The 55,651-nt window shown below is 43.8% G+C and carries 67 protein-coding genes (1 of these 67 cut by a window edge); 16 read left to right on the top strand and 51 right to left on the bottom strand.

Going from position 1 to position 55,651, the window contains the following annotated elements; genetic code table 11:
* The 5 genes from cysC to cobA all read right to left on the bottom strand — a co-directional run.
* Window positions 1-336, bottom strand: partial view of an adenylyl-sulfate kinase gene (gene cysC / locus B7360_RS03520; protein ID WP_005392350.1) — the 5' portion only. The gene continues 282 nt to the left of window position 1, outside the view; only the first 336 of its 618 coding nucleotides appear in the window; it begins with the start codon at window positions 334-336; the stop codon falls past the left edge of the window.
* A gap of 24 nt (window positions 337-360) precedes the next feature.
* Window positions 361-2,085, bottom strand: a complete 1,725-nt coding sequence (locus B7360_RS03515) for an SLC13 family permease (protein WP_085342728.1) — start codon at window positions 2,083-2,085, stop codon at window positions 361-363.
* A 252-nt stretch (window positions 2,086-2,337) separates the two neighbouring features.
* Window positions 2,338-3,768 carry a sulfate adenylyltransferase subunit CysN gene (gene cysN, locus B7360_RS03510; protein WP_085342727.1) on the bottom strand — a complete coding sequence of 477 codons (1,431 nt, stop codon included), beginning with the start codon at window positions 3,766-3,768 and terminating at the stop codon, window positions 2,338-2,340.
* 18 nt (window positions 3,769-3,786) lie between these two features.
* Window positions 3,787-4,695: a sulfate adenylyltransferase subunit CysD gene (gene cysD, locus B7360_RS03505; RefSeq protein WP_005379592.1), complete on the bottom strand. Its 909-nt coding sequence runs from the start codon at window positions 4,693-4,695 to the stop codon at window positions 3,787-3,789.
* Between the two features lie 59 nt (window positions 4,696-4,754).
* Window positions 4,755-5,630 (bottom strand): uroporphyrinogen-III C-methyltransferase, encoded by an 876-nt coding sequence (gene cobA, locus B7360_RS03500; RefSeq protein ID WP_048626585.1) that lies wholly within the window; start codon window positions 5,628-5,630, stop codon window positions 4,755-4,757.
* 275 nt (window positions 5,631-5,905) lie between these two features.
* On the opposite strand from cobA, the gene cpdB reads away from it, so the two are divergent.
* Complete coding sequence (cpdB, locus tag B7360_RS03495) at window positions 5,906-7,867, top strand: 2',3'-cyclic-nucleotide 2'-phosphodiesterase (protein WP_085342726.1); 1,962 nt, start codon at window positions 5,906-5,908, stop codon at window positions 7,865-7,867.
* 97 nt (window positions 7,868-7,964) lie between these two features.
* Window positions 7,965-8,543 (top strand): Crp/Fnr family transcriptional regulator, encoded by a 579-nt coding sequence (locus B7360_RS03490; RefSeq protein ID WP_012841168.1) that lies wholly within the window; start codon window positions 7,965-7,967, stop codon window positions 8,541-8,543.
* Window positions 8,544-8,586: 43 nt separating this feature from the next.
* Here the strand turns inward: B7360_RS03490 and dbpA are convergent, their stop codons facing one another.
* Complete coding sequence (gene dbpA, locus B7360_RS03485; RefSeq protein ID WP_047009023.1) at window positions 8,587-9,966, bottom strand: ATP-dependent RNA helicase DbpA; 1,380 nt, start codon at window positions 9,964-9,966, stop codon at window positions 8,587-8,589.
* A gap of 142 nt (window positions 9,967-10,108) precedes the next feature.
* Between dbpA and B7360_RS03480 the strand changes: the two genes are divergently transcribed.
* On the top strand, window positions 10,109-10,570 hold the full coding sequence (locus B7360_RS03480) for a GNAT family N-acetyltransferase (protein WP_085342806.1): 462 nt from the start codon (window positions 10,109-10,111) through the stop codon (window positions 10,568-10,570).
* An 81-nt stretch (window positions 10,571-10,651) separates the two neighbouring features.
* On the opposite strand, the gene B7360_RS03475 is transcribed toward B7360_RS03480, so the two are convergent.
* Window positions 10,652-11,248 carry a LysM-like peptidoglycan-binding domain-containing protein gene (locus B7360_RS03475; protein ID WP_046874056.1) on the bottom strand — a complete coding sequence of 199 codons (597 nt, stop codon included), beginning with the start codon at window positions 11,246-11,248 and terminating at the stop codon, window positions 10,652-10,654.
* Between the two features lie 232 nt (window positions 11,249-11,480).
* On the opposite strand from B7360_RS03475, the gene B7360_RS03470 reads away from it, so the two are divergent.
* Window positions 11,481-12,101 carry an FKBP-type peptidyl-prolyl cis-trans isomerase gene (locus B7360_RS03470; protein ID WP_005392370.1) on the top strand — a complete coding sequence of 207 codons (621 nt, stop codon included), beginning with the start codon at window positions 11,481-11,483 and terminating at the stop codon, window positions 12,099-12,101.
* A gap of 153 nt (window positions 12,102-12,254) precedes the next feature.
* On the top strand, window positions 12,255-12,734 hold the full coding sequence (locus B7360_RS03465; RefSeq protein WP_085342725.1) for a DUF2780 domain-containing protein: 480 nt from the start codon (window positions 12,255-12,257) through the stop codon (window positions 12,732-12,734).
* Between the two features lie 135 nt (window positions 12,735-12,869).
* On the opposite strand, the gene rplQ is transcribed toward B7360_RS03465, so the two are convergent.
* The 29 genes from rplQ to rpmE form a co-directional block, all read right to left on the bottom strand.
* The gene (gene rplQ / locus B7360_RS03460) at window positions 12,870-13,250 is read right to left on the bottom strand and encodes a 50S ribosomal protein L17 (protein ID WP_005383141.1); all 381 of its coding nucleotides are present in this window, start codon (window positions 13,248-13,250) and stop codon (window positions 12,870-12,872) included.
* A gap of 26 nt (window positions 13,251-13,276) precedes the next feature.
* The gene (rpoA, locus tag B7360_RS03455) at window positions 13,277-14,269 is read right to left on the bottom strand and encodes a DNA-directed RNA polymerase subunit alpha (RefSeq protein ID WP_005383143.1); all 993 of its coding nucleotides are present in this window, start codon (window positions 14,267-14,269) and stop codon (window positions 13,277-13,279) included.
* A gap of 24 nt (window positions 14,270-14,293) precedes the next feature.
* Window positions 14,294-14,914, bottom strand: coding sequence for a 30S ribosomal protein S4 (gene rpsD, locus B7360_RS03450; RefSeq protein ID WP_005383146.1), 621 nt, complete (start codon window positions 14,912-14,914; stop codon window positions 14,294-14,296).
* 27 nt (window positions 14,915-14,941) lie between these two features.
* On the bottom strand, window positions 14,942-15,331 hold the full coding sequence (gene rpsK / locus B7360_RS03445) for a 30S ribosomal protein S11 (protein WP_001118870.1): 390 nt from the start codon (window positions 15,329-15,331) through the stop codon (window positions 14,942-14,944).
* Between the two features lie 18 nt (window positions 15,332-15,349).
* Entirely contained in the window at window positions 15,350-15,706 is a 357-nt protein-coding gene (gene rpsM, locus B7360_RS03440; RefSeq protein WP_005383154.1) for a 30S ribosomal protein S13, read from the bottom strand.
* Window positions 15,707-15,855: 149 nt separating this feature from the next.
* Complete coding sequence (gene rpmJ, locus B7360_RS03435; protein ID WP_000868186.1) at window positions 15,856-15,969, bottom strand: 50S ribosomal protein L36; 114 nt, start codon at window positions 15,967-15,969, stop codon at window positions 15,856-15,858.
* A 38-nt stretch (window positions 15,970-16,007) separates the two neighbouring features.
* Complete coding sequence (gene secY / locus B7360_RS03430) at window positions 16,008-17,342, bottom strand: preprotein translocase subunit SecY (protein WP_005379562.1); 1,335 nt, start codon at window positions 17,340-17,342, stop codon at window positions 16,008-16,010.
* A 20-nt stretch (window positions 17,343-17,362) separates the two neighbouring features.
* The gene (gene rplO / locus B7360_RS03425; RefSeq protein WP_005383155.1) at window positions 17,363-17,797 is read right to left on the bottom strand and encodes a 50S ribosomal protein L15; all 435 of its coding nucleotides are present in this window, start codon (window positions 17,795-17,797) and stop codon (window positions 17,363-17,365) included.
* Between the two features lie 5 nt (window positions 17,798-17,802).
* Window positions 17,803-17,979 carry a 50S ribosomal protein L30 gene (gene rpmD, locus B7360_RS03420; RefSeq protein WP_005379565.1) on the bottom strand — a complete coding sequence of 59 codons (177 nt, stop codon included), beginning with the start codon at window positions 17,977-17,979 and terminating at the stop codon, window positions 17,803-17,805.
* Window positions 17,980-17,986: 7 nt separating this feature from the next.
* A complete protein-coding gene (rpsE, locus tag B7360_RS03415) occupies window positions 17,987-18,490 on the bottom strand; it encodes a 30S ribosomal protein S5 (RefSeq protein WP_004745894.1) in 504 nt (167 codons plus the stop codon).
* A 14-nt stretch (window positions 18,491-18,504) separates the two neighbouring features.
* Window positions 18,505-18,858: a 50S ribosomal protein L18 gene (gene rplR, locus B7360_RS03410; protein ID WP_005379568.1), complete on the bottom strand. Its 354-nt coding sequence runs from the start codon at window positions 18,856-18,858 to the stop codon at window positions 18,505-18,507.
* Between the two features lie 9 nt (window positions 18,859-18,867).
* A complete protein-coding gene (gene rplF / locus B7360_RS03405) occupies window positions 18,868-19,401 on the bottom strand; it encodes a 50S ribosomal protein L6 (RefSeq protein WP_005392377.1) in 534 nt (177 codons plus the stop codon).
* A gap of 13 nt (window positions 19,402-19,414) precedes the next feature.
* Window positions 19,415-19,807: a 30S ribosomal protein S8 gene (rpsH, locus tag B7360_RS03400; RefSeq protein ID WP_005379572.1), complete on the bottom strand. Its 393-nt coding sequence runs from the start codon at window positions 19,805-19,807 to the stop codon at window positions 19,415-19,417.
* A 29-nt stretch (window positions 19,808-19,836) separates the two neighbouring features.
* Window positions 19,837-20,142 (bottom strand): 30S ribosomal protein S14, encoded by a 306-nt coding sequence (gene rpsN, locus B7360_RS03395; protein ID WP_012841173.1) that lies wholly within the window; start codon window positions 20,140-20,142, stop codon window positions 19,837-19,839.
* Window positions 20,143-20,159: 17 nt separating this feature from the next.
* A complete protein-coding gene (rplE, locus tag B7360_RS03390) occupies window positions 20,160-20,699 on the bottom strand; it encodes a 50S ribosomal protein L5 (RefSeq protein WP_005379573.1) in 540 nt (179 codons plus the stop codon).
* Between the two features lie 23 nt (window positions 20,700-20,722).
* Window positions 20,723-21,040: a 50S ribosomal protein L24 gene (rplX, locus tag B7360_RS03385; protein WP_005379574.1), complete on the bottom strand. Its 318-nt coding sequence runs from the start codon at window positions 21,038-21,040 to the stop codon at window positions 20,723-20,725.
* Window positions 21,041-21,053: 13 nt separating this feature from the next.
* Window positions 21,054-21,425 carry a 50S ribosomal protein L14 gene (rplN, locus tag B7360_RS03380; protein ID WP_004410450.1) on the bottom strand — a complete coding sequence of 124 codons (372 nt, stop codon included), beginning with the start codon at window positions 21,423-21,425 and terminating at the stop codon, window positions 21,054-21,056.
* Between the two features lie 162 nt (window positions 21,426-21,587).
* On the bottom strand, window positions 21,588-21,842 hold the full coding sequence (gene rpsQ, locus B7360_RS03375) for a 30S ribosomal protein S17 (RefSeq protein ID WP_005379575.1): 255 nt from the start codon (window positions 21,840-21,842) through the stop codon (window positions 21,588-21,590).
* On the bottom strand, window positions 21,842-22,033 hold the full coding sequence (gene rpmC / locus B7360_RS03370; protein ID WP_005379576.1) for a 50S ribosomal protein L29: 192 nt from the start codon (window positions 22,031-22,033) through the stop codon (window positions 21,842-21,844). The genes rpsQ and rpmC overlap by 1 nt, the downstream gene beginning before the upstream one ends.
* Window positions 22,033-22,443 (bottom strand): 50S ribosomal protein L16, encoded by a 411-nt coding sequence (rplP, locus tag B7360_RS03365; protein ID WP_005379577.1) that lies wholly within the window; start codon window positions 22,441-22,443, stop codon window positions 22,033-22,035. Before rplP ends, rpmC begins: the two co-directional genes overlap by 1 nt.
* Before the next feature lie 11 nt (window positions 22,444-22,454).
* Window positions 22,455-23,153, bottom strand: coding sequence for a 30S ribosomal protein S3 (gene rpsC, locus B7360_RS03360; protein WP_005383161.1), 699 nt, complete (start codon window positions 23,151-23,153; stop codon window positions 22,455-22,457).
* 18 nt (window positions 23,154-23,171) lie between these two features.
* Window positions 23,172-23,504, bottom strand: a complete 333-nt coding sequence (gene rplV, locus B7360_RS03355) for a 50S ribosomal protein L22 (protein WP_005383164.1) — start codon at window positions 23,502-23,504, stop codon at window positions 23,172-23,174.
* Between the two features lie 10 nt (window positions 23,505-23,514).
* Window positions 23,515-23,793 (bottom strand): 30S ribosomal protein S19, encoded by a 279-nt coding sequence (rpsS, locus tag B7360_RS03350; protein WP_004394525.1) that lies wholly within the window; start codon window positions 23,791-23,793, stop codon window positions 23,515-23,517.
* A 21-nt stretch (window positions 23,794-23,814) separates the two neighbouring features.
* Window positions 23,815-24,639, bottom strand: coding sequence for a 50S ribosomal protein L2 (rplB, locus tag B7360_RS03345; protein ID WP_005383168.1), 825 nt, complete (start codon window positions 24,637-24,639; stop codon window positions 23,815-23,817).
* Window positions 24,640-24,654: 15 nt separating this feature from the next.
* Window positions 24,655-24,957 (bottom strand): 50S ribosomal protein L23, encoded by a 303-nt coding sequence (gene rplW / locus B7360_RS03340; protein ID WP_004398471.1) that lies wholly within the window; start codon window positions 24,955-24,957, stop codon window positions 24,655-24,657.
* Window positions 24,954-25,556, bottom strand: a complete 603-nt coding sequence (gene rplD, locus B7360_RS03335) for a 50S ribosomal protein L4 (protein ID WP_005379556.1) — start codon at window positions 25,554-25,556, stop codon at window positions 24,954-24,956. The genes rplW and rplD overlap by 4 nt, the downstream gene beginning before the upstream one ends.
* 17 nt (window positions 25,557-25,573) lie before the next feature.
* Window positions 25,574-26,203, bottom strand: coding sequence for a 50S ribosomal protein L3 (rplC, locus tag B7360_RS03330; RefSeq protein WP_005379555.1), 630 nt, complete (start codon window positions 26,201-26,203; stop codon window positions 25,574-25,576).
* A gap of 14 nt (window positions 26,204-26,217) precedes the next feature.
* Window positions 26,218-26,529, bottom strand: coding sequence for a 30S ribosomal protein S10 (gene rpsJ, locus B7360_RS03325; RefSeq protein ID WP_004410492.1), 312 nt, complete (start codon window positions 26,527-26,529; stop codon window positions 26,218-26,220).
* 456 nt (window positions 26,530-26,985) lie between these two features.
* A complete protein-coding gene (gene rpmE, locus B7360_RS03320) occupies window positions 26,986-27,207 on the bottom strand; it encodes a 50S ribosomal protein L31 (protein WP_005379546.1) in 222 nt (73 codons plus the stop codon).
* A 295-nt stretch (window positions 27,208-27,502) separates the two neighbouring features.
* Between rpmE and priA the strand changes: the two genes are divergently transcribed.
* The 7 genes from priA to rraA all read left to right on the top strand — a co-directional run bounded on the left by priA (window position 27,503) and on the right by rraA (window position 36,303).
* Window positions 27,503-29,704 carry a primosomal protein N' gene (gene priA, locus B7360_RS03315; RefSeq protein WP_085342724.1) on the top strand — a complete coding sequence of 734 codons (2,202 nt, stop codon included), beginning with the start codon at window positions 27,503-27,505 and terminating at the stop codon, window positions 29,702-29,704.
* 303 nt (window positions 29,705-30,007) lie between these two features.
* A complete protein-coding gene (gene cytR / locus B7360_RS03310; protein WP_254901949.1) occupies window positions 30,008-31,036 on the top strand; it encodes a DNA-binding transcriptional regulator CytR in 1,029 nt (342 codons plus the stop codon).
* Between the two features lie 224 nt (window positions 31,037-31,260).
* A complete protein-coding gene (gene ftsN / locus B7360_RS03305; protein WP_047009018.1) occupies window positions 31,261-31,809 on the top strand; it encodes a cell division protein FtsN in 549 nt (182 codons plus the stop codon).
* 115 nt (window positions 31,810-31,924) lie between these two features.
* Window positions 31,925-32,476: an ATP-dependent protease subunit HslV gene (gene hslV / locus B7360_RS03300; protein WP_005383176.1), complete on the top strand. Its 552-nt coding sequence runs from the start codon at window positions 31,925-31,927 to the stop codon at window positions 32,474-32,476.
* 23 nt (window positions 32,477-32,499) lie between these two features.
* Window positions 32,500-33,831 carry an HslU--HslV peptidase ATPase subunit gene (hslU, locus tag B7360_RS03295; protein WP_006742475.1) on the top strand — a complete coding sequence of 444 codons (1,332 nt, stop codon included), beginning with the start codon at window positions 32,500-32,502 and terminating at the stop codon, window positions 33,829-33,831.
* A 971-nt stretch (window positions 33,832-34,802) separates the two neighbouring features.
* On the top strand, window positions 34,803-35,720 hold the full coding sequence (locus B7360_RS03290) for a 1,4-dihydroxy-2-naphthoate polyprenyltransferase (RefSeq protein WP_005397953.1): 918 nt from the start codon (window positions 34,803-34,805) through the stop codon (window positions 35,718-35,720).
* A 76-nt stretch (window positions 35,721-35,796) separates the two neighbouring features.
* A complete protein-coding gene (rraA, locus tag B7360_RS03285) occupies window positions 35,797-36,303 on the top strand; it encodes a ribonuclease E activity regulator RraA (RefSeq protein ID WP_005397954.1) in 507 nt (168 codons plus the stop codon).
* A gap of 134 nt (window positions 36,304-36,437) precedes the next feature.
* Here the strand turns inward: rraA and zapB are convergent, their stop codons facing one another.
* Window positions 36,438-36,680: a cell division protein ZapB gene (zapB, locus tag B7360_RS03280; protein ID WP_005379536.1), complete on the bottom strand. Its 243-nt coding sequence runs from the start codon at window positions 36,678-36,680 to the stop codon at window positions 36,438-36,440.
* Between the two features lie 348 nt (window positions 36,681-37,028).
* Here zapB and glpX point away from each other — a divergent pair, with 348 nt between their 5' ends.
* From glpX to B7360_RS03265, 3 genes are all read left to right on the top strand, one after another.
* Window positions 37,029-38,036, top strand: coding sequence for a class II fructose-bisphosphatase (glpX, locus tag B7360_RS03275; RefSeq protein WP_005383180.1), 1,008 nt, complete (start codon window positions 37,029-37,031; stop codon window positions 38,034-38,036).
* Window positions 38,037-38,589: 553 nt separating this feature from the next.
* The gene (locus B7360_RS03270) at window positions 38,590-39,210 is read left to right on the top strand and encodes a metalloregulator ArsR/SmtB family transcription factor (protein WP_065646853.1); all 621 of its coding nucleotides are present in this window, start codon (window positions 38,590-38,592) and stop codon (window positions 39,208-39,210) included.
* Window positions 39,211-39,370: 160 nt separating this feature from the next.
* A complete protein-coding gene (locus B7360_RS03265; protein ID WP_085342723.1) occupies window positions 39,371-39,721 on the top strand; it encodes a DUF3135 domain-containing protein in 351 nt (116 codons plus the stop codon).
* Here the strand turns inward: B7360_RS03265 and B7360_RS03260 are convergent.
* The 3 genes from B7360_RS03260 to B7360_RS03250 all read right to left on the bottom strand — a co-directional run bounded on the left by B7360_RS03260 (window position 39,715) and on the right by B7360_RS03250 (window position 41,870).
* Entirely contained in the window at window positions 39,715-39,981 is a 267-nt protein-coding gene (locus B7360_RS03260; protein ID WP_371343600.1) for a GIY-YIG nuclease family protein, read from the bottom strand. The genes B7360_RS03265 and B7360_RS03260 overlap by 7 nt on opposite strands.
* Before the next feature lie 901 nt (window positions 39,982-40,882).
* Window positions 40,883-41,305: a DUF805 domain-containing protein gene (locus B7360_RS03255; protein WP_047009013.1), complete on the bottom strand. Its 423-nt coding sequence runs from the start codon at window positions 41,303-41,305 to the stop codon at window positions 40,883-40,885.
* A 217-nt stretch (window positions 41,306-41,522) separates the two neighbouring features.
* Window positions 41,523-41,870: a 5-carboxymethyl-2-hydroxymuconate Delta-isomerase gene (locus tag B7360_RS03250; protein WP_005397960.1), complete on the bottom strand. Its 348-nt coding sequence runs from the start codon at window positions 41,868-41,870 to the stop codon at window positions 41,523-41,525.
* 269 nt (window positions 41,871-42,139) lie between these two features.
* Here B7360_RS03250 and tpiA point away from each other — a divergent pair, with 269 nt between their 5' ends.
* Complete coding sequence (tpiA, locus tag B7360_RS03245) at window positions 42,140-42,910, top strand: triose-phosphate isomerase (RefSeq protein ID WP_005384863.1); 771 nt, start codon at window positions 42,140-42,142, stop codon at window positions 42,908-42,910.
* Window positions 42,911-43,010: 100 nt separating this feature from the next.
* On the opposite strand, the gene galU is transcribed toward tpiA, so the two are convergent.
* The 11 genes from galU to wecA all read right to left on the bottom strand — a co-directional run bounded on the left by galU (window position 43,011) and on the right by wecA (window position 55,560).
* Window positions 43,011-43,889, bottom strand: a complete 879-nt coding sequence (gene galU / locus B7360_RS03240) for a UTP--glucose-1-phosphate uridylyltransferase GalU (RefSeq protein WP_053807570.1) — start codon at window positions 43,887-43,889, stop codon at window positions 43,011-43,013.
* A gap of 68 nt (window positions 43,890-43,957) precedes the next feature.
* A complete protein-coding gene (locus B7360_RS03235; protein ID WP_053807569.1) occupies window positions 43,958-45,124 on the bottom strand; it encodes a nucleotide sugar dehydrogenase in 1,167 nt (388 codons plus the stop codon).
* A 97-nt stretch (window positions 45,125-45,221) separates the two neighbouring features.
* Entirely contained in the window at window positions 45,222-47,318 is a 2,097-nt protein-coding gene (locus B7360_RS03230) for a YjbH domain-containing protein (RefSeq protein ID WP_053807568.1), read from the bottom strand.
* Window positions 47,319-47,350: 32 nt separating this feature from the next.
* Window positions 47,351-47,803, bottom strand: coding sequence for a PssE/Cps14G family polysaccharide biosynthesis glycosyltransferase (gene pssE, locus B7360_RS03225; RefSeq protein ID WP_053807567.1), 453 nt, complete (start codon window positions 47,801-47,803; stop codon window positions 47,351-47,353).
* Window positions 47,800-48,288: a PssD/Cps14F family polysaccharide biosynthesis glycosyltransferase gene (gene pssD / locus B7360_RS03220; RefSeq protein ID WP_053807566.1), complete on the bottom strand. Its 489-nt coding sequence runs from the start codon at window positions 48,286-48,288 to the stop codon at window positions 47,800-47,802. The genes pssE and pssD overlap by 4 nt, the downstream gene beginning before the upstream one ends.
* Before the next feature lie 70 nt (window positions 48,289-48,358).
* The gene (locus tag B7360_RS03215) at window positions 48,359-49,540 is read right to left on the bottom strand and encodes a glycosyltransferase family 4 protein (RefSeq protein WP_053807565.1); all 1,182 of its coding nucleotides are present in this window, start codon (window positions 49,538-49,540) and stop codon (window positions 48,359-48,361) included.
* Between the two features lie 2 nt (window positions 49,541-49,542).
* The gene (locus B7360_RS03210) at window positions 49,543-50,808 is read right to left on the bottom strand and encodes an O-antigen polymerase (protein WP_053807564.1); all 1,266 of its coding nucleotides are present in this window, start codon (window positions 50,806-50,808) and stop codon (window positions 49,543-49,545) included.
* Complete coding sequence (locus B7360_RS03205; protein WP_085342722.1) at window positions 50,805-52,001, bottom strand: hypothetical protein; 1,197 nt, start codon at window positions 51,999-52,001, stop codon at window positions 50,805-50,807. The genes B7360_RS03210 and B7360_RS03205 overlap by 4 nt, the downstream gene beginning before the upstream one ends.
* Window positions 52,002-52,037: 36 nt before the next feature.
* On the bottom strand, window positions 52,038-53,297 hold the full coding sequence (gene wecC / locus B7360_RS03200) for a UDP-N-acetyl-D-mannosamine dehydrogenase (RefSeq protein WP_053807676.1): 1,260 nt from the start codon (window positions 53,295-53,297) through the stop codon (window positions 52,038-52,040).
* 21 nt (window positions 53,298-53,318) lie between these two features.
* Window positions 53,319-54,443 (bottom strand): non-hydrolyzing UDP-N-acetylglucosamine 2-epimerase, encoded by a 1,125-nt coding sequence (gene wecB / locus B7360_RS03195; protein ID WP_053807675.1) that lies wholly within the window; start codon window positions 54,441-54,443, stop codon window positions 53,319-53,321.
* A gap of 52 nt (window positions 54,444-54,495) precedes the next feature.
* The gene (wecA, locus tag B7360_RS03190; RefSeq protein WP_256376118.1) at window positions 54,496-55,560 is read right to left on the bottom strand and encodes a UDP-N-acetylglucosamine--undecaprenyl-phosphate N-acetylglucosaminephosphotransferase; all 1,065 of its coding nucleotides are present in this window, start codon (window positions 55,558-55,560) and stop codon (window positions 54,496-54,498) included.
* Window positions 55,561-55,651 lie beyond the last annotated feature (91 nt).

Below are 55,651 nucleotides of genomic sequence, written 5' to 3'. Positions count from 1 at the left end.
AATGAACGCCGACAACACAATTAAGCCGGCATCCGCCATCAGTTTAGCCAGTTCACCAATACGACGAATATTCTCGCGACGATCCTGTTCAGAAAAGCCCAAATCACTACACAGGCCATGTCGCACATTGTCACCATCCAATAAATAAGTGTGGTAACCCAATGCTGCAAGGCGATTTTCCAACGCCCCCGCTACGGTTGATTTACCCGCTCCAGATAAGCCAGTAAACCACAATACGGCAGGTTTTTGCTTCTTTAATTCAGCACGAAACTGTTTATCGACCGAATGCTGGTGCCAAACAATGTTTTCATCTTTTACCGTCGTTTCGGCAGTCATAACGTATCCTTGTAAATATCGGAATTAAAACGGGAAGAAGACCGGAATCAAAGTAAGTACTAATACAGAGTACACAATCGAAATCGGCACACCAATTCTCACATAGTCGGTCAATTTATAATTTCCTACGCTGTACACCAGTAAGTTGGTTTGATAACCGTAGGGAGAAATAAAGCTCGCACTGGCGCCAAACAAGACCGCCATAATGAATGGCATCGGATCAACGCCATAACCGACCGCCATGCTATAGCCAATAGGAAAAGAAAGCGCAGCCGCGGCATTATTCGTCACCAGTTCAGTAAGAACTAATGTCATGATGTAAGTTGCGACCAAGGCTCCAAACACGCCCCAGCCATTGAACGCTTCAATAAACATCGCTCCCATTCTCTCTGACAAGCCGGAAGAGATCATCAATTGAGCGATGGACAAAGCAGAGCCGACAATCACAACGATATCAATTGGGAAACGGCGGCGCAGTTCTGAAATCTGTACAATGCCAAACGCGATAAGTGCGATAAGATACGCGGCAAGGCCTTTAATAATCGGTACTAGCTCTAATAGCGCACACCCAATTACGGCAGCAAAGCCCAGTAGCACGATGGAGGATTTATTTGTATCAAGCCGAGCGCTAGAGTCCAAATCATGCACTAAAACAAACTCTTTACGATGAGCTCGGCGCTCCGATTCAAAACGCTTCCCCGGAACCAGAACTAACGTGTCACCTGGCGCTAAGGTAATGCTACCCAAACCGCCCTCTAGGCGCTCATGGCCACGACGAATAGCGACAACAACGGCATCAAAGCGGTCACGGAATCGGCTCTCTTTAAGTGTTTTATAGCAAAACGTCGCGGATGAGCTCACCACAACTTCAATAAAATTTTGCCCATTCAAGTGCTGCTGACCAAAAAGCTTGAGGCCCGGAATTTCTTGCAGGGTCGCGACGCTCTCAACATCACCACAAAACAACAAACGGTCTTTCGCATTGAGTACAAAATCCGGTCCTACAGAGGAAACCGTCACGCCATCTCGTACAACCTCCGCAAGAAACAGTTTGCGCAGCGCACGTAAATTATTCTCGCTGACCGTGCGCCCAACTAACGGTGAACCAGGCTCTACGCGAGACTCGAGAAAGTACGGTAAATCTTCTTGGCTTTGATCATCGTAGTTCGGCAGTAAGTAACTGAGCGGGATAAGAATCAGCATTCCTCCCACCAACACCGCCAAGCCAATCATCGTGGGTGTAAAAAAGCTCAGGCTCGGCAAACCGGCATCTTCTACAAAGCTGTTGATGATTAAGTTGGTCGACGTACCTATCAAAGTTAACGTGCCACCAAAAATGGCCGCGTAAGACAGCGGGATGAGTAATTTCGAAGGCGCATGCTGCTGATTACGCTTAATCGCTCCAATCAATGAGACAACCACTGCAGTATTATTCGTGAATGAAGAGAGCAAGGCCGTTGATACACCGAGCTTAGCGATCACACTACCTAACTGGCCTTCAGAAATACTACGGCTCACCCAGCTGATTAGTAACGTTTTTTCTAAAGCACACGATGCAAGAATCAACAGAACCAGAGTCAATAACGAAGAGTTGGTAAAGTTGGATGCGATCGTGGCTGAATCCATCATTCCCGCCATAAATGTAATAAAAGCGGCACCCGCAAAGACATAACTAGGCTTAATTTTTGTGACAAGCAAACAAGTGATAATGCCAAGCAAAATCGCTAATACAAACCCTTGTTCCCACATAGCCTTTCCTTACCAAATCGCCCAAAGGGCACAACAACGGCTCATTTATCCGTGAGACACCAGACAAACGAGTAAACAGACCAAAATCAGCGCAAGCGAAAAGAACATCAGAATGCTCGGTTTTCTTGGGCTTCACCGAAGCATTCTGGTATTAGGAGAATAACCTAACTGCATTTCGCAACTCAGTTAGGCAACGACGCCCCAAGCACAACAACAGACAGAATCAGAGCTTATCGTGCTCGGGCGCGCCAATTACTTTTTCAGCAATTGGCTGACGTCTTTTGCTTCCCAGTGTGGGAAGTGTTTACGCACAAGTGCATTCAGCTCAACTTCAAACGCAGAGATGTCCGTCAAGTCGCGCTCAACCACCGCGAGGCTTTCTTTGACCATGCCTGCACCAACCGTCACGTTCGTCAGACGATCGATAATGATGAAGCCGCCGGTATCAGCACAATCTTGGTAATTGTCCAGCGCAACTGACTCATTGAGAGACCATTCACACAAGCCAATACCATTCAATGGCAGCTCTGCCGCACTATGAGTCGATAGGTTGTTGATATCATATTGGTGACGAATCGCTTCAACATGGCCCACAGTTTTCTTACCCGCGATTTTGATGTCGTAGTCACGACCCGGTTGCAGAGGTTGCTCTGTCATCCATACCACATCGGCAAGCAAGTGGTTTGTGGTTTCCACTTGAGCATTGTCTAGGACAATCAAATCGCCACGGCTAATATCGATCTCATCGCTTAGCGTCAGAGTGACCGCCAACCCAGCACGAGCTTCCTCAATATCACCATCAAACGTAACAATGCGTGCCACGGTTGACGTTTTCCCCGATGGTAATGCTTTGATGGCATCACCGACTTTGATCAAACCTGAAGAAATCGTCCCCGCAAAACCACGGAAATCGAGGTTAGGACGGTTAACGTATTGCACAGGGAAGCGGAACTCACCCGCACCTTTTTCTTGATCCACATCGACAGTTTCAAGAAGTTCAAGCAATGACGGGCCTTTAAACCAGCTTAGGTTTTGCCCTTTATCCACCACATTGTCACCTTCAAGCGCCGAAATCGGGATGATTTGAATATCAATATCCCCGGTTAGGTTCTCAGAAAACTTAAGATACTCATCGCGGATTTCTTCAAAGCGCTCTTGCGAGTAATCCACTAAATCCATCTTGTTGATCGCCACAACAAAGTGTTTCAAACCCAGTAGGTTGGAAATAAAAGAGTGACGACGAGTTTGATCAAGAATGCCTTTACGTGCATCAACTAAGATCACCGCTAAGTCACACGTCGATGCGCCTGTTGCCATATTACGCGTGTACTGCTCGTGCCCAGGAGTATCGGCGATGATGAACTTACGTTTCTGCGTCGAGAAATAGCGGTAAGCCACATCAATCGTGATCCCCTGCTCGCGCTCAGCTTGTAAGCCATCGACCAACAACGCAAGGTCAGGCTTTTCACCCGTGGTGCCCACACGTTGGCTGTCTGAATGCACTGCCGCTAGCTGATCTTCATAAATTTGTTTTGAGTCATGGAGTAAGCGACCGATTAGTGTACTTTTACCGTCATCTACCGAGCCACAAGTCAAGAATCTAAGTAACGACTTGTACTGGTGTTGTGTTAAATAGCCTTCGATACCAAGCTCGGCTAATTGAGCTTCAACTGCACTGTTCATTATCTTTCCTTAGATCCTTTAGAAGTAACCTTGACGTTTCTTAAGCTCCATCGATCCTGACTGATCGTGGTCGATCGCTCGACCTTGGCGCTCACTCGACGTTGCCACCAGCATCTCTTCGATAATGCCGGTCAAAGTGTTCGCTTCAGACTCGATAGCCCCAGTTAATGGATAACAACCAAGGGTACGGAAGCGCACACTCTTCTCTTCAATCACTTCACCCGGTTGAAGCTCCATACGATCATCATCAACCATGATCAGCATGCCATCGCGTTCAACAACTGGGCGTTTGTCCGCGAGGTAAAGCGGCACGATCTCGATGTTTTCTAAATAGATGTATTGCCAGATATCAAGCTCAGTCCAGTTAGACAGTGGGAATACACGAATGCTCTCACCCTTATTAACCTGACCGTTGTAGGTCTTCCATAGCTCAGGACGTTGGTTTTTAGGGTCCCATGTATGGTTCTTATCGCGGAATGAATACACGCGCTCTTTCGCCCGTGATTTCTCTTCGTCGCGGCGCGCACCACCAAAGGCCGCATCAAAACCGTACTTGTTCAGCGCTTGTTTTAAGCCTTGAGTCTTCATGATGTCAGTGTGCTTAGAAGAACCATGAACAAACGGACTGCAGCCCATTGCTAGACCTTCTGGGTTCTTATGTACCAAAAGCTCAAAGCCGTATTTGGCAGCGGTGCGATCGCGAAACTCAATCATCTCGCGGAATTTCCAGTCGGTATCGACATGCAAAAGTGGGAATGGAATTTTGCCCGGGTAAAACGCTTTACGCGCTAGGTGCAGCATCACTGATGAGTCTTTACCAATCGAATACATCATGACTGGGTTATCAAACTCAGCCGCAACTTCGCGGATAATATGGATACTCTCCGCTTCGAGTTGTTTAAGGTGAGTTAAACGTTGTTGGTCCATGTTTTGTATTTCCTTTTTAAGCTTGAAGGCGCATTACGTCTCTAATCTTTGGTCTGAAATTATATGGAGTTGGCAATAGCACTTTTGTTGAATTCAGTACTAGACAAAAACCAGTCTAACTTTTGAGACAGTCGCACTACCTCTCCGACAACAATCAAAGATGGCGATTGTGCTTCCTTCGATAAATCAGAGAGTTGGGATAGTTCTCCCGTAAATACTTTTTGTTGAATCTGCGTGCCACGCTCAATAATGGCAATCGGAGTCGACGCTGAACGACCATGCTTAATGAGTTGATTCTGAATATAGTGTGATTTCATCAGCCCCATGTAGATCACTAAAGTCTGATTCCCACGAGCCAACGTTGACCAATCCATCTCATCGCTTTCTTCTTTCAAGTGGCCGGTCACAAAGATGGCCGATTGCGCGTAATCGCGATGAGTCAGTGGAATCCCAGCATAGGCCGTTGCGCCAGCTGCCGCGGTAATGCCAGGGACGACCTGAAAACGGACGCCTGCATCAGCAAGCACTTCCAGCTCTTCACCGCCACGACCGAATACAAATGGATCACCACCTTTAATGCGCACTACTTTGTAGCCCTGCTTGGCAAAGTCCACCAATAGCTGGTTCGTCTTCTCCTGCGGCACACTGTGATGCCCAGCTCGTTTCCCAACGCACACTAAAATCGTATCGCTAGGGATCAAGGCCATGATTTCTTCAGACACCAAGTAGTCGTACAAAACCACATCGGCTTGCTGCAAACAGTTCAGTGCTTTCACTGTCAAAAGTTCAGGATCTCCCGGCCCCGCCCCCACTAAGGCGACTTCACCAGGCTGTAGCGATTGCTTTGCAAAACGAGTAACACCAGCTACTGAGTTGTCAGAAACTAACCGGGGCTTTGGTTTAGGAAAAGAAGTGACTGAATCGTTCGTTGCCATGTGCTTGCTCATCGTCCATTGATATCGTTATGCAAGCATTATGGCGGGGCGTTTATATTACCTGAAATTCTAAAATTTCATTTTTTATTCAAAAATCTGCTAAGAAGTTTTTGTTTGGTCTCATTCAAAAGCGTGAAAAAGTCGGCGGTTAATATGAATAAGGTTCAGTAAACTGATTTCTGTTCACAGTTTTCTGTATCTTTATCATTAAGTTGCACCAGCGTTTGATACATTACGCGGTACGATTCCCCCTTCCCATTGAATTGGAGCACCAAATGAAAGTGGCAGTTCACCCTATTTCCCTCGCAGTGTTAAGTGGCATGCTAACGCTTGCGGGCCCTGCGATGGCCGATACCATCAAGCTTCGTATTATCGAAACCACCGACATTCACACCAACGTGATGGATTACGATTACTACAAAGACCAACCATCACAGCAAATTGGTTTAAGTCGCGCTGCGACCATAGTGAAACAGGCTAAGTCCGAGGCAGAAAACACGGTATTAGTAGATAACGGCGATTTAATTCAGGGCAGCCCAATGGGTGATTACATGGCGGCGAAAGGGATTAACGCTGGCGATGTCCACCCAGTCTACAAGGCGATGAACCAACTAGACTACGATGTGGGCAACATTGGCAATCATGAGTTCAACTATGGCTTAGATTTTCTACAAAAGACGTTGGCGGGCGCTAACTTCCCTTACATCAACGCAAACGTATTTGATAAAAAAACCGGTGAGCATTACTTCAAGCCTTACCTGATCAAAACCCACACCTTTAAAGACACAAACGGCGAAGCGCATCAAATAAAAGTGGGTTACATCGGCTTTGTACCACCACAAATTATGGTGTGGGATAAGAAGAACTTAGAAGGCAAAGTCTTTGCTAAAGACATTAAGGAAACAGCAGAGAAACTGATTCCTCAAATGGAGAAAGAAGGCGCAGACGTGATTGTGGCGATTCCACACTCGGGCATCTCCACGGACCCATACAAGCTTGGCGCAGAAAACTCTGTCTATTACTTAACGCAAGTTGATGGGATTGATGCGATTGCTTTTGGCCACTCTCACGCGGTCTTCCCAGGGAAAGACTTCGCAAACCTACCTGGTGTTGATACTGAGAAAGGGACCATCAATGGTGTGACGTCAGTGATGCCTGGTCGCTGGGGAAGTCATGTAGGTGTGATGGATTTGATGCTGAAAGAGAAAGACGGCAGATGGCAAGTAGTTGAAGGCCAAGCAGAAGCACGCCCTATCTTCGATAAAGTAAATAAGAAGTCATTAGCTAAAGCCGATGAAGGTATTGTGAAAGCGTTAGAAGAGGATCACAAAGGCACTCGTGAATTTGTAAACCAACCAATCGGCAAAGCAAATGATGTCATGTACAGCTTCTTGGCATTAGTGCAGGACGACCCAACCATTCAGATCGTTAACCTTGCTCAGAAAGACTATGTAGAACGCTTTATTCAAGGCGACCCAGACCTTTCTGACATTCCAGTACTGAGTGCGGCAGCACCATTTAAAGTCGGGGGTCGTAAGAACGATCCGAATAATTTTACAGAAGTCGAGTCCGGTCAACTCACCTTCCGTAATGCGGCCGATCTTTACTTATATCCAAACACCTTGGTTGCGATGAAAGTGAAAGGTAAAGAGGTTCGCGAATGGTTAGAGTGCAGTGCGGGTCAATTCAACCACATCGACATCAACAATCCTGAACCACAATCTTTGATTGATTGGGATAATTTCCGTACGTACAACTTCGATGTCATTGATGGGGTGAACTACCAGATCGATATCACCCAACCGCCCAAATACGATGCGAGTTGCAAAGTGATTAATCCAGATTCTCAGCGTATTGTGAATCTGACATTCAATGGTAAGCCTGTTGATTCGAAGCAGGACTTCATCATCGCAACCAATAACTACCGTGCTTATAGCAATACCTTCCCTGGTACGGGCCCAGACTTTATTGCGTTTGACGCACCAGATGAAAACCGCTCTGTCGTCGCCACTTATATTTCTCGCGTGAGTGAAGAAAAAGGTGAAGTGACACCAAGCGCTGACAACAACTGGTCTTTCGCACCGATTAAATCCGATAAAAAGCTAGATATTCGCTTCGAAACATCTCCTAGCGATAAAGCGGCGCAATTCATTAAAGATAAAGGTCAATACCCAATGAAACGTGTCGCGACTGACGACATTGGTTTCGCGATTTACCAAATCGATCTGAATAAGTAAGGCTGATTTGACAACAACGCTAAGCGGCTCTCATGAGCCGCTTTTTTGTTATCAATAAAACCCGTTAAAATAAAGAAAACCGTTTCTGAGTTATCACATGCACAGCGATCTTTTTTCAGACTTAGTCAATCATGGCTTCTTAGACACAGAAGCAAACCAACTTATCGAAAATGGTGAGTTACTCGAACTGCCTACGCGCCACATTCTTAACCACCAAGGAGAGTTTAGCTCGCACCTTTACTTCATTATTGAAGGGTTATGCCATGCAAGCTATCTCACTGAGCAGGGCAAAGAGTTCAGTAAAGAATTTTATTGGGAAAAAGACTGGGTTATCGGCTTTGAGAGCATAATTAAGAACCAACCTTCGCCTTACTTATTGGAAACGCTGAGCGCTTGTCAGCTATTTTGCTTACCAATTGAAACGTTGCATCAATGGCGCGCAGAAAAACACGCCATTTACTTAAAGCTACTCGAAAACCAACTGGTTAATAAAGAGAACAAAGAACGCTTTATGCTGCTCTACTCGCCAGAGGAACGATACCAATTATTTTGCGCCCACTACCCAGACTTAAAGCTACGTATTACCGATAGCCAAATAGCTGCTTATCTTGGGATCACGCCTATCAGTTTGAGCCGAATTAAAGCGCGCTTAACTAAAGATCACACATCCAAGTAAACTCGAAAAAGAAAAGGCCCTTCAAACGAAGAGCCTTTCTATGCTATTTAAGAAGCCGCGCTCGGAACTGACGCCCTTTCATCTTGCCATTACTAATGGTTTGTAGAGCCTTTTTGGCAGCAGACTTCTCGACCGCAACGTAGGCGCGCATCGGGAAAAGGTGAATCTTGCCAACTTGAGAGCCTGGGATACCATTTTTTCCCGTCAGACACCCTAAGATATCACCCGGTCGTACTTTCTGTTTCTTACCGCCATCAATGTTAATCGTCACCATCTTCGCTTGGTATGGCTGCTGATTTGATTTGGCAGGCAATGTTGCTGGTACCACGTCCATATCCAGGTATTCTTCAATACGAGCTACACGCAAACCGTCTTTCTCTCCAAAGAAGCTGAACGCCAAACCTTTACTACCCGCACGGCCTGTACGACCGATACGGTGTACATGAACCTCAGGATCGCGCGATAGCTCAAAATTAAAGACTGCATCAAGGTTATCTACGTCCAAACCACGCGCCGCGACGTCTGTTGCGACAAGGATAGAAACACTCTTGTTAGCAAACTGCACCAATGCTTGATCGCGTTCACGCTGTTCTAAGTCCCCATGGATATCGATAACGCTGAACCCTTTGCGATGCAACTCATCTGCGACACTTTGCACTTCTTTTTTGGTATTGCAAAAAACCACAGCGGACTCTGGTTGGTGAGTCAGTAGCAAGTTCGCCAACGCTTCATCACGCGCTTCCGAACCTTCAACTTTATAGAAATGCTGAGCAATGCTTGAGGTATCGTGCGTCGATTCCACCTTAATGACTTCAGGTGTCTGCATGATACGCTGCGCAATTTGCTCAATTTTCTCTGGGAAAGTAGCACTGAAAAGTAGAGTTTGACGCTGCTTTGGCGCTGCATCAATAATCGCATCTAATGCGTCTTGGAAACCCATGTCCAACATGCGATCGGCTTCATCCAGCACCAAAGTATTCAGCTCGCTAAGGTTAATGCGGCCTTTCTCAAGGTGATCCAAAATACGGCCAGGTGTGCCGACTAGGATGTGCGCGCCATGCTCCAGAGAACCAATTTGTGGCCCCATTGGCATCCCACCGCAGAGAGTAAGCACTTTAATATTATGAATGCCACGACCTAAAGTACGAATTTCCTTCGCGACTTGATCCGCAAGCTCACGAGTTGGACACAATACTAATGACTGGACACGAAAGCGTTTGACGTTAAGGTTCGATAAAACACCCAAACCAAATGCAGCGGTTTTACCTGAGCCCGTTTTACCCTGCCCGATGACATCACGATGTTTTAGGATTGCAGGCAAACTCAAAGCTTGAATTGGCGTCATGTGGGTGTAGTTCAGGGAATCAAGTGTGGCGAGTAACGCTGGGTTTAGCCCGACTTGATCAAAAGTTTGTTTGCTCACGGGAATATCCTCAGGTGAGATGAAAAGAGGGCACATTATCACCAGATTTGGTGGGAAAACCAGTGATAATTAACCTTTGTTAATGAGTATGAGTACAAAACAAAGTAAAGTCAGTCACTCTACTCTCATGACGGATGACAACATGCTCACTTGGATTACTTTGCCCTTTGCTCAACTGACAAGCACACAGTTGTATACAATGATGAAATTACGTGTGGATGTATTCGTCGTTGAACAAACCTGCCCTTATCCTGAACTGGATGGCAAAGACACACTGGAAGGTGTTTATCATCTAATAGGTTACCACGGTGATGAACTTGTTGCTTGCGCACGATTGCTACCCGCTGGCACGACGTATGACAATGTGAGCATCGGTCGAGTCGTCACCAAACAAACTGCGCGTGGTAATGGTCTGGGACATAAGTTGCTGGAAGAGGCATTAACACAGTGTGAAATACTGTGGCCAGGACAGACGATTGATATAGGAGCTCAAGAGCATCTCATCCAGTTTTATGCGAGTCATGGATTCAAAGTTATTTCTGGTCGCTACCTAGAGGATGGTATTCCTCATGTGGATATGCGAAAAGAAGCCGTAGCGATATAACGCGTTCATTGCTAGGTTAACTAATTTATAGATAAACTAAAAAGACGCGATACCTTCGCGTCTTTAGTTCATTTGAAGCATCTACTTGTTGCGCCCAAAGGTCCCATCCGATAAGCGGAAAAACATGACGGACCGCCCGCTTTTTTCTAGTTGCAGCATATCCAACTCGCCTTCATCGCTAAGCTTAAAGCGAATCAATTGTCCTTGTTTAATTTGGCTCAGCGGCTTATCACTGCCTTCGATTTTTACTAGAGCGCTAAGATCCGCCATCGAGAGCTGATTACTTCTGAAAACCTGCGCTAACGTGTCGCCATTTTTAACCGTGTACTCTTTCCAGTCTTCGGATTTCGGCCCAGAATTCTGAGAGGTTCTTTGCTGGCTTAAACTCTGTGCATTCAGCTGAATCGCTACGCGCTGATGATCGACCTCAGCTTGCTCAACTGATTGTTCTGTTTTATTCGGCAAAGGAATAACAAGGAGTACCAGAATCAATGGAACTAAAACCATCAAAGCTCGTTGATGGAATTTCGGTAGGCGCAGCCAAAACTGCTTAACAGGCTGTATACGCTCCAACCATTGCTCTTTGTTGAACGGCTGCTTCCAGTCGATAGCAGCGAATTTTTGTTTAACCAATTCGACATAGTCGACTTGCTGCTTTTTCTTTCTGCGACGATTCATTTTAATGAGTCCCTTAATACTTCTACTGCCAGTATAAAAATACCGACGCGGAGAGTATATGTTTTTCACTAAACTAAAATGGAATTTGGATTAAATTAGCAGAAATTTCACTTGGAGTAAGAGATAAGTCACACCCTGGCCGCCTCAATTAAGCATTCAGTCGCAATCATTTAAACCTAAGCTCGAAACTGATATCCTGTTGCCTTTATCACTCCTAACAAGAGCGACATTCATGTCTGAAATTAAATTTGAAACTGCAGAACAAAAAGCAAGCTACGGCATTGGTCTGCAAATGGGTCAGCAACTTGCAGGTTCTGGTCTTGAAGGTCTTAGCGTTGATGCTATCGCAGCGGGTATTGCAACAGCACTAACTGGTGACATGCCATCAATCGAAATTGATGAAATCAACAAAGCACTACAAGAACTTCACACTCGTGCAGAAACCGCTCGCCAAGAAGCAGCGAAAATTGCAGCAGCAGAAGGCGAAGCGTTCCTAAAAGACAACGCACTACGCCCTGAAGTTAACGTTCTAGACTCTGGCCTTCAGTACGAAATCATTTCTGAAGGTACTGGTGCAGTTCCAACAGCAGAAAGCTCAGTTCGCGTTCACTACCACGGTGAGCTAACTGACGGTACTGTATTCGATAGCTCTGTATCTCGCGGTCAACCAGCTGAATTCCCTGTTACAGGCGTAATCAAAGGCTGGGTAGAAGCACTACAACTAATGCCTGTTGGTTCTAAGTGGAAACTATACGTACCACAAGACCTTGCGTACGGTGAGCGTGGCGCTGGTGCAGCTATCCCTCCATTCGCAGCACTAGTTTTCGAAGTAGAACTACTAGATATTCTTTAATTGAAACCATTTTCAATTATGATTTAATAAAACGGCGCATTAGCGCCGTTTTTTTGTCTAAACTGAATAGACTTTCTCACCTCTAAACCTTTCATTCTGATAGCCTTTAAAACAATAAAATCACGTTAAAAACGCTCAACCTTCGGAGGTACTATGCGTAAAACACTCCTGACTCTGGCACTCTTATCAATGAACATTGGTAGTGCACACGCATTCTTAGATTCCGTCACGCAAAAAAGTAAAGAAAGTGGCCTAATGGATATGGTAGGTAGTAGCCTGAACACTGAAGCATCTCCATTAACAGACATGCTAACTAGCCAATTACCTGTATCTACAGAACAAGCGGCTGGAGGTAGTGGCGCACTACTCGCTTTGGCTCAAAGCCAGCTTTCACAAGAAAATAGCAGTGAATTACAGTCTTTGATTCCTGGGCTTTTAAACTTGCAAGGAGCACAAAGCTTACTGGGGAATATTGAGAATATCAGTGCAGTAAAAAGTGCATTCGATACGTTGGGTTTAGATCCCTCTATGATCAGTCAGTTTGCTCCAGTAATCTTGGATTACTTGAACAAGCAAGGCGCTAGCGAGGGACTTCTAAGTTCATTGGGCGGGTTGTGGAATACTAGTAAATAAGCGCAAGTGATAATCACTTTTTAAATTGCCAGTCTACATGGAGTAAAATAAATGCAGGCTGGATATAAAGATTTACTGAATCGCAGATACAAAAAAGCCGAGCTAACGCTCGGCTTTCTCGTTCTTACGAACTGATTACTCAGCAGCTTCTTCAGCAGCTGGGCGATCTACAAGCTCAATGTAAGCCATTGGAGCTTTATCACCAGCACGGAAGCCAGCTTTTAGGATACGAGTGTAACCGCCCTGACGAGCAGCAAAACGTGGACCTAGTTCGTTAAATAGTTTTGCAACTACTTCGTTGTCACGAGTACGTGCAAATGCTAGACGACGGTTAGCAACACTGTCAGTCTTAGCTAGTGTAATCAAAGGCTCAACTACGCGACGTAGCTCTTTTGCTTTTGGCAAAGTAGTCTTGATAACTTCATGACGTACTAGAGAGCTAGCCATGTTGCTGAACATCGCTTTGCGATGTGAGCTGTTGCGGTTGAGTTGACGACCACTCTTACGATGGCGCATGACCTAATCCTTCTAACTAGTATCGATTAATCTTCAGCGATTGATGCAGGTGGCCAGTTTTCTAGGCGCATGCCCAGAGACAGACCACGTGACGCAAGTACGTCTTTAATCTCAGTAAGAGACTTTTTACCAAGGTTAGGCGTTTTAAGTAGCTCAACCTCAGTACGTTGTACTAGATCACCGATGTAGTGAATCGCTTCTGCTTTCAGACAGTTAGCAGAGCGAACTGTTAGTTCAAGATCGTCTACAGGACGCAGTAGGATCGGATCGAATTCTGGCTTCTCTTCTTTCTCCTCAGGAACTCGTACATCACGAAGATCTACGAATGCATCCAATTGTTCAGCTAGGATTGTAGCTGCACGACGGATTGCTTCCTCAGGTTCTAGAGTACCGTTTGTTTCCATATCGATAACAAGCTTGTCTAGATCAGTGCGCTGTTCTACACGAGCTGCTTCTACAGCGTAGGCAATTTTGTCTACTGGGCTGTAAGTAGCATCTACTAGTAGGCGACCGATTGGACGCTCGTCTTCTTCGTTATGGATACGCGCAGAAGCTGGAACATAACCACGACCACGTTCTACTTTAATACGCATTGCGATTTCAGCGTTGTCATCCGTTAGGTGACAAATAACGTGTTCAGGGTTAGCGATCTCTACATCACCATCATGGGTGATGTCACCTGCAACCACAGGGCCCGAGCCTGATTTGTTCAAAGTAATGAACACTTCATCTTTGCCTTCAGCAACACGCACTGCCAAACCTTTAAGGTTTAGAAGGATTTCAAGAATATCTTCTTGTACACCTTCTTTAGTGCTGTACTCGTGAAGTACGCCTTCGATTTCTACTTCTGTCACTGCACAACCAGGCATAGAAGATAGAAGAATGCGGCGAAGTGCATTACCCAGAGTATGACCAAAGCCACGCTCTAATGGCTCAAGAGTTACTTTTGCGTGAGTCGAGCTGATTTGTTCGATGTCAACTAGACGTGGCTTAAGAAATTCTGTTACAGAACCCTGCATTGTGTCCTCTCTTTAGTTTAAACCTTACTTAGAGTAAAGCTCGACGATCAATTGTTCGTTGATGTCAGCTGATAGATCAGAACGCTCAGGCATACGCTTGAATGTACCTTCCATCTTGCCACCATCTACTTCAATCCAAGTTGGTTTTTCACGTTGTTCAGCAACTTCTAGAGCCGCTTTAATACGAGCTTGCTGTTTAGCTTTCTCGCGAATAGAAACAACGTCATTAGCCGCTACTTTGAAAGAAGGAACGTTTACAACTTTACCGTTTACTAGGATAGCTTTGTGGCTAACTAGCTGACGTGCTTCTGCGCGAGTTGCACCAAAGCCCATGCGGTAAACTACGTTATCAAGACGACCTTCAAGAAGCTGAAGTAGGTTTTCACCAGTGTTGCCTTTTAGGCGAGCAGCTTCTTTGTAGTAGTTACGGAATTGTTTTTCTAGAACGCCGTACATACGACGTACTTTTTGCTTCTCACGAAGCTGAACGCCATACTCAGATAGACGACCGCGACGAGCGCCGTGTACACCTGGTGCGTTATCAATTTTACACTTGGTATCGATCGCGCGAACACCAGACTTAAGGAATAAGTCAGTGCCTTCACGACGGCTAAGCTTCAGCTTAGGACCCAAATATCTTGCCATGATTCTTCTCCAATTGTCCTAGAAACGTTATACGCGACGTTTCTTAGGTGGACGACAACCGTTATGAGGGATTGGTGTAGCATCAACGATGTTTGTGATGCGGAAACCAGCGGCGTTTAGTGCACGAACAGTAGATTCGCGACCTGGACCAGGACCCTTAACCATAACTTCCAAGTTCTTTAGGCCGTATTCTTTAGCCATTTCAGCACAACGCTCAGCAGCAACCTGTGCAGCGAACGGAGTAGACTTACGAGAACCACGGAAACCAGAACCACCTGCAGTAGCCCATGCAAGAGCGTTACCTTGACGGTCAGTAATGGTTACGATTGTGTTATTGAAAGAAGCATGGATGTGCGCAACGCCATCTGCAACTTGCTTGCGTACGCGCTTACGAGCGCGAGTTGGTTGTTTAGCCATTGTACTCTACCTTCCCGATTATTTCTTGATCGGCTTACGCGGACCCTTACGGGTGCGAGCGTTGGTTTTAGTACGCTGTCCACGTAGTGGTAGACTGCGACGATGACGAAGACCACGGTAACAGCCAAGGTCCATAAGACGCTTGATGTTCATAGATACTTCACGACGTAGATCACCTTCTACAGTGTACTTAGCTACACCATCACGCAGTTGATCGATCTGCTCTTCAGTTAGTTCACTGATCTTAACATTTTCAGCAATACCCACTTCAGCTAGGATAGCTTGAGAGCGAGTTTTACCGATGCCGTAGATCGCTGTTAGAGCGATTACTGCATGTTTCTGATCAGGAATGTTAATGCCTGCTATACGGGCCATTATTCACTCCTAAGTGTTTCTATAAAAGAATTAGCCGCAGCAAAGCCCGTTATGGATACGCTGCGGAATACTACTTCTTTTGCACGCAAAAGGTAGGCCGAGGAATATACTCGACCCAACCTTCATTTTCAAGTAAAAATTTCTGCTAATTAGCCTTGGCGCTGTTTGTGCTTTGGCTCACTGCAAATCACGCGAACGACACCGTTACGCTTGATTACTTTACAGTTACGGCAGATTTTTTTAACGGAAGCACGAACTTTCATTGCTAAACTCCGTAAATGAAACTGAGTCTACCGCCGGATTAACGGCCGTAGCCTTTCAGATTCGCTTTCTTCAACACAGAATCATACTGTTGAGACATCAGATGAGTCTGTACCTGTGCCATAAAGTCCATAATTACAACAACTACGATTAGTAGCGATGTACCGCCGAAGTAGAAACGTACGTTCCACGCGACCATCATGAACTCGGGAATCAGACAGATAAAGGTAATGTACAGTGCACCAGCAAGGGTTAAACGTGTCATTACTTTATCAATGTACTTCGCTGTCTGCTCACCTGGGCGGATACCGGGTACGAATGCACCAGACTTCTTCAAGTTATCTGCTGTTTCACGCGGGTTGAAAACCAACGCCGTGTAGAAGAAACAGAAGAAGATAATTGCTGCTGCATAAAGCATTACATACAACGGTTGACCTGGGCTAAGAGCCAAAGACACGTCAGTTAACCAACCGAACGCGCTGCTCTCGCCGTTTTGACCAAACCACTGAGCCAATGTTCCTGGGAACAAGATAATGCTTGATGCAAAAATCGCTGGAATTACACCTGCCATGTTAATTTTAAGAGGCAGATGCGAGCTTTGCGCAGCAAATACTTTACGACCTTGTTGACGCTTCGCGTAGTTAACGACGATTCGGCGTTGACCACGTTCCATGAAAACAACGAAGTAAATGACTGCAAAAGCTAATACCGCGATTAGCAACAGAAGAAGTACATGCAATTCACCTTGACGCGCTTGCTCGATTGTTTGACCGATTGCAGAAGGCAATCCAGCAACAATACCTGCAAAAATCAGTATCGAAATACCGTTACCAATTCCTCGCTCTGTAATTTGTTCACCTAACCACATTAAGAACATGGTACCGGTTACTAAACTTACGGTAGCAATTAGCGTAAACATGGTTTGGTTGATAACAACCAGATTGTCGACCATGTTTGGTAGGCCAGTTGCAATACCTATAGCTTGGAAGGTTGCAAGTACAAGCGTGCCGTAGCGTGTGTATTGGCTGATCTTACGACGGCCTGCTTCACCCTCTTTTTTGAGTTCAGCTAACGCTGGATGAACTACAGTTAGCAATTGGACAACAATAGATGCCGAAATATACGGCATGATGCCCAATGCTAATATAGATGCACGCTCAAGAGCACCACCGGAGAACATGTTAAACATTTCAACGATGGTACCTTTTTGCTGTTCGAACAAATCGGCAAGTACAGCAGCGTCAATACCAGGAATCGGCACAAAGGAGCCGGCTCGGAATACTAAAAGTGCACCAATTACGAATAACAAGCGCGACTTTAGTTCACTTAAGCCGCTCTGAGCACTACGAAAATCTTGTCCTGGTTTCTTAGCCATCTGTACCTCGTTCCTCGAGATTATTCCTCGATTTTACCGCCTGCAGCTTCGATTGCAGCTTTAGCGCCTTTAGTCACACGTAGACCTTTCACAGTCACTGCTTTGTTGATTTCACCAGAAAGAACAACTTTTACAAATTCGATGTTCTTAGTGATGATGTTAGCAGCTTTAAGACTGTTTAGATCAACTACGTCACCAGAAACTTTCGCTAGCTCAGCTAGACGAACTTCAGCAGACACTAGGCTCTTACGAGAAGTGAAACCGAATTTTGGTAGACGTTGTTTCAGAGGCATCTGACCGCCTTCGAAACCTGGACGAACACTGCCGCCAGAACGTGATTTTTGACCTTTGTGACCACGGCCACCAGTTTTACCTAGGCCTGAACCGATACCACGACCTACTCGCTTCGCAGAAGTTTTCGCGCCAGCAGCCGGTGCTAGAGTATTCAAACGCATTCTGATTACTCCTCAACTTTAACCATGTAGTAAACCTTGTTGATCATACCGCGAATACACGGAGTATCTTCAAGTTCTACTGTGTGGTTGATTTTACGAAGACCTAGACCGCGCAAAGTAGCTTTGTGCTTTGGCAGACGACCAATTGAGCTTTTAGTTTGAGTTACTTTAATAGTTGCCATGGTGTTCTTACTCCGAAATAGATTCAACAGTTAGACCACGTTTAGCAGCAACCATTTCTGGTGACTTCATGCTACCTAGTGCATCGATCGTTGCACGAACGATGTTGATAGGGTTCGTAGAACCGTACGCTTTAGATAGTACGTTGTGTACACCAGCAACTTCTAGTACTGCACGCATCGCACCACCTGCGATAACACCAGTACCTTCTGCAGCAGGCTGCATGTAAACTTTAGAGCCCGAATGGCGACCTTTCACTGGGTGGTGAAGAGTGCCTTCGTTTAGAGCGATCGTAGTCATGTTACGACGCGCTTTTTCCATTGCTTTTTGAATCGCTGCAGGTACTTCACGAGCTTTGCCGTAACCGAAACCTACACGACCATTACCGTCACCAACTACTGTTAGTGCAGTGAAGCTCATGATTCGACCGCCTTTAACCGTCTTAGATACGCGGTTAACTGCGATTAGCTTTTCTTGCAAATCATTCGCTTGAACTTGTTGTTCTTTAGCCATCTTCCAACCCTACCTTAGAATTTCAGACCAGCTTCGCGAGCAGATTCTGCTAGCGCCGCTACTCGACCGTGGTATTGGAAACCAGAACGATCAAATGCAACTGCAGTTACGCCCTTCTCAAGAGCGCGCTCAGCAATAGCTTTACCCACTGCTTTAGCTGCATCAACGTTACCAGTGTATTTCACTTGCTCACGGATCGCTTTTTCTACAGTAGAAGCTGCTGCGATAACCTCAGAGCCGTTAGCCGCGATAACCTGTGCGTACACGTGACGAGGAGTACGGTGTACAACTAGGCGAGTCGCACCCAGTTCTGCAATCTTACGACGTGCACGTGTAGCACGACGGATGCGAGATGCTTTCTTATCCATAGTGTTACCTTACTTCTTCTTAGCTTCTTTAGTACGCACATTTTCATCTGCGTAACGAACACCTTTGCCTTTGTATGGCTCAGGCTCACGGTAAGAACGAATGTCAGCCGCAACTTGACCAACTAGTTGCTTGTCAGCACCAGTGATCACGATTTCAGTTTGGCTTGGACATTCAGCTTTAATACCCGCTGGCAACTCGTGCTCAACTGGGTGTGAGAAGCCTAGTGTTAGACCTACAGCGTTGCCTTTGATAGCAGCACGGTAACCTACACCTTTAAGAGTTAGCTTCTTAGTAAAGCCTTCAGTAACACCAACAACCATGTTGTTAACTAGAGCGCGAGCAGTACCTGCTTGAGCCCATGCGTTAGCAACACCTTCTTTAGGACCGAAAGTCAGGTTATTTTCTTCCTGAGCGATTACAACTGCATCGTTAAGAACGCGAGTTAGTTCGCCTTTCGCACCTTTTACAGTGATTTCTTGGCCGTTTAGTTTCACCTCTACGCCAGCTGGAATAGCGACAGGTGCTTTTGCAACACGAGACATAGTCTACTCCTTATTAAGCTACGTAAGCGATGATTTCACCACCAAGACCTGCTTTACGTGCAGCGCGGTCTGACATAAGACCCTTGGAAGTTGAAACGATAGCAATACCAAGACCACCCATTACAGAAGGAAGTTCATCTTTCTTCTTGTAAACACGTAGACCTGGACGAGAAACACGTTTAAGTTGCTCGATTACTGGTTTAGCTTGGAAGTACTTAAGTGTAACTTCTAGCTCAGGTTTTGCTTCGCCTTCAACAGCGAAGTCAACGATGTAACCTTCAGCTTTTAGTAGTGCAGCAATTGCAACTTTAAGCTTTGAAGAAGGCATTTTTACAGCAACTTTGTTTGCTGCCTGACCGTTACGAACGCGGGTCAGCATATCCGAAATCGGATCTTGCATGCTCATATGATTTACTCCAAATGATTAAGTGGCAATTACCAGCTAGCCTTACGAAGACCCGGAATCTCGCCTTTCATGCAAGCTTCACGAACCTTAATACGGCTTAGACCGAACTTACGTAGGTAACCGTGTGGACGACCAGTTTGGTTGCAACGGTTGCGCTGACGTGATGCACTTGAATCACGTGGAAGAGATTGCAGTGTAAGAACCGCGTTCCAACGATCTTCTTCAGATGCGTTTACATCGCTGATGATAGCTTTTAGCGCTGCACGCTTTTCAGCGAACTTAGCTACTAGCTGTGCACGTTTAGCTTCACGTGCTTTCATTGATTGTTTAGCCATAACAGTAACCCTTCACCTTACTTACGGAATGGGAAGTTAAAGGCAGCCAGCAGAGCACGGCCTTCCTCATCAGTACCAGCAGACGTCGTAATAGTGATGTCTAAACCGCGTACACGATCAACTTTATCAAAGTCGATTTCCGGGAAGATGATTTGCTCGCGAACGCCCATGCTGTAGTTACCGCGACCGTCAAAAGACTTAGCGCTAACACCACGGAAGTCACGTACACGTGGAAGAGCGATGTTAATTAAACGCTCAAGAAAATCCCACATACGTTCGCCACGCAAGGTTACTTTACAACCGATAGGGTAGCCTTCACGGATTTTGAAACCTGCAACAGATTTGCGCGCTTTTGTGATAAGTGGCTTTTGACCAGAGATCGTTGCCATATCAGACGCTGCATTTTCTAGCAGTTTCTTGTCGTTGATTGCTTCACCAACACCCATGTTTAGGGTGATTTTCTCGATTCTAGGGACTTGCATGACGCTTGTGTAACCGAACTGTTTGGTCAGTTCAGCGACTACAGACGACTTGTAGTAATCATGCAGTTTCGCCATAGTAGAACTCCAAATTACTTCTATTAGTTAGAAACGGTTTCGCCGTTAGACTTGAAGAAACGAACTTTTTTGCCGTCTTCAAAACGGAAACCGATACGGTCAGCTTTACCAGTAGCTGCGTTGAAAATCGCCACGTTAGAAACGTCGATTGCTGCTTCTTGCTCTACGATACCGCCTTGGATACCCATAGCTGGAACAGGTTTCTGATGCTTCTTAACTAGGTTGATACCTTCAACGATAACTTTACCAGTTGCTAGAACCTTAGTTACTTTACCTTTCTTGCCTTTGTCTTTACCAGCAAGAACGATTACTTCGTCATTACGACGGATTTTAGCTGCCATTTCTACGTGCTCCTTACAGAACTTCTGGAGCCAGTGAAACGATCTTCATGAACTTATCGCCACGAAGTTCGCGTGTCACAGGACCAAAGATACGTGTACCGATTGGTTGCTCAGTATTGTCGTTTAGCAATACGCAAGCATTTCGGTCGAAGCGAATGACAGAACCGTCAGGACGACGTACGCCTTTACGGGTGCGCACTACCACCGCCTTCAGAACATCACCTTTTTTAACTTTACCGCGAGGGATTGCTTCCTTCACAGTAACTTTGATGACGTCACCGATATGTGCATAACGGCGGTGAGAGCCACCCAGAACCTTAATACACATTACGCTGCGTGCGCCTGAGTTATCAGCTGCGTCCAGCATACTTTGCATTTGGATCATGTTAGTGCTCCGCTAAATATTAATAACTAGACCCATCACGGGTCGGGCTGCCTCTTTAAAAGGGACGCGAATTGTACCACCCTTTTTTGTGATTGGGTAGTCAAAAAATAAACGGCTCCAAAAATATTTTGGAGCCGCTTTAGTTTCATAGAATTAACGAGATTAAATCTTCGCCTTTTCTAGAACTTTTACCAAAGTCCAAGACTTAGTCTTAGACAGTGGACGACACTCTGCGATTTCAACTGTGTCGCCTAGGCCACACTCGTTGTTCTCGTCATGTGCGTGTACTTTAGTCGTACGTTTTACGTATTTACCGTAGATTGGGTGTTTTACGAAACGTTCGATAGCAACAGTGATAGACTTGTCCATCTTATCGCTAACAACACGACCTTGTTGAGTACGTTTTACTTCGCTCATTATGCGCCTGCCTTCTCAGTCAAAACAGTTTTCACACGTGCGATATCACGGCGTACAGCTTTCAGAGTATGAGTTTGCTGTAGTTGACCAGTCGCAGCTTGCATGCGCAAGTTGAACTGTTCACGTAGCAAATTCATTAGCTCAGCGTTAAGCTCTTCAACGCTTTTCTCGCGTAGATCTTGTGCTTTCATCACATCACCTGCTTAGTTACAAATGTAGTTTTGAAAGGCAGTTTACGTGCCGCAAGACGGAACGCTTCACGTGCCAATTCTTCAGGTACACCACCCATTTCGTACATAACCTTACCAGGTTGGATTTGGGCTACCCAGTACTCAACGTTACCTTTACCCTTACCTTGACGAACTTCAAGTGGTTTTTCTGTGATTGGTTTGTCTGGGAACACACGGATCCAGATTTTACCTTGACGCTTAACGTGACGTGTCATTGCACGACGTGCCGCTTCGATTTGACGAGCAGTTAGACGACCACGGCCAACAGCTTTAAGACCGAATTCGCCGAAGCTTACATCAGTACCTTTAGCTAGACCACGGTTACGACCAGTCTGAACCTTACGGAACTTAGTACGTTTAGGTTGTAGCATCTGTCGACTCCTTACTTACGGCCTTTACGCTGCTTCTTAGGCTTGTCGCCTTTAGGCTCTACAGCGTTAGCTGCTGGCATACCACCTAGGATTTCACCTTTGAAGATCCAAGTTTTAATGCCGATCACACCGTATTGAGTGTGAGCCGAAGAAGTTGCGTAATCAATGTCAGCACGTAGAGTGTGTAGAGGCACACGGCCTTCACGGTACCACTCTGAACGTGCGATTTCAGCGCCGCCTAGACGACCGCTTACTTCCACTTTGATACCTTTAGCGCCTAGGCGCATAGCGTTTTGTACTGCGCGCTTCATAGCACGACGGAACATAACACGACGCTCTAGCTGAGACGCGATGCTGTCACCAACAAGTTGCGCATCTAGTTCAGGCTTACGTACTTCAGCGATGTTAATTTGCGCTGGTACACCTGCAATTTTAGCTACAGCTGCGCGTAGCTTCTCAACGTCTTCACCTTTCTTACCGATAACAACGCCTGGACGAGCAGTGTGAATAGTCACACGGATGCTCTTAGCAGGACGCTCGATAACGATACGTGATAGAGACGCTTTTTTCAGTTCACTTGTAAGGAACTGACGTACCTTGAAGTCGCCGTCTAGGTTGTCAGCGAAATCTTTGGTGTTAGCAAACCATGTAGCATTCCAAGGCTTAACGATGCCTAGACGAATACCATTTGGATGTACTTTTTGACCCATTGCTTACTCTCCTAGTCTCTAGCGATCTGCTACAACAACAGTGATGTGGCTTGAACGCTTCAAGATACGATCCGCACGACCTTTAGCACGAGGCATAATACGCTTCATGGTTGGGCCTTCATCTACAAAGATTTTTGCGACATTCAGATCGTCAATATCTGCACCTTCGTTGTGCTCCGCGTTAGCGATAGCAGACTCTAGAACTTTCTTAACTAGTGCAGCAGCTTTTTTGTTGCTGAACGTTAGGATTTCTAGAGCTTGGTCAACAGATTTACCACGGATTAGATCCGCAACTAAGCGAGCTTTCTGAGGCGAAATGCGAGCAAAGTTATGTTTAGCAATTGCTTCCATTATTTACTCCTTAGCGCTTCTTAGCTTTCTTATCCGCAGCGTGACCGCGGTAAGTACGTGTTGGTGCGAATTCACCCAGTTTGTGACCGATCATTTCATCAGTTACAAATACTGGTACGTGCTGACGACCATTATGGACAGCGATGGTCAAACCGATCATCGTAGGGATGATCATTGAACGACGGGACCAAGTCTTAATAGGCTTTTTGTCTCCGCTTTCCACCGCTTTCTCTACCTTCTTCAGCAAGTGTAGGTCAATAAAAGGACCTTTCTTGAGAGAACGTGGCATGGCGATTCCTCTTTATATAGATTACTTGTTACGACGACGTACGATGTACTTGTCAGTGCGTTTGTTCTTACGAGTCTTGAAGCCTTTAGTAGGCATACCCCAAGGAGATACTGGGTGACGACCACCAGAAGTACGGCCTTCACCACCACCGTGTGGGTGGTCAATCGGGTTCATTACAACACCACGAACCGTTGGACGGATACCGCGATGACGTGATGCACCTGCTTTACCAAGTTCACGTAGCATGTGCTCAGAGTTACCAACTTCACCGATTGTTGCACGGCCTTCAGAAAGAACTTTGCGCATCTCGCCAGAACGTAGACGGATAGTTACGTACGCACCGTCGCGAGCAACGATTTGAGCGTAAGCACCAGCCGAACGAGCTAGCTGACCACCTTTACCAGGCTTAAGTTCAACGTTATGTACTGTTGAACCTACTGGGATATTACGCATTGGTAGAGTGTTACCAGCTTTGATTGGTGCATCAACACCAGACTGAATAACATCACCAGCTACAACACCTTTAGGTGCTAGGATGTAGCGACGCTCACCGTCTTTGTAAAGAACTAGAGCAATGTTTGCGCTACGGTTTGGATCGTATTCAAGACGCTCAACTGTCGCTGGAATACCATCTTTAGTACGTTTGAAGTCAACTACACGGTAGTGGTGCTTGTGACCACCGCCGATGTGACGTACTGTGATACGACCCTTGTTGTTACGACCACCGTTCTTAGAGTTTTTCTCTAGAAGAGGTGCGTATGGCTTGCCCTTGTGTAGGTCAGCGTTAACAACTTTAACAACGTGACGACGACCAGGGGAAGTCGGCTTACATTTAACAATAGCCATTTTTAACTACTCCTGTTATTCCGCGCCGCCAACGAAGTCAAGATCTTGACCTTCTTTCAAAGTAACGTACGCTTTCTTAACGTCGCTGCGGCGACCTTGGCGTAGACCTTGACGTTTGGTCTTACCCTTAGTGATAAGAGTATTTACAGACTTAACTTCAACTTCAAATAGCTTTTCTACAGCTGCTTTGATCTCTTTTTTAGTCGCATCTTTAGCTACTTTGAAAACGATAGTGTTCGCTTTCTCAGCTGCCATAGTTGCTTTTTCAGAGATGTGCGGTGCACGTAGAACTTTTAGGATACGCTCTTCAGTGATCATGCTAGCATTTCCTCTACTTGCTTAACTGCTTCTGCAGTCATTACAACTTTGTCAAACGCGATTAGAGATACTGGATCGATACCAGCAACATCACGTGCGTCAACTTTGTATAGGTTACGAGCAGCTAGGAATAGATTCTCATCTACTTCGCTAGTCACGATTAGAGCGTCAGTTAGCTCAAGCTCTTTAAGCTTAGCAACTAGCTCTTTAGTCTTTGGTGCTTCAACTGAGAAGTTATCAACAACGATTAGACGCTCTTGACGAACAAGCTCAGAAAGAATGCTCTTCATAGCACCACGGTACATTTTTTTGTTTACTTTTTGGCTGTGATCTTGTGGTTTCGCAGCAAAAGTAACACCACCTGTACGCCAGATTGGGCTACGGATTGTACCAGCACGCGCACGGCCAGTACCTTTTTGACGCCATGGCTTAGCGCCACCGCCAGAAACTTCTGAACGTGTTTTTTGAGCACGAGTACCTTGACGAGCACCTGCTGCGTACGCAACAACTACTTGGTGTACAAGAGCTTCGTTAAACTCACGTCCGAAAGTAGTTTCGGAAACAGTTAGTGCATCGGCACCTTTAACCATTAGTTCCATTACTTACTCCTGAGACGTTATGCTTTAACAGCTGGTTTAACGATCACGTTGCCGCCAGTTGCGCCTGGGACTGCACCTTTAATAAGAAGCAGGTTGCGCTCAGCGTCAACACGTACGATCTCTAGGTTTTGAGTCGTTACACGCTCAGCACCCATGTGACCTGCCATTTTCTTGCCTTTAAATACGCGACCTGGAGTCTGACATTGACCGATAGAACCAGGAGCACGGTGAGACAATGAGTTACCGTGAGTCATATCTTGAGTACGGAAGTTCCAACGCTTAACAGCGCCTTGGAAACCTTTACCCTTAGATGTACCAGTAACGTCTACTTTCTTAGTTTCGTTGAATAGTTCAACAGTTAGTTCTGAACCAACTTCGAACTCTTCGCCGTTTTCTAAACGGAATTCCCAAAGACCGCGACCAGCTTCAACGCCAGCTTTAGCAAAGTGACCTGCTTCAGCTTTGTTTACGCGGTTAGCTTTCTTAGAACCAGCTGTAACCTGGATTGCTGCGTAGCCGTCAGTTTCAAGAGTTTTCACTTGAGAAACACGGTTAGCTTCAACCTCAACAACAGTTACTGGGATAGAAACGCCTTCTTCAGTAAATACGCGGGTCATGCCCACTTTACGACCGATTAGACCAATCATACTTCTAATCTCCCTTAACCTAGGCTAATTTGAACGTCAACGCCCGCAGCAAGGTCTAGACGCATTAGAGCATCAACAGTCTTGTCTGTTGGCTCAACGATGTCGATTAGACGCTTGTGAGTACGGATTTCGTACTGGTCACGTGCTTTCTTGTTAACGTGTGGAGAGATAAGAACTGTGAAACGCTCTTTACGAGTTGGCAGTGGGATTGGACCACGAACCTGTGCGCCAGTGCGCTTAGCTGTTTCAACGATTTCCGCTGTAGAAGCATCGATTAGTTTGTAATCGAAAGCTTTTAGGCGGATACGGATACGTTGGTTCTGCATGAGACAGAGCTCCAAATTTAATAAATTACACAAACAATATCGCCACTCAAACTCGTCAAGACGAGAGAATGCCGATTGATTTATGTGAAACCGTAGCATCCAAGATTAGGACGCATTGTCAGTTAATTTTCGATTAACTATCCCTATATGCCAAAGTCACCTTTGAGGATAGTTTTTCCGAAGAAAAGATAGCTAATTGTATTAACCGCGAACATAAGCTGAGTATACATTACCTCGCAAATCCTTAGATTTGCTCGCTCCTCACTGCTCATTGGTTCACAACTGGCTTAACCAGTGCGCTGCATTATACAGATCACACTTTAGGTTGCAAGCGCTGAGTGAAAAATAATCGGGAATATTCCAAACCCTATACATCCCTCTTCGCTTGGTAGCCATTAAAACAAAAAGGACGCCGAGGCGTCCTTTTCTAAACTGTAATCGTAATAGCGGCTGCTATTATTTCTTACCGCTTGATAGTGCACCGAAACGCTTGTTGAAGCGATCAACACGGCCGCCTGTATCAACGATACGTTGCTTACCAGTGTAGAATGGGTGACACTTGTCACATACGTCTAGGTGGATAGACTCTTTACCTAGAGTAGAGTTGAACTCAAAAGAGTTGCCGCAAGAACAAGTCGCTTTTACTGCTTTGTATTCTGGGTGGATACCAGCTTTCATGGGATAACCTCAATAGTAGGCCGTGTCGCTATACGAATCTAAGCCGCACACCACACGCAATTAATAATAAAATGGGATACCGCATCAACTAATTGCCGAAGCCATATCTCAAGGCGCGATATAGTAAAGAATCACATTGCTCGGATCAACATATTTGGCAACTTTTTCGCCACTTTTTTAGCCAGACTAATCATAGAGGCACGATTCACGCTGAATCACATAGCTTTACTCGAATTTCCATACCGATTTTAATAGACTCTCATTTCCTTTCCCTCTTTTTAATAGCTAAGAATTTATGCGTCCAACCATTGCTAGAGTGGCATTACCCGTTCCGCTCGACAAACAATTTGATTACGCCATTCCGGGGCACCTGTTTCCGATCATTGGTGGACGCGTTTCCGTACCTTTTGGACGCCAAACCTTAGTCGGCATCGTCACCGCCATGGTGAACCACTCCGACTTTCCTAAAGATCAGCTCAAGCCAATCAAAGCGGTATTAGACTCCCAACCGATATGGCCAGAGACGCTTTATTCTCTGCTAAATTGGTGCAGCCAGTTCTATCAGTACCCTCTTGGTGACACTCTACACAATGCAATGCCTGCTGCGCTGAGGAAAGGCAAGCCGGCTGACTTTGCAACGCTACAAGAATGGCAACTGACAGAAGCAGGAAGAAATAAGCTCATGCAAGGGCTTGGACGTGCAGTAAAACAACAGCGTGCACTCCAAATGATGGTCAACGGCCCAATCTCGCATCAAGAACTCTTGGATCAAGAAGTAAACTCAACCATCTTAAAAAACCTCGAAGAAAAAGGTTGGGTCGAGCGCATCGAGAAAAAGCCGACCATTACGAAATGGAGTCAAAATGTAGAGTGTGCGGTTGAGAAACCAAAGCTTAACCATGAACAAGCACTCGCGATTGCCAGCGTAAATAGCCAAACGGGCTTTGCTTGCTATTTATTAGAAGGGGTCACGGGATCCGGTAAAACCGAAGTTTACTTAAACCTTATCAAGCCCGTTCTAGAGCAAGGGAAACAAGCATTAGTTTTAGTACCTGAGATCGGTCTAACGCCCCAAACCATCAACCGCTTTAAACATCGATTTAATGTCCCAGTAGATGTGATTCATTCCGGTTTGAATGAAACAGAGCGTTTGAACGCCTGGTTATCGGCTCGCGATAAAGCCGCGGGGATCATCATTGGTACGCGCTCAGCCCTACTGACACCTTTTGCTGATTTGGGGATTATTATCGTTGATGAAGAGCATGACTCCTCTTATAAGCAACAAGACAGCTTGCGTTACCACGCTCGTGATGTTGCTGTCATGCGCGCCCATAAAGAGCAAGTGCCGATTGTCCTTGGCTCAGCGACGCCAGCGTTAGAAACCCTACATAATGCGCTGTCTGGTAAATATCACCATTTAACACTCACCCAACGAGCTGGCTCTGCCGTGCCAACCACCAATAAAGTGTTAGATGTAAAAGGTCAGTATTTAGAAAGTGGCTTATCCGCCCAACTGATTGCCGAAATGCGCAAACACTTAAAAATGGGCAATCAGGTTATGTTGTTTCTTAACCGCCGAGGTTTCTCGCCCGCTTTGATGTGCCATGAATGTGGTTGGATTGCAGAATGTAAACGCTGTGATGCGTACTATACGTTCCACCATTACAGCAACGAAATACGCTGCCATCACTGCGGCTCACAACAACCTGTCATTCATCAGTGTCAGGGATGTGGTTCAACTCAACTGGTTACCGTCGGCGTAGGAACGGAACAGCTCGAACAACAATTGGCTCAGTTGTTTCCAGAATACAAAGCCATTCGCATCGACAGAGACAGCACACGTCGCAAAGGTAGCTTGGAAGATGCCCTTGAATCGATTCGTAAAGGTGAATACCAAATACTGATAGGCACTCAAATGCTGGCTAAGGGGCACCACTTTCCAAATGTAACGCTCGTTGCTCTTTTGGATGTTGATGGCTCTTTGTATAGTAGTGATTTTCGCGCTTCGGAGCGATTAGCTCAGCTGTTTATTCAGGTCGCAGGTCGTGCTGGCCGAGCAAGTAAACCTGGCGAAGTGATCCTGCAAACTCACCATCCTGAGCACAGCTTGCTGCAAGCCCTACTTCAAAAAGACTATCGTCACTTTGCTATGACAGCTCTGGAAGAACGCAAACTGGCTCAGCTTCCGCCTTATAGTTTCTTGACTCTGTTTAAAGCAGAAGCAAACCAAAGTGAAGTGGTTGAAGACTTCTTACGTCAGGTTCGCTTTACCTTAGAATCGCACCCTTTATTTGACGACACTTGCATGGTGCTGGGTCCAACACCATCACCTCTCGCCAAACGCGCAGGCAAATACCGCTGGCAGCTGTTACTTCAAACCCAGCATCGTTCATTGATGCAAAAGTTATTAACCAGTGCCAAACCTGCTATTGAGTTGTTGCCAAATGCCAAGAAAGTTCGCTGGAATTTAGACATAGAGCCACAAGATCTCAGCTAGCAAACGTTTAACTATGTAATGAATTACCATTTAATGTGACGGGCATCACGACGGGATTGCAATTTTTGTTAAACAGACCGTAACTTTCACTTTAGAAATGAATAGACTATCCAAATTAGAAAAGTCTAAAGTGACTTGTTCGCACAGGCTTAGATTAAAACAATGACTATTCCCACAAATTGATGTCGCAGTGAAGAATCCATTTTTCCACTTGTTAACACGAACTGAGCGAAGAGCAAACGCTGCTCTAACTCAGCGTGATTACTATGATTTCAAACCGGAATAACGTCATCTTGGCAAAAAATAAACGAGAGGTTAAAAACTATGGCGACAATGAAGGATGTTGCCCAGCTTGCGGGAGTGTCTACGGCTACGGTATCTCGAGCATTAATGAACCCAGAGAAGGTCTCTTCTTCAACGAGAAAAAGAGTAGAAGATGCCGTACTTGAAGCGGGTTATTCTCCAAACTCATTAGCGCGTAACTTACGTAGAAACGAATCAAAAACCATTGTCACTATCGTTCCCGACATCTGTGATCCTTATTTTTCTGAAATTATTCGCGGCATTGAAGATGCTGCCATGGAACATGGCTATCTAGTCCTGCTGGGCGATAGCGGACAACAGAAGAAACGCGAAAGTTCTTTCGTTAACCTCGTATTTACTAAGCAGGCGGATGGAATGCTACTGCTTGGCACAGATCTACCGTTCGATGTCAGTAAGCCAGAACAAAAGAACTTACCTCCGATGGTAATGGCGTGTGAATTTGCGCCAGAGTTAGAACTTCCAACAGTACATATTGATAACCTGACCTCAGCATTTGAAGCGGTGAATTACCTAACCCAACTAGGTCATAAACGCATCGCGCAAATCTCGGGTCCAGATACGGCAATATTGTGTCAGTTCCGCCAGCAAGGTTATCAACAAGCCTTGCGCCGTGCAGGCATCAATAAAGACCCTCAATATAGTGTCATTACTGAGTTCTCTTTTGATGGCGGAGCAAAAGCCGTTCGTAAACTGCTCGAATTACCTGAGCCACCAACAGCTATTTTCTGTCACTGTGACACAATGGCCATCGGCGCAATTCAAGAAGCGAAAAAGCTTGGCTTACGAGTACCGCAAGATCTCTCTGTTGTGGGCTTTGATGACATTAACTTCGCTCAGTACTGCGATCCACCGTTGACCACCATCTCTCAGCCTCGCTATGAGATTGGTCGACAAGCAATGCTAATGATGCTCGAGATGTTAAAAGGCCACGACGTGCATTCAGGCTCGCGTTTGCTTGAAACTAACCTCGTCATTCGCGGAAGCGCAGCGCCACCACAGCGCCCTTAACCTAAAAATTAAGTATCCATATCCAAAGCGGTGCTGAGGCGCCGCTTTTTATTTGCCCCTCCTGCTTTTTGTGTATCCCTGAATAAATATAAGCGAGAACGGAAACACACTCCTACACTCGGGCGTTGTCGCGCTTTAGCTATCAAGATTCTATCAATAGGGTGTTTTCTCAACTCGTTCTGGATTAACATATTTGCAAGAATCCTTGATGACCAGAAATAACCGTGGCAAATAGAGATTATGTAAGACGGGGGCGAGGCGCCCCAAAAAAGTCGACAAAAAAACAGCCGCCGAGAAGAAAAAAGCCTTGGCGTAGTGGCCTGCTCGCTGTCTTGCTCGTGGGTGGTTTTGGCTATGGTCTTTACCTTTTGAGTAGCGACCCAGAACCTAAACAACCAGTCGTGAAGCAGCCAACAACCACTGTAAGCAAACCAAAGCCGAAAAAAGACTTGCCACCACCACCAGAAGAAAAATGGGAATATGTTGAGTCACTACCGAAACGTGAAGTTGAAGTTGTGGCCAAAGAAATTGAAGTTTCTAAAATTCCTTACATCATGCAATGTGGTGCTTACAAAACCCAGGCGCAAGCAGAAGAGCGTAAGCTTGCAATCGCGTTCCAAGGGATGTCGAGCAAGATTCGTAAGAAAGAAGGCAGCTCATGGTATCGCGTGGTGCTAGGTCCGTATAAGTTCAAACGTGATGCAGAACGTGACCGTCATAAACTGCAACGCGCGAAAATCGAGCCATGTGCGATTTGGAAAGAAAATCTTTAAACTCAGGCCCTAGGAGCTAAGATCCTAGGGCCTTTCTTTTTGCCCCCTTGAATCCCTATTTCCCCTCCCCCATATACTGAATTAAATCCAAAGAGAAATAATCAAGAGGTCGACTGTGACTACCATTGTATCTGTACGTCGAAATAATAAAGTCGTCATCGCGGGTGATGGCCAAGTATCTCTAGGCAATACCGTAATGAAAGGTAATGCGCGCAAAGTTCGCCGCCTATATAACAACCAAGTACTAGCGGGCTTTGCTGGCGGCACTGCAGATGCCTTCACCCTTTTTGAGCGCTTCGAAAGCAAGCTGCAAATGCACCAAGGCCACCTAACTAAGGCTGCGGTTGAGCTAGCCAAAGACTGGCGTAGCGATCGTGCTCTGCGCAAGCTCGAAGCCTTGCTTGCCGTTGCCGACGAAACCGCATCGTTAATCATTACCGGTAATGGTGATGTCGTACAGCCAGAACACGACCTGATTGCGATTGGCTCTGGTGGTGCTTACGCACAAGCTGCAGCAACCGCCCTACTAGAAAACACAGATCTAGATGCTCGTGAGATCGCGGAAAAAGCCCTCAACATCGCGGGTGATATTTGTGTCTTCACCAACCACCACCACACAGTAGAAGAGCTAGACTCAACGGTAGAGCCTGAAAAACCAACCGCGTAATCGTAACGAAGTAAGGAAAGAATATGTCTGAAATGACGCCTCGCGAAATCGTTCATGAATTGAACCGCCACATTATCGGTCAAGAAAAAGCCAAGCGTTCGGTTGCGATTGCACTTCGTAACCGCTGGCGCCGTATGCAGCTTGAAGAAAGCTTGCGCGCCGAAGTGACGCCAAAAAACATTTTGATGATTGGTCCTACTGGTGTTGGTAAGACTGAAATCGCACGCCGCCTAGCAAAACTGGCAAATGCACCATTCATCAAAGTTGAAGCGACAAAATTCACCGAAGTGGGTTACGTTGGTAAAGAAGTTGAAACCATCATCCGTGACCTGACTGATGTCGCGGTAAAAATGACGCATCAACAAGCGATGGAAAAAGTAAAATTCCGCGCTGAAGAGCAAGCGGAAGAACGCATTCTTGATGCGCTACTGCCACCAGCACGTGATAGCTGGGGTCAAGCAGAGCAAACGGAAGAGTCTTCTCACACTCGCCAGATTTTCCGTAAAAAATTGCGTGAAGGCCAGCTAGACGATAAAGAAATTGAAATCGACGTAGCCGCACCGCAAATGGGCGTAGAGATCATGGCGCCCCCAGGTATGGAAGAGATGACAAATCAGCTGCAAGGCATGTTCCAAAACCTAGCTGGCGATACTAAGAAAAAGCGTAAGCTGAAAATCAAAGACGCGATGAAAGCGCTAGCGGAAGAAGAAGCGGCGAAATTGGTTAACCAAGAAGAGCTAAAAGAAGCTGCGATTTTCAACGTTGAAAACAACGGCATCGTATTTATCGATGAGATCGACAAGATCTGTAAACGCGGTGAGAGCTCAGGCCCAGACGTTTCACGCGAAGGTGTTCAGCGCGATCTACTTCCATTGATTGAAGGCAGCACGGTATCAACCAAGCACGGCATGGTAAAAACAGACCACATTCTGTTTGTTGCATCTGGTGCATTCCAAGTGGCAAAACCATCTGACTTGATCCCAGAATTGCAAGGTCGTCTACCAATTCGCGTTGAGCTAGAAGCACTAAGCAGCAACGACTTCAAACGCATTCTGACAGAGCCAAAAGCCTCTCTAACAGAGCAGTACGTTGCGTTGATGAAAACGGAAGATGTGGACATCGAGTTCACAGAAGATGGCATCACGCAAATTGCGGAAGCGGCATGGACGGTCAACGAAAGCACAGAAAACATCGGTGCTCGTCGCTTACACACCGTTATGGAACGCTTAATGGATGAAATCTCTTACGACGCGGCGGAGCAATCTGGCGCGAAGTTTGTTATTGATGCCGCTTATGTGAAAGAGCGCCTAGGCGACACGATTGAAGATGAAGATCTAAGCCGCTTTATTCTTTAATCGTAATCTATCCCACCAAAGCCCAGAGCCTTGTTTCTGGGCTTTTTGTTTAGAATGACGATTACTGTGACAACACCTAAATCAATAGGTCTGGCCATTCTAGCGAGCTCAGGCGAGGCTAAGAATCTGGTAACAGCACACCCTATTCTTTCCCACTAACCTTAACCACCACAATCGGATGATAGATTCTGAATCACACTCGTTCCTCGTTGTTCAGAATGACGGTTACTTTGACAACATCTAAATCAAAAGATCTCGTCATTCTAAGGGTTCTCATCGAGACTAAGAATCTAGTAACAGCACACCCTATTCTTTCCCACTAACCTTAACCACCACACAATCGGATGATAGATTCTGAACCACCTCGTTCCTCGTTATTCAGAATGACGGTTACTTTGACAACAGCTAAATCAAAAGGCCTGGTCATTCTAGCGAGCTCAAGCGAGACTAAGAATCTGCTAACAGCAGACGCCTATTCTTTCCAGCTCACCTTAAACACCGCACAATCGGACGATAGATTCTGAATTACACTCGTTCCTCGTTGTTCAGAATGACGGTTACTTTGACAACAGCTAAATCAAAAGATCTAGTCATTCTAGCGAGCTCCAGCGAGACTAAGAATCTGCTAACAGCAAACGCCTATTCTTACGAACTCACCTTAACCACCGCTCAATAGGACGATAGATTCTGAATCACACTCGTTCCTCGTTGTTCAGAATGGCGGTGACTTTGACAACATCTAAATCAAAAGAGCTCGTCATTCTAGCGAGCTCCAGCGAGACTAAGAATCTAATAGCAGCGTTTTCCGTACCCTCCACTTTCCCAAAAGAGTGCTATTTTATCGCCTCAAATATCGAAACTGCTTTCCTTCTCCTTCACCCTTTGACTTTTAGTTGAGTTGTTTTAGGTCAATAGCGTATCTGCCTCTTTGTGCTTATACTGGGCACATTGGTTACTAGCACGAAATTTCCATGAAACAATCTCTACAGATCTGGCTTGAAGCCGCTCGCCCAAAAACACTACCTCTGGCGTTAGTCTCTATCTTAACGGGTAGCGTACTCGCCTACTCGGCGGGTCATTTTTCACTGACAATTGCCATCATGGCTTTCGTAACCGCGACGTTGCTGCAAATTCTATCCAACCTGGCGAACGACTATGGTGATGCCGTTCAAGGTACAGATAACGACAAACGCCTTGGCCCATTACGAGCGATGCAGTCTGGCGCGGTAAGTGCGAAACAAATGAAACAGGCGATTATCTTTAACATCGTTCTGACCGCCATTTCTGGCTTAGTGTTAGTTTTCTATTCACTAAGCTCACTAGAAAGCATTGTCACTTTTATCGGGCTGGGAATTTTGGCCATTCTCGCAGCCATTGCTTATACCATGGGTAGCAAACCATACGGTTACGTGGGGCTTGGCGATATTTCAGTTTTCTTGTTTTTTGGTCTACTCGGCGTATCCGGTACCTATTTCTTACATACTGGTCACGTAGATACCACGCTATTCTTACCTGCTCTAGGCTGCGGTTTACTCGCCGTCGCAGTACTCAACATCAACAATATGCGTGATATCGAGAACGACCGAGAGTGTGGTAAACGCACAGTCGCAGTGCGTTTGGGTCAACGCAAAGCCAAGCAGTATCACTTTGTTTTACTTGGCGGTGCTATTCTTGCCTTTGCGGCTTACTTGTTAATTCAAGACAAACCCGTTTGGATTAGCTTGCCATTTTTACTTAGTATTTATTTCGTGGCCGATCATGGTAAAGCGGTTTGGCATACACAAAAGCCCGCTCAGATAGCACCAATGATGCCAGTCATCGTGAAATGCTCTTTAGTCACCAACGTTTTGTTTGCAACAATTGTGGTAGCTCAAACTCTAGTAAGTTAAAAAAGGATTGTCATTGCATTGACTTAATGCCTAGATATACTCAAAGACAACCAATTTCTGTTTAGAAAGGTACGCTATGGAATACAATACCTCAGCACTCTGTGATATCTACCTCGATCAGGTAGATGTGGTTGAACCAATGTTCAGTAATTTTGGCGGTCGCGCTTCATTTGCCGGGCAAATCACCACCATCAAGTGTTTTGAAGATAATTCGTTGATCCGCGAGACATTAGAGCAAGATGGACTTGGTCGCGTTTTGTTAATTGACGGTGGCGGTTCCCTACGTAAAGCCCTTATCGATGCAGAAATCGCAACTATTGCGGAAGAAAACGAGTGGGAAGGCATTGTCGTTTACGGCTGTGTTCGTGAAGTAGATGAACTTGAAGATATGAACTTAGGCATTCAAGCCCTCGCTTCTATTCCTGTTGGAGCGACCAGCCAGGGTATCGGCGAATTAGATGTACCAGTCAACTTTGGCGGCGTCAGCTTCTTACCTGAAGATTATATTTATGCTGATAGCACTGGGATCATCCTGTCGCCTGAGCCATTGAATATTGATTTAGAGTTGGATGAAGAAGAATAAGAGTCTTAGGTACCTAAGTTATAGGACCTTCTCTTGGCTATCAGAATCGAGCTTGTCCTAACGATTTTCAACTTGCCCAAAACACAAACACCCGCTTAACGCGGGTGTTTTTAATTTGGAATGAAGAAGCCGAATTATTCCACTTCGTCCATTTTGCCAAGTAGTGCACGAATGCGCTCTTGCCATTGCGCGTGCTCTTGTTGTGCTTGCTGTGCTTTTTGCTCTAGCTCTTCACGTTGAGAGCGAAGCTCGTTCGCTTCTTCCGCAAGTTTTGCTTTATCTTCTTTCAGCTCTTCGACTTCCATCTGAAGAAGAGTGATTGTGTCAACTGCAGTTTGAATTTTAGATTCTAGTTGTTCTAGTACTTCAAAAGACATCTTGGCCTACCTATGTTATTCCGTTGGGACGATGTGCGAGATTGATGCACACCTAACCTATATAAGGTTCATTCTACTCAGCGTCGCGATGAGAAACACTCACTATATTCGATATTTCGCATCATTCGGTCAAAAAATCGGCGCAATCTCACTAAACGCTGACTTTTCTTATCGCCGAAGCATTTTTGAGCAAGGATTTTGCCTCCCGCCACGCTGAAAATCGTCCTAAGTATTGATCAAATTCAAGTTAGATAAAGTAAAAGCTCCGCAAAAAGGCAAACGTTTACCCTACGTTGTGATAGAATCGCCGCGCAAATTCTTCTTCCCTCTTGCTTACTTGGAGACATCATGAAACGCGATTTAGCAATGGCATTTTCCCGTGTGACTGAAGGTGCAGCTTTGGCTGGTTACAAATGGCTTGGCCGTGGCGATAAAAATGCAGCCGATGGCGCAGCTGTTGAAGTTATGCGCACCCTACTGAACAAAACAGATATCAGTGGTGAAATTGTCATTGGTGAGGGTGAAATCGATGATGCGCCAATGCTATACATTGGTGAGCAAGTGGGTATTGGTGGTGATGAAGTAGATATTGCAGTCGACCCGATTGAAGGGACTCGCATGACGGCAATGGGGCAATCTAACGCACTAGCCGTACTTGCCGCAGGTGAGAAAGGCAGCTTTCTTAAAGCGCCAGATATGTACATGGAAAAACTGGTTGTTGGCCCTGGTGCAAAAGGCGTAATTGATTTAGAAAAGCCGTTAAAAGAGAACCTAGAGAACGTAGCAAAAGCCCTGAACAAACCACTTGATACCCTCGTCGTTATTACCCTTGCGAAACCTCGCCACGATGACGTTATTGCAGAAATGCAAGCAATGGGCGTACGTGTCTTTGCGGTGCCTGATGGTGATGTGGCTGCCTCTATTCTGACTTGTATGCCAGACAGTGAAGTGGACATGATGTACTGTATTGGCGGCGCGCCAGAAGGGGTCGTCTCAGCCGCGGTGATTCGAGCGCTAGACGGTGACATGCACGGTCGTCTACTTCCGCGTCACGAAGTAAAAGGCGATACTGAAGAAAACCGCATTTACGGCGCAGACGAACTAAAACGCTGCGATGAAATGGGCGTAAAAGCGAATGTTGTCCTCAAAATGGAAGACATGGCACGCAGCGACAACGTGGTATTTTCAGCAACAGGCATTACTAAAGGTGACTTGCTGGAAGGCATCTCTCGCCAAGGCAATATCGCAACCACAGAAACGCTTCTCGTGCGTGGTCGATGCCGTACTATTCGTCGTATTAAGTCGACTCACTACCTAGATCGTAAAGATCCAGAAGTGCGTGATATTATTCTTTAAGCATTTCTCGAGGCTCTCGCTCAATCTGAGTGTGAGCCTTTCTTTCCGCACAGCCGGACAATAGATTCTGAATCACCTCGTTCCTCGTTGTTCAGAATGACGGTTACTTTAATTAGCTCTAAATCAAAAGAGTTCGTCACTCTCGCGAGCTCCAGCGAGACTAAAAAATCCAGTAACAGCAAACTCCTATTCTCTCCCTCTCACCATAACCCCTACACAGCCGGACGATAGATGCTGAATCACGCTCCTCCCTCGTTGTTCAGAATGACGGCTACCATTGCAAGCTCTCAATCAAAAGATTTCGTCATTCTAGCGAGCTCAAGCGAGACTAAGAATCTAGTAACAGCAGATTCCTATTCTTTCCCACTCACCTTAACCACTGCACAACCGGACGATAGATTCTGAAGCACACTCGTTTCTCGCTGTTCAGAGTGGCGATATATATTGGTTCGCATGAACATAGACCCAACAGATCCCCACTCAAACTAAGTCAACACTTTTCTTTACTAACCCTATCGCGCATAATATGTACTGACGTATAAATGGTGGATATATGAAGACCGTAGATAGGATATTGCAAATCGTTAAGCGTGATGGTTCCGTCACTGCAAAACAACTCTCTTCTGAGCTAGGTATGACAACCATGGGGGCGCGTCAGCACCTACAAAGTTTAGAAGATGATGGTATCCTGTCCATTCATGACGTCAAAGTCAAAGTAGGTCGCCCTGCTCGTCATTGGTCTCTCACTCAAAAAGGTCATGAGCAATTTGCTGACCGTCACGGTGAGTTGACCATTCAGTTTATAGAGGCTGTCGAACACATTTTTGGCAAAGATGGACTGGACAAAGTCACATCGGAAAGAGAAAAACTCACGTTACAAAGTTATCGTCAGCATCTTGAGCAATGCGACTCTCTGCAAAGCAAACTAGAAACTCTTGTGACACTAAGAGAACAAGAAGGCTATATGGCCGAGCTTGAGCAAGATGAGAACGGATTTATCTTGATCGAAAATCACTGCCCGATTTGTAAAGCCGCAACTCGCTGCCCAAGCTTGTGTCAATCGGAATTGAGCGTCTTTCAGTCTTTGCTTGGACGTGACACCAAAATAGAGCGCACCGAGCATATCATCAGCGGTCAAAGACGCTGTGTGTACCGCATCCAACAACTGCAGTAACCACCACAAACAAACATCGACATGCCGCACTTATTCAATCTCAAGCCTGAAAGCTTCTCTTATAAATGAGACGGCTGAAGAATTCATCCTCTCTCCTCTTTCTAGTGGTATAGGCTTTTAGTAACTAAAGGCAATTTCCATAAGGATTTGGAGAACATTGATGTCTACTCTACGTCACTACTCTTCTCAAACGCTTCCGCCATTCGATGAAATGGTTCGAATGGCAGAGCGAGATCCAGAAGCTTTTGAGCAATTTCGTCATGAAATGGCAAAAGAGATGATCGAAAGCGCATCAGAAAACATGCAAGAAAGGCTGTGGGCTCAGCAAAGCCACATCGATAGGGTCATCAGCACGTGTAAAAACCCTCACCACACCAATGTGGTATTGATGAACGAATTACAAAAACAGGTCGTGAAGTTCAGAGCGGCGCTACAAGGGGAAACAGCACCGACTCAAAAAGCGGATGTGGTTAGCTTAGAGGCATTTAAAGGTAGGGATGATTTTTACTGATACTCAGCAGACAGCTCGAGAAAGTTAGGATTCGTTTCTCTTACCAAGTCTAACTTCCATTTACGCTTCCACTGTTTGAGCTGCTTCTCTCGGGTTATGGCAGTTGCCATATCTTCGAATAACTCAAAGTAAACGAGCTTATGAACGTTGTATTTCTTGGTAAATCCCTCAACTACTCCGTTTTTATGCTGCCATATTCTTTGAGGCAGCTGACTGGTAACACCAATGTAAAGAACGGCGTTGTTGTTTGACGTTAGGATATAAACGCAAGGTGTCCTATCGATGATTCATTCTCCTTCATGATTCGCTGTTACTTTTCCATTGTAATTCAATCGCTCAGTTCAAACTCGGAGCGCTCTGTGCGTAGATTCTGAATCACACTCGTCCCTCGCTGTTCAGAATGACGGTTCTATTTAATAAGAGAAAGTCGCCATTCTAGCGAGCTCAAGCGAGACTAAGAATCGAGTAGCAACAAACTCCTGTTCTTTCCCACTCACCTTAGCCACTGCTCAACCGGATGATAGATTCTGAATCACCTCGTTCCTCGTTGTTCAGAATGACGGTGAGTTTAACAGCCTCTAAATCAAAAGAGCTCGTCACTCTATCGAGCCTTAGCGAGACTAAGAATCTGGTAACAGCAAGCTCCTATTCTCTCCCGCTCACCTTAGCCACTGCTCAAGCAGACGATAGATTCTGAATCACGCTCGTACCTCGTTGTTCAGAATGACCGTCACTATAGCAAGCTCTAGATCAAAAAAGCTCGTCATTCTAGCGAGATCCAGCGAGACTAAGAATCAAGTAACAGCAAACTCCTATTCTTTCCCTCTCACCTTAGCCACTGCTCAAGCGGACGATAGATTCTGAATCACGCTCGTACCTCGTTGTTCAGAATGACGGGTACAATAGCAAGCTCTAGATCAAAAGAGCTCGTCATTCTAGCGAGCTCCAGCGAGACTAAGAATCAAGTAACAGCAAACTCCTATTCTTTCCCTCTCACCTTAGCCACTGCTCAAGCGGACGATAGATTCTGAATCATACTCGTCCCCCCACTGTTCAGAATTACGGGTACAATAACAAGCTCTAGAGCAAAGGAGTTAGTCATTCTAGCGAGCCTTAGCGAGACTAAGAATCTACTTTCAGCACGCACGATACTTGAAGCGATTACTCCGGCTCAGGGCCATATTGGTTTGGTCCTGATGTTCCTTTTAATAAGCCACATTCAATTAGAATCCATAAACCACAAATCAGAGAAATGGATGCAACGAACATTTGCGGTGTCGACGGCTCTTGTGCGACAGGGCTGGTCATTGGCGTGGCGATTCGCCCGATAATCAGCGGAATATTCAGTGCTAGCCAATAGATTGATTTGTTGCGGTCATGCCAACGCTTGGTGGTGATCGCCAAATCAGGGATTAACAAAATCACCAAGAAAATAGGGAGAAGTAAATAGGAGAAAGTAGGAAATAGCTTACTGATTCCAGCACCAAAACCTAGAATAGAGACATAGTAAATGACGTTCCAAATCCAGTAGGTTTTACGGTTTATACGCCCTTGAAAAGAAAACAGTAACTCTTTAGTCGACATCAAATTTTACCCAAAAATAGAAAGGTTATAGATTAGCCGAGTCGATATAATTTGGAAAGTACACCTGCAGTGTAAGCGCCAATAGTGCCGTTATAACAAGCAGAGCGAGACTAAGCTGAAGCAACGATAAACGCTCGATAAGGCCTATTAGCTTTCAACTCCCTTGCATCTCACGGTGCTTAGCCCTGCCCGCTACTCTCAAGAAACTCGGTTTAACCTAATTCACTACCTTCTGGAAGCTGTCTACGTCCATGTCTCGGATGTTGACCGTTAAGCTGTGCACGTGACTGGCTTGCTCTTGAAGAGTCGCCATCAAGGCTCGTGACAGTTCTCTCTTCTGCTCTTGGGAACGGCCAGATAGCAAATCAAAGTTGATATGGATAAAGTCGAGGCTATCGCCCTCTTCTCCAATTAACCAATTGTGGCACCTGAGCGTTCTAGATTTCACTGACGCGAGCTCAAAAAGGCCACTCTCTAACGCCGTTTTATGTAAATCCTCCAGCAACCCCTGAACATTGACACGTTCTTCCACCGAGTTTGAATACTCTAAAACGAGATTTGGCATTTTGATTCCTTTCTACAACTATTAATTCCAGCGCGTAGTAATACCAATCTCAGCAGCAATTTCCGAGGAATGAACTATCATTCTGTCTACGTGATCACCAATCGATTGCTTTTGACAAAAATAACAGGATCGATGCTTGGTCGAATCAGTAAAGAAAGCCGGACAAGACATGACGCCAATCATGATCTGTTCACATTATTCTGTTATATTCCTACGTAGATTTTTTACATTAATTGACTATTTACATTAAAGATAAGGGAGATATTCCTATGCGTCGTCCTGTAGTGATGGGTAACTGGAAACTAAACGGCAGCAAAGCAATGGTAACTGAGCTGCTAACTGGTCTTAACGCTGAGCTTGAAGGCGTTGAAGGTGTTGACGTCGCAGTCGCTCCACCAGCACTTTACATCGACCTAGCAGAGCGAGTAATCGCTGAAGGCGGTAACAAGATCATCCTAGGTGCTCAAAACACTGACCTAAACAACAGCGGTGCGTTCACTGGCGATATGTCTCCAGAAATGCTGAAAGATTTCGGTGCTACTCACATCATCATCGGTCACTCAGAGCGTCGTGAATACCACAACGAATCTGACGAGTTTATCGCTAAGAAATTCAACTTCCTAAAAGAAAACGGCCTAACTCCTGTTTTCTGTATCGGTGAATCTGAAGCGCAAAACGAAGCTGGCGAAACTGAAGCTGTATGTGCACGTCAAATCAACGCAGTTATCGACACTTACGGTGTTGAAGCTCTAAACGGCGCAATCATCGCTTACGAACCAATCTGGGCTATCGGTACTGGTAAAGCAGCAACCGCTGAAGATGCACAACGCATCCACGCTTCTATCCGTGCACTAATCGCAGCGAAAGACGAAGCAGTTGCAGCACAAGTAATCATCCAATACGGTGGTTCTGTTAAGCCAGAAAACGCTGAAGCTTACTTCTCACAACCAGACATCGACGGTGCTCTAGTTGGCGGCGCTTCTCTAGACGCGAAAAGCTTCGCGGCAATCGCTAAAGCAGCGGCAAAAGCAAAAGCTTAATCTCGTTTTTACTCAGAGTCGAAATAACAAAGGGATGCATCATGCATCCCTTTTTGTTTGCGTGTTATCCACTCGGAGTACACCGATAGGAAGTTCTGAATTATGCTGGCTCGGCAATTTTCACGGTTGTTTTTTTCGCGAGCTCCGCACTGGAATCCTTCTTATAAAGGTTCTCGTAGCAGTAATTTGTTGCTTCAATATAGCCTTCTACACTACCGCAATCAAAGCGCTGACCTTTAAATTTGTATGCCAAAACACAACCAGATTGAGCTTGTTGCATCAGCGCATCGGTGATTTGAATCTCGCCACCTTTGCCCGGCTCTGTATTTTCAATCAGTTCAAAGATATCAGGTGTCAGAATGTAGCGACCAATAATCGCTAGATTGCTAGGTGCAGTGCCTGGCTCTGGCTTTTCAACCATGTTATCAATGCGGAAGATATCATCTTTGATCATCTCGCCAGCAATCACACCGTATTTATGCGTTTCTGATTCCGGCACTTCTTGCACCGCAACGATTGAACAGCGGAACTGTTTGTACAGCTCAACCATTTGCGCTAGAACGCCTTTGTCTTCATTCACACAAAGGTCATCCGCGAGCACTACAGCAAACGGTTCATCACCGACCAGTTCACGTCCCGTAAGAATAGCGTGACCTAAGCCTTTCATTTCACGCTGACGGATGTAAGTGTAACTCGCAGAATCAATCAAAGAACGAATATCATCAAGCAGCGCTTCTTTACTTGTACCGCTAATTTGATGCTCTAGCTCGTAGTTTTTATCAAAGTGATCCATTAACGAGTGCTTACCACGACCAGTGACGATGCACATACCGTCCATACCGGCTTCAATCGCCTCTTCAACACCGTATTCAATCAATGGCTTGTTTACCACTGGCATCATTTCTTTCGGCATCGACTTAGTCGCAGGAAGGAAACGTGTACCGTAACCCGCCGCAGGGAATAAACATTTTTTAATCATAACCATTACCAACTAAAAGAAAGGCTCCCTTAAGGGAGCCTATTATATTATTTGAATATAAAGACTAATTAATCACTACCGAACAGGTCGCGGGTGTAAACTTTATTAGCCACATCAGCTAGTTCTTCCACCATGCGGTTAGAAACAATGACATCAGACATTTGTTTGAATTCTTCAATATCGCGGATAACAGCAGAGTGGAAGAACTCATCTTCCTTAAGTACTGGCTCATACACCACGACTTCGATGCCTTTTGCCTTAATGCGCTTCATAATGCCTTGAATAGACGAAGCGCGGAAGTTATCTGAACCAGCTTTCATAATTAAGCGGTAAATACCCACGACTTTTGGTTCTCGCTTGAGAATAGACTCTGCGACAAAATCTTTACGAGTGCGGTTCGCATCAACGATTGCACCAATAATGTTATTAGGAACTTCTTGGTAGTTTGCTAACAATTGCTTTGTATCTTTTGGTAAGCAGTAACCACCATAACCGAATGACGGATTGTTGTAGTGATTGCCAATACGAGGGTCTAAGCCAACACCTTCAATAATTTGGCGAGCATCAAGATTGTGTGCTTCAGCATACGAATCTAGCTCATTAAAATAGGCTACGCGCATCGCAAGATATGTGTTTGAGAACAACTTAACCGCTTCTGCTTCTGTAGAGTCAGTAAACAGAACCGAGATGTCTTCTTTTACCGCGCCTTCAACCAAAAGGTTAGCGAACTTCTCTGCACGTTCGCTGCGCTCACCAACGATGATGCGAGACGGGTGGAGGTTATCGTAAAGTGCTTTGCCTTCACGAAGAAACTCTGGAGAGAACATAACATTCTGACAACCGAGCTCCTCTTTAATACGCGCAGTATAACCCACAGGTACAGTCGACTTAATCACCATAACCGCATCTGGATTAATTGCCATCACATCTTTAATCACCGCTTCAACTGAAGAAGTATTAAAGTAGTTCGTTTGAGGGTCATAATCCGTTGGTGTGGCAATAACAACAAACTCTGCGCCTTTGTAAGCCAGCTCTTTATCTAGCGTCGCGACAAAGTTGAGCTCTTTGTTTGCAAGAAAATGTTCGATTTCCGCATCAACAATTGGAGACTTCTTGTCGTTCAACAAGTCCACTTTTTCTTGGATAATATCAACCGCCACTACCTCATGGTTTTGTGACAATAACATGGCATTGGACAAACCGACGTAGCCCGTGCCTGCTACAGCAATTTTCATTTTTATTTCCTATCATTTAACTGACGCTAGCATATCAAAACACCTACACTCTCGGTAGAGTACAGTGATTAACTCAAAGCCTAACTAGCAGCACAACTTAATTCAATTGAGTACCCAAGTAGCGCAAATAAGCGTTGCGGATGCGCTGCCTGTTCTGCTCAAAGTACTCTTGACCATAACGGCCTCGGTTAAAGTAGCGACGAAGCATGCTATTATCCATCACAAGTTCATCCCCTTGGCCTGCCGCTAAGTAATTATAATCATTGCCAACTCGTGTCGTAACGTTGAAATCATAAGCCTCGTTACCACGAACTTGTATCACACTCGGCGACATATCACGCCATGGCGTTAATGGCAGCTTTACCGACACAGTGACAAACTGCTCTTCGTCTGTATCGTTAAACTTCGTCACCTGATAACTTGCGGATACTTCTATATCTTCAAACCAATGTGATGTCGTGAATTTTGCGCCAACATCCCCTTTCCAAAACTCGCCAGCAGTTGCGTTAAACTGCCAATCCCACTGTGGCATAGAGAATGTGTAACGAGTTAAAAAGGTTTGGCGATCTGGGTTCGCATAACCATTTTTGTCTTTTTCGTCTTGATGTTGGAAATAGCTCATCTCTAATCCCAACCAATGGTTGCCCGATTGAGAGAACCAAGCTGATTCACTACGCGCACCGATATAGTCCGATTTAACCAAGCCTAGAGATACTTGGTTGGCTATATCGACATATGGCAAACGGAAGAACTGATGTACCATTGCACGCTCAATCTCGTTCTCGTATACGCTGTCTTCGAAATACCCACCCTCTTCAAAATCATCACTTTCTGCTAAAGGTAAAATATGACGAACATCTATTGCCGCGCCAGACCATAGGTAGGTATATAAGTTGCTGGACATGGCAAAAGAGTAATCATACACACCGTACTCGGTTGCTACGCCATGCCTTACCATAGGGGAAAATACGATCTGCGAATCTAAAGTGCCTGAATTGACTCGTTCCGTTTTCCAAGCAACCATGTCTAATCTTTCCGACAAATCGCGCGTGATAAACTGAATGTCATCACAAGATGCGCTACCATTGACAAATCTTTGATAACAGTTAGAGTTAGACAAAACGCTGACCACTGGTTTTTGGTTGGCAAGCATCACAAGTTCAAATTGATCCGATGCAGCGCCAATATCTTGCGCTGCATTTTGACCAAAATGACTCGATACAATCCCCAGAGCCACACCTAGCCCATCTGCTTGATTATGGTTGTATCGACGGTTCTCTAAAGCCACCACGACTCTACCATTGACTAACCCCACTTGAACATTAACGAAACCTTCATTTTTTAACGCACTCACCAGAGTGGAGATCGAAGCATCTTGAGACTTCTTCTGTTCTACAAAAATCTTATCTTTCAAAGATATATCGTTTTGAGAAAAGCTAACTGAGCGTGTGTAATCAGATATCAGAGGGATTGAAAAAGCGGCATTCCATACATTTTTAGTATCAGTTTCATGGCCTGAATAGATCTGATAACTAAGAGAAGCTGTTATATCATACGGGAGCAGCTGTTTTGGCGTAAAAATTTTTACTGAAGAATTAAACTCTTCTGAGTCGTACTCACCTACCAACTGAATAAAATTGAATGGTTGGTACTCAACACCACCAAATGGACCATCCATAACACCAAGCGGAATATCTGACTGTCCATACCCCACCGACATTCGAACTGGAGCAAAATCGAAAGAGTAGTCAGTAACTATATAATTCGTATTAAAGTAGTTTAACTCCCCGCCAAGATCTTGCACGCCAACTGCCAACTTGAGTTTATTAAAATCTTGAAAAAAAGGAAGTTGATACTTAAAAGAGGCTGATAGGTCTCTAATACTCCCCACAACAAACCCATTAGAACTATAATCTTCAGTCACGATTCGGCCTTGTGCCTCTAACCCTTCGATTAGTCCGAGAGAAAACGTTAAAGATTCTATATCAGAGACACTATTCCTAAGCGGTAACCCATGTGCAAAGTCAAAGCCAAAGCTCCCGTAGTTCTGAACTTGGGCATTGGGAACAAAAATCACCCCTGTAAAGCTTTGATTTGAAGGGAAACTTTCTAATACAGCAGTATTAGCATAGGAGTGAGAGAAAAGAAAAAAAAGACATACTATAGAAGCATTAACATTCTTATTAAAAAACATAGTTCTCATCCACTATAAAGCAAAATATGAGGTTAAAACCCAATATATTCTAAGATTTCATCCACCTTAAAAAACTCCTCTTTCACATAAGGATTAAAGTTGGTGGATTTAGCTTCCTGTACAATTTTTAAAGGGTTTTCGAAGTCCCACATGACTAGTGCGTAACCGTTACACTCCATAAACCTTGCTATATCGATTTGATGTTTATCTATCCTATCAAGATTTGGAACTATTATTGTTTTAACCTTAGATTCTACTAGAGAGTATATTGACCCTGCTCCAGCATGTGTAATCACAACATCTGCAGAATTATAATAATCATGTATATTTTTACTAAACTTAAAAAAATCACCAAATCGAGGCTTGTACTTACCATCAGAAATCTGGAATATAACATCAATGCCTTGAGTATTTGCAACTTTTTCATCTATAGATTTTATTAAAGAGTCAAAAGGCGTGGTTCCTACTGTAACAAATATTTTCATAACCTACCGGAATATATAGAGTTCTTATAAAGATTTAAAAGTGAATGATTTTGAACATAAAATTTATTTGCCAATAGGTGCATTATCCTACCAGTAAAAGACTTACTCTCAAACCGAGACCATGTCTCTATATGTATAACTTTAACACCTATAAATCGAAAGTAACAAGCAACTAAAACTGATATACCCGGACCGGTTGAAATTACGCATTTCACCTCATTGCAATTAGATATTTTTCTCAACGCTTTAAAAATTGAAAAAAAACTCGAATTACAGATAGTTTTTAAATGGCTATATTTGTCTCTAACCTCACCCACAACATAGTGGCCCTTCGACCAGACTGGTTTTTCTTTAACATCTGATATACTAATAAAATCTATATCGCTTGATTTTTTCAACATATTATTTACTAGGCGATTGGCTTGCGCTTCGTGTCCGCCTTCACCAAAGCAAACTAAAATTGTTTTATTATTAAAAGTTGACACACACCCTCCTTAAAAGCTGTTTGAATATAAATAGAAACATGTCATAAATAGAGTTTATATAAAGACATAATCATTGATAAACATCAAAATACAGTTTAGCTACATCGGACCAATTGCGATTACTTTCAACAAAATCTCGGCCATTTTTAGCAATAGATAAATTGAAGTTTTCATACTGTTTCCTCATTGAAGATGACAAGCTCTTGATGGAATCTGCTTCAAAGAACACTGCATTTCGCTCCGAAGAACAAACCTCTACAATCCCCCCACAGTTACTACCGATAACAAGCCGACCAAATACCATAGCCTCTAGCGGTTTCAACGGAGTTACTACATCACATATCTTCAATTTTCTTCTAGGTATCACAACGCAATCTAAGCTTTTATAAACATCAATTATATCACCTCTCTCAAATGGCCCGGCAATCGAAATTCTACCATCGTCAGCTTTATCTATTAGTTCTTTCAAATCGTTTAAATAAGGACCCTTTCCATGAAATGTTAACTTACAGTCACTAAAATCATTTCTAGGAAAAGCATCTAAAAAAGCTTTTAGTAATAAATCTAAACCTTCAATGTGACTGAAGTTACCTACATAACCAAATGATTTAATTGTCTTGGGAAAGGAAATGCTTTTAGCCTCTAAAAATAATTCATCAGAAACTGCATTTGGCACAACAACCACTTTATCTGGAAGAACCCCTCTATCGATTACATTTTTTCTAAGACCTTCATTCAATACAACCACTTTATCTGCAAGACGCATTGATAACGTCTCTAAAAATCGAATAATTTTAATTTGAAGCTTATCGATAAACTTAACGCTGTCAAACCTTTCCTCCCAAATAGACCTATATTCATAGACAAAGCCAATCTTAAGTATTTTACTACAAACAAATGCAGATAGACCGCAAAAAAACATGCTATGTGCATGAATAAAATCAACATTTTCTCTTTTGGCAATTTTATATACTTTAATTGAAAAACCTAAAATAGAAATAAGTTTTTTAATCCTATTTTTAATATTCTTTTTCTTTTCTGACGCCTCTAGATCTTCATTATTGTTGTAAGTTCTATATACTTTGACATCATTTATTATATCGAAGTCTTCTCTATATCCCCTTTGAAATGGGGAGGTGACCACGACAACATCTATACCATTAGATATTTGACCTTTTAATATACCTTCACTTCTAATTGATGAACCAGTAACATCGGGAAGATATGTATATAAAACATGAAGAACTTTCAAAATTAACCTCTATTAATAATTATTCTATGACATAAACAATAGTAAAAGTATGCAATTAAAACACTCGTTATGTACTCTGGCTTCAAAAAGCCTCTATGAAAAAGATGTATAAACTGAACAATAACTTGGGAGTAAACTACGATAAATAATGGAGATTTATAGAGTTTGGCTTCAAGAAAATAAAAAGAAACTCCAAAGAGTAGAAAGAATGCTGGGGTAAACATTTTATAATCTATGTAAATACCACCAACTAAGCCAGGTGTAAGGCCACCGCCTTCAACAGTGCCAAATATCCTTCCTAATGTTTGTCCTGCAGCCAACCTCTCTCCAGGTAAAACAGTAAACAAGTCAGCAAAAAAAAGGGAATAAGTATTAATATTGTTCGCTATTGACTCAATTACAAGTCTATTAGACAGACCAATAGTTTCTTTAAACCCAAGATGGAAAGGTAAAATAACTCTTATTAATATATTATCGTAATCAAAATAATGAGACATTAACACATCAACACTAGATAGTTCGCTACCGTCACCTCTCCGTAAATAGAATCCAGAAATAATAACCAAAAAAGCTAACAATGAATATATCAAGAACTTTTTATTCTTATTAATTATCTTATAGATATCAAAACCACCGAATTTAAAATACACATCAGAAATTAAGTAACTCAATATCGATATTACAGCTGTTCCTCTACTACCAATAAGTATTGCGGGAAGCACAACCAAAAGCAATAATAACGCTTTATTTTTATATTTTAATATTGGTATCAGCGCGGCGATAGGAAGTGCAGACTTTATCACATATTCAAGAGAAGTTGGTATGAGAAATCTTATTGTTTGATTCAGTAAAATATTACCATAAAATATATACACAGCTAAAACTGAAACATAAACTATAAGTAAGTGAATTAAAATCGCCATCAAAATAAATTTTTGATTACTTACATGAAAATTATTTCTGTCAGTTACATAACACCTTATAAATACACAAGGAATAAGAAAGAGTAGAACACATAAAAAGTAAAGATTTATAACTTCAACTTCAATATATCCCCTCCAAGTAGATATATTTAACAAGCCTATAGATAAGTAAAAAACAAGAAAAAATACCACCAACCTAAATAATCCAGAAATATTAAGGAAAGAGATAATCAAAAAAAACACAATTGAAAAGTATGAAAACACATAATTATTTAACAAGAAAGATGTAGTAATCAATATTATTGAAAAAAATAATAATATAAACTTTGATATGTCTTTTATCATGTCACAGTCATTCCTGTACAATAATCATAATCATCTATCTTTCTCATGTAGATTGAAATAATGATGCATCTAATAAGCCATGACATTGCTACTCCATATAAGATCGCTTCGACACTGCTTACTAGGTTTATAACAAAAAAATACATAATAATGAGAGAAATCATTGTAAATATGTTAGAATTGATCATTTGATTACCTGATGCATTTAATCCAAAGAGTGCAGAGTAATATGAGTAAACACACTTGACCAGCACTAACAATAATGTGGGCAAAAAATAACTATAAGTCAGATTAACTTCTAGAAAATCAGAGAAAAAGGATACTAAGAAAAACCACACTGAATACAAAATAATAACTACCACACCTGTTCTTAACATTCTTCTTATATATATTGATTTATTATATTTACTTTTTAAGTATGCTAATTCTTTAAATCCAACATAAGAGGAAATTAGACTAAAAGGTAATACTGTTAACGATAGCATATAAACATATTCAGAAAAGTATTTGGCATTAATAACCTTTTCAACTAGTACTCTATCTAAATTATTTAATAGCATCATTACAAATAAAGACAATAAGAAGCCAAAGAATACTCTTCTCCAACCTTTAGGTTGCTTCTGATTTATCGAAAAAATCTCTAATTTTGAAAACTTTAAAATAGAGATAGATATAAAAACAGAAACTAACAATGCTAAATATAGTTTATACTCAAACCTAATATTAACTGGCATCAATATAAAAATAATAATTGCTAACTTCCAAAAACCATTAGCTAATTGCGAACGTACGAATAACTTTGCAACTCGAAAACTATTATATATAACAACAAAAGCAGCAGACGATAAAGATACGAATAGGTATAACATAGCACTTTGCATGTTAAACCATAATTTATCCACAACAAATATCAGAAAAATTAAATAAATAGCATTACTTATCACCATTGTAATAATAGTATCTCTTTGAATAACAAATCTATTCTTATCACCTTTGATAAATCGAGTAAATAATTGTTCACTCCCTAAAAAACAAAAGGAGAAAGACATAGACATTAAAGTAATAAAAACATTCCATGTATAAAAATCATGTTCATTTAATTGTTTTTTTGCAAAAAAACTACTTGAGAAGTAACAAATAGAAAAAATGGCCATGATAATCAAGGCCATTTTGTTTTTTATTATATTAAGCATCTACATGCCTACTTGGAAATGATGTTAATGATTTGCTCACCAGATACCCTTTGTATCGATAACAAAGGCATCATTTAATTTTATTTTTTTGAATTGTTTGTGATCTACTAACATCACATGAATATCAGTTCTGGAAAGAGATTCATCAAGTGATACCAAGTCAATATTATCAATATCTATAGAGTCGATATTAGGCTCGATAGCCAATACTTTGCCAACATGGTTTCTTGCTATAGACTTTGTAATGTCGAGTGCCGGACTCTCTCGCAGATCGTCAATATCAGGTTTAAAAGCTAGACCGTAGCAAGCAATCGTTACATCTTTTGCTGTCTTTGTTGGATTTGCATTAAGGAAATCAGCCACCGCCATCTTAACCTTGTTAATGACCCACTCAGGTTTATAGTCATTTACATTTCTTGCCGTATGGATAATTTTAGCTATCTCGGGAGTCTTAGAGACAATAAACCAAGGGTCAACAGCAATGCAATGACCACCAACACCAGGACCTGGCTGAAGAATATTGACTCGTGGATGACGGTTAGCCAGCGAGATCAGTTCCCAAACATCAATACCTAATTCATCACAAATCATTGATAACTCATTAGCAAAGGCAATTTGAACATCACGAGACGAATTTTCTGTTAGTTTGGCCATTTCCGCAGTACGAGCATTGGTTATAACACACTCACCCATTACAAACGTTTTATATAGTTCAACGCTACGCTCAGAACACCGCTTGCTCATCCCACCAATTACTCGGTCATTCTGAACTAACTCCGTGACCACTTTCCCCGGTAATACACGTTCAGGACAATGTGCTACATTCACATCAGCAAATTCCCCTGCCGTTTGTGGAAAGGTCAAATCCTTGCGAGCTTCAGCAAGCCATGCTGACATCTGCTCTGTAGCACCAACTGGTGACGTCGATTCAAGAATAACCAAGTTGCCTTTTTTCAAAACTGGTGCGATAGCTTTTGCAGCTGACTCGATATAAGTCAAATCTGGCTCTGGAATATCTCCCTTTTCACAAGGCTTAAAAGGTGTCGGTACTGCTATTAAAAAAGCATCTGCTGGTTCAGGCGTTGTCACCGCTTTCAAATATTCTTGCTGTACTGCAGCACTCACCAACATATCCAGATCCGGTTCAACGATATGGATCTCGCCGCGATTAATTGTGTCTACTGCATGCTGATTGACATCAACACCAATCACTTTTTTCTTGCGAGAAGCAAACATTGCTGCTGTTGGTAAGCCAATATACCCTAAACCAATAACTGAAATTGTTTCAAATGACATTTTTCATTCCAATATTTAATTTTATTTTGCTAATGTGTTTAAAATTCTTTGGCAAGCTTTGCCATCACCATATGGGTTATGTGCATAACTCATTTCTTTGTACGTCGCTTCATCTTTTAACAAGACTTCTAGTGCGGTAATTATCTTGTCCGTATTTGTGCCAACTAATTTTACCGTACCTGCCTCAACCGCTTCTGGTCTTTCTGTTGTATCACGCATCACTAAAACTGGCTTGCCTAACGATGGCGCTTCTTCTTGGATGCCGCCAGAATCGGTTAAAATGATATTGGCTCGGTCCATCAAATAAATAAATGGCAGATATTGCTGCGGTTCTATTAATAAAACATTGTCAATATCACCCAATATTCTGTTAACTGGCTCACGCACGTTCGGGTTTAAGTGCATTGGGTATAAGATTTGAACATTTGGATTACTTGTCGCAGTTTGCGCTAATGCTTCACAAATTCTCTCAAAGCCGCCACCAAAACTCTCTCGTCGATGTCCTGTAACCAAAATCAACTTTTTACTCTCGTCTAAGAACGAAAATTGTTCCTCTAGCTGAGATTTTAGCTTTTTGTTGGTTTCAATTTTTTCTCTGACCATTAATAATGCATCGATTACTGTATTCCCTGTTACATATATATCTTCTGGACAAAAGTTTTCTCGAAGTAAGTTATCTCTCGATGTCTCTGTAGGAGCAAAATGATATTTTGTCAAAACACCAGTTAGACGTCGATTAGCCTCTTCTGGCCAAGGGGAATATATATTTCCTGTGCGAAGGCCGGCTTCAACATGGCCTACTTCAATTTGCTCGTAATAGGCAGCAAGACTGGCAGCAAAAGTGGTAGCTGTATCACCATGCACAAGAACAGCATCGGGCTTGAAATCTTCAAGTACAGGCTTGAGATCTTGCACAATTCGAGCTGTTACATCATTAAGCGTTTGCCCGGCCTTCATTAAATTAAGGTCATAGTCAGGCTTGATCTCAAATAATTCTAATACTTGGTCTAACATCTCTCTATGCTGTGCGGTAACACAACATTTAGATTCAAAACGTTGATCGCTTGATAAAGCATGAACTAAAGGTGCCATTTTTATAGCTTCTGGGCGCGTACCAAAAACTGTTAGAACTTTTTTTATAGTCACTCTATTTTTCCCTAACAAAGTATAAAATTATGATGGAACAAATAAATATAATTCATATTTGTTCACTGGTCATTCTTTGGCGCTTCCTCAAATTATTTAACCAAGATGAAACGCGCCAAATATGACTAATAACAAAGAAATAACAAACAAATAAAATTAAAAAGGCAATAAACATTGTAGATTCTTTAATACCAACAAAATCAGCCCATAAACCTACCGCAGCACAAATCGATGCCATCGAACAGATGAAAATTAACGTTGCACCTGGTGAAAGCCCAATACGTTGGCAAATATGGTGTAGATGTTCTCTGTCTGGTTGGAATGGTGACTGACCTTTACGAACGCGACGAATCATAATGGTTGCCATGTCCATCAATGGTAAGGCAATTAACCACAGCGCTGTAACTGGCTTGAAAGCTACAGCTCCTGGCTCTTGTGTGCCGCGAATCAGCATCCAGACCACGGTAAAGCCGATAAACATACTGCCTGCATCGCCCATGAAGATCTTAAAGCGACGACCTAGTGGGAAACCTAAGTTCAGGAAGATATAAGGGAGCATCGCAGTCACGATCAATAAACAGATCGTGGCTAAGTATTCATTTCCGTTGTAGGCAAACACAATACCTAATGCTGTAAAGGTGACCGAGGCTAACCCGCCCAGCAAGCCGTCTATGCCATCAACCATATTAAATGCGTTAATTGCGCCTATTACCGCAATAACGGTGATCACTGCGCCAGTGACTTCATTCAGGGCAATGGTTTCGCTCCCCATTAAGTAGCCTAAATCGTGTAAGCTGTGGCCCCCGATGTAAATCATCGCAAGGGATATTCCCGCTTGAATAATAAGGCGAATTTTGAAACTTACATCGTAATAGTCATCTAATGCGCCGAGCACGATGAGTACAGCCGAACAAGATAAGTAGAGTGATAGGTTGTCATTCATTGGTAAGAACAGAAGGAACCCCACCAGTATAGTAGAGAAAATGGAGATCCCTCCTACAAGTGGCACCACACCTTGGTGAAGCTTTCTTGCATTGGGTTTATCTACTAGACCTACGCGCTTGGCGACCTTGCGCATAACAAAAAGTAGAACGAACGACAAAATAAATACAAATATACCGAATCAACTTGAAGATGCAGGCTTGAGAACCTGAAAATTATCATTAATTCGAGATGCCAAAGAGCCTGCGATCTCTGGAAGAGTCACA

Source organism: Vibrio sp. ArtGut-C1, from assembly GCF_002105475.1.
GTDB lineage: Bacteria > Pseudomonadota > Gammaproteobacteria > Enterobacterales > Vibrionaceae > Vibrio > Vibrio diabolicus.
Note: the sequence above shows the minus strand (reverse complement) of the source record. Positions and strands in the feature narration are given on the sequence as shown.

Bases quoted from the DNA above. Each gene is read 5' to 3' on its own strand.
- B7360_RS03515 (WP_085342728.1), bottom strand. From the start codon at position 2,085: ATGTGGGAACAAGGGTTTGTATTAGCGATTTTGCTTGGCATTATCACT.
- cysN (WP_085342727.1), bottom strand. From the start codon at position 3,768: ATGAACAGTGCAGTTGAAGCTCAATTAGCCGAGCTTGGTATCGAAGGC.
- cysD (WP_005379592.1), bottom strand. From the start codon at position 4,695: ATGGACCAACAACGTTTAACTCACCTTAAACAACTCGAAGCGGAGAGT.
- cobA (WP_048626585.1), bottom strand. From the start codon at position 5,630: ATGGCAACGAACGATTCAGTCACTTCTTTTCCTAAACCAAAGCCCCGG.
- cpdB (WP_085342726.1), top strand. From the start codon at position 5,906: ATGAAAGTGGCAGTTCACCCTATTTCCCTCGCAGTGTTAAGTGGCATG.
- B7360_RS03490 (WP_012841168.1), top strand. From the start codon at position 7,965: ATGCACAGCGATCTTTTTTCAGACTTAGTCAATCATGGCTTCTTAGAC.
- B7360_RS03480 (WP_085342806.1), top strand. From the start codon at position 10,109: ATGCTCACTTGGATTACTTTGCCCTTTGCTCAACTGACAAGCACACAG.
- B7360_RS03475 (WP_046874056.1), bottom strand. From the start codon at position 11,248: ATGAATCGTCGCAGAAAGAAAAAGCAGCAAGTCGACTATGTCGAATTG.
- B7360_RS03470 (WP_005392370.1), top strand. From the start codon at position 11,481: ATGTCTGAAATTAAATTTGAAACTGCAGAACAAAAAGCAAGCTACGGC.
- B7360_RS03465 (WP_085342725.1), top strand. From the start codon at position 12,255: ATGCGTAAAACACTCCTGACTCTGGCACTCTTATCAATGAACATTGGT.
- rplQ (WP_005383141.1), bottom strand. From the start codon at position 13,250: ATGCGCCATCGTAAGAGTGGTCGTCAACTCAACCGCAACAGCTCACAT.
- rpoA (WP_005383143.1), bottom strand. From the start codon at position 14,269: ATGCAGGGTTCTGTAACAGAATTTCTTAAGCCACGTCTAGTTGACATC.
- rpsD (WP_005383146.1), bottom strand. From the start codon at position 14,914: ATGGCAAGATATTTGGGTCCTAAGCTGAAGCTTAGCCGTCGTGAAGGC.
- rpsK (WP_001118870.1), bottom strand. From the start codon at position 15,331: ATGGCTAAACAACCAACTCGCGCTCGTAAGCGCGTACGCAAGCAAGTT.
- rpsM (WP_005383154.1), bottom strand. From the start codon at position 15,706: ATGGCCCGTATAGCAGGCATTAACATTCCTGATCAGAAACATGCAGTA.
- rpmJ (WP_000868186.1), bottom strand. From the start codon at position 15,969: ATGAAAGTTCGTGCTTCCGTTAAAAAAATCTGCCGTAACTGTAAAGTA.
- secY (WP_005379562.1), bottom strand. From the start codon at position 17,342: ATGGCTAAGAAACCAGGACAAGATTTTCGTAGTGCTCAGAGCGGCTTA.
- rplO (WP_005383155.1), bottom strand. From the start codon at position 17,797: ATGCGTTTGAATACTCTAGCACCGGCTGCTGGCGCGAAAACTTCTGCG.
- rpmD (WP_005379565.1), bottom strand. From the start codon at position 17,979: ATGGCAACTATTAAAGTAACTCAAACTAAAAGCTCAATTGGTCGTCTG.
- rpsE (WP_004745894.1), bottom strand. From the start codon at position 18,490: ATGGCTAAAGAACAACAAGTTCAAGCGAATGATTTGCAAGAAAAGCTA.
- rplR (WP_005379568.1), bottom strand. From the start codon at position 18,858: ATGGATAAGAAAGCATCTCGCATCCGTCGTGCTACACGTGCACGTCGT.
- rplF (WP_005392377.1), bottom strand. From the start codon at position 19,401: ATGTCTCGTGTTGCAAAAGCACCTGTCGCTATTCCAGCTGGCGTAGAG.
- rpsH (WP_005379572.1), bottom strand. From the start codon at position 19,807: ATGAGCATGCAAGATCCGATTTCGGATATGCTGACCCGCGTTCGTAAC.
- rpsN (WP_012841173.1), bottom strand. From the start codon at position 20,142: ATGGCTAAACAATCAATGAAAGCACGTGAAGCTAAACGTGCACAGCTA.
- rplE (WP_005379573.1), bottom strand. From the start codon at position 20,699: ATGGCGAAACTGCATGATTACTACAAGTCGTCTGTAGTCGCTGAACTG.
- rplX (WP_005379574.1), bottom strand. From the start codon at position 21,040: ATGGCAGCTAAAATCCGTCGTAATGACGAAGTAATCGTTCTTGCTGGT.
- rplN (WP_004410450.1), bottom strand. From the start codon at position 21,425: ATGATCCAAATGCAAAGTATGCTGGACGCAGCTGATAACTCAGGCGCA.
- rpsQ (WP_005379575.1), bottom strand. From the start codon at position 21,842: ATGAGCGAAGTAAAACGTACTCAACAAGGTCGTGTTGTTAGCGATAAG.
- rpmC (WP_005379576.1), bottom strand. From the start codon at position 22,033: ATGAAAGCACAAGATCTACGCGAGAAAAGCGTTGAAGAGCTTAACGCT.
- rplP (WP_005379577.1), bottom strand. From the start codon at position 22,443: ATGCTACAACCTAAACGTACTAAGTTCCGTAAGGTTCAGACTGGTCGT.
- rpsC (WP_005383161.1), bottom strand. From the start codon at position 23,153: ATGGGTCAAAAAGTACATCCAAATGGTATTCGTCTAGGCATCGTTAAG.
- rplV (WP_005383164.1), bottom strand. From the start codon at position 23,504: ATGGAAGCAATTGCTAAACATAACTTTGCTCGCATTTCGCCTCAGAAA.
- rpsS (WP_004394525.1), bottom strand. From the start codon at position 23,793: ATGCCACGTTCTCTCAAGAAAGGTCCTTTTATTGACCTACACTTGCTG.
- rplB (WP_005383168.1), bottom strand. From the start codon at position 24,639: ATGGCTATTGTTAAATGTAAGCCGACTTCCCCTGGTCGTCGTCACGTT.
- rplW (WP_004398471.1), bottom strand. From the start codon at position 24,957: ATGATCACTGAAGAGCGTATCCTAAAAGTTCTACGTGCACCGCACATC.
- rplD (WP_005379556.1), bottom strand. From the start codon at position 25,556: ATGGAACTAATGGTTAAAGGTGCCGATGCACTAACTGTTTCCGAAACT.
- rplC (WP_005379555.1), bottom strand. From the start codon at position 26,203: ATGATTGGTCTAATCGGTCGTAAAGTGGGCATGACCCGCGTATTTACT.
- rpsJ (WP_004410492.1), bottom strand. From the start codon at position 26,529: ATGCAGAACCAACGTATCCGTATCCGCCTAAAAGCTTTCGATTACAAA.
- rpmE (WP_005379546.1), bottom strand. From the start codon at position 27,207: ATGAAAGCTGGTATCCACCCAGAATACAAAGCAGTAAAAGCGACTTGT.
- priA (WP_085342724.1), top strand. From the start codon at position 27,503: ATGCGTCCAACCATTGCTAGAGTGGCATTACCCGTTCCGCTCGACAAA.
- hslU (WP_006742475.1), top strand. From the start codon at position 32,500: ATGTCTGAAATGACGCCTCGCGAAATCGTTCATGAATTGAACCGCCAC.
- B7360_RS03290 (WP_005397953.1), top strand. From the start codon at position 34,803: ATGAAACAATCTCTACAGATCTGGCTTGAAGCCGCTCGCCCAAAAACA.
- rraA (WP_005397954.1), top strand. From the start codon at position 35,797: ATGGAATACAATACCTCAGCACTCTGTGATATCTACCTCGATCAGGTA.
- zapB (WP_005379536.1), bottom strand. From the start codon at position 36,680: ATGTCTTTTGAAGTACTAGAACAACTAGAATCTAAAATTCAAACTGCA.
- glpX (WP_005383180.1), top strand. From the start codon at position 37,029: ATGAAACGCGATTTAGCAATGGCATTTTCCCGTGTGACTGAAGGTGCA.
- B7360_RS03270 (WP_065646853.1), top strand. From the start codon at position 38,590: ATGAAGACCGTAGATAGGATATTGCAAATCGTTAAGCGTGATGGTTCC.
- B7360_RS03265 (WP_085342723.1), top strand. From the start codon at position 39,371: ATGTCTACTCTACGTCACTACTCTTCTCAAACGCTTCCGCCATTCGAT.
- B7360_RS03255 (WP_047009013.1), bottom strand. From the start codon at position 41,305: ATGTCGACTAAAGAGTTACTGTTTTCTTTTCAAGGGCGTATAAACCGT.
- B7360_RS03250 (WP_005397960.1), bottom strand. From the start codon at position 41,870: ATGCCAAATCTCGTTTTAGAGTATTCAAACTCGGTGGAAGAACGTGTC.
- tpiA (WP_005384863.1), top strand. From the start codon at position 42,140: ATGCGTCGTCCTGTAGTGATGGGTAACTGGAAACTAAACGGCAGCAAA.
- galU (WP_053807570.1), bottom strand. From the start codon at position 43,889: ATGATTAAAAAATGTTTATTCCCTGCGGCGGGTTACGGTACACGTTTC.
- B7360_RS03235 (WP_053807569.1), bottom strand. From the start codon at position 45,124: ATGAAAATTGCTGTAGCAGGCACGGGCTACGTCGGTTTGTCCAATGCC.
- B7360_RS03230 (WP_053807568.1), bottom strand. From the start codon at position 47,318: ATGTTTTTTAATAAGAATGTTAATGCTTCTATAGTATGTCTTTTTTTT.
- pssE (WP_053807567.1), bottom strand. From the start codon at position 47,803: ATGAAAATATTTGTTACAGTAGGAACCACGCCTTTTGACTCTTTAATA.
- B7360_RS03210 (WP_053807564.1), bottom strand. From the start codon at position 50,808: ATGATAAAAGACATATCAAAGTTTATATTATTATTTTTTTCAATAATA.
- B7360_RS03205 (WP_085342722.1), bottom strand. From the start codon at position 52,001: ATGCTTAATATAATAAAAAACAAAATGGCCTTGATTATCATGGCCATT.
- wecC (WP_053807676.1), bottom strand. From the start codon at position 53,297: ATGTCATTTGAAACAATTTCAGTTATTGGTTTAGGGTATATTGGCTTA.